Annotated in this window: 51 protein-coding genes, 1 tRNA gene and 1 rRNA gene; 24 read left to right on the top strand and 29 right to left on the bottom strand. The window is 41.6% G+C overall.

Translation table 11 applies throughout. The features are described 5' to 3' along the window. Positions 1-11: 11 nt before the first annotated feature. Positions 12-126: ribosomal RNA gene (gene rrf / locus FTV38_RS12015) — 5S ribosomal RNA — on the top strand. A gap of 120 nt (positions 127-246) precedes the next feature. Here the strand turns inward: rrf and FTV38_RS12010 are convergent. Beyond that, positions 247-1,620, bottom strand: coding sequence for a dihydrolipoyl dehydrogenase (locus FTV38_RS12010; RefSeq protein WP_180022593.1), 1,374 nt, complete (start codon positions 1,618-1,620; stop codon positions 247-249). Positions 1,621-2,036: 416 nt separating this feature from the next. On the opposite strand from FTV38_RS12010, the gene FTV38_RS12005 reads away from it, so the two are divergent. Next, a complete protein-coding gene (locus FTV38_RS12005) occupies positions 2,037-6,503 on the top strand; it encodes an Ig-like domain-containing protein (protein ID WP_180022592.1) in 4,467 nt (1,488 codons plus the stop codon). Between the two features lie 153 nt (positions 6,504-6,656). Here the strand turns inward: FTV38_RS12005 and FTV38_RS12000 are convergent, their stop codons facing one another. Both FTV38_RS12000 and FTV38_RS11995 read right to left on the bottom strand, forming a co-directional pair. Further along, positions 6,657-7,079 (bottom strand): beta-lactamase hydrolase domain-containing protein, encoded by a 423-nt coding sequence (locus FTV38_RS12000; protein WP_180022591.1) that lies wholly within the window; start codon positions 7,077-7,079, stop codon positions 6,657-6,659. Further along, positions 7,072-7,407: a TIGR01244 family sulfur transferase gene (locus tag FTV38_RS11995; protein ID WP_078191321.1), complete on the bottom strand. Its 336-nt coding sequence runs from the start codon at positions 7,405-7,407 to the stop codon at positions 7,072-7,074. The genes FTV38_RS12000 and FTV38_RS11995 overlap by 8 nt, the downstream gene beginning before the upstream one ends. A gap of 124 nt (positions 7,408-7,531) precedes the next feature. On the opposite strand from FTV38_RS11995, the gene FTV38_RS11990 reads away from it, so the two are divergent. The 3 genes from FTV38_RS11990 to FTV38_RS11980 are packed head-to-tail and all read left to right on the top strand — an operon-like array spanning position 7,532 to position 9,301. Next, positions 7,532-8,428 (top strand): alpha/beta hydrolase, encoded by an 897-nt coding sequence (locus FTV38_RS11990; protein WP_180022590.1) that lies wholly within the window; start codon positions 7,532-7,534, stop codon positions 8,426-8,428. Then, entirely contained in the window at positions 8,429-8,860 is a 432-nt protein-coding gene (trxC, locus tag FTV38_RS11985) for a thioredoxin TrxC (protein ID WP_078191319.1), read from the top strand. Positions 8,861-8,881: 21 nt separating this feature from the next. Then, a complete protein-coding gene (locus tag FTV38_RS11980; protein ID WP_078191328.1) occupies positions 8,882-9,301 on the top strand; it encodes an acyl-CoA thioesterase in 420 nt (139 codons plus the stop codon). Positions 9,302-9,367: 66 nt separating this feature from the next. Here the strand turns inward: FTV38_RS11980 and FTV38_RS11975 are convergent, their stop codons facing one another. From FTV38_RS11975 to FTV38_RS11965, 3 genes are all read right to left on the bottom strand, one after another. After that, positions 9,368-9,868, bottom strand: a complete 501-nt coding sequence (locus FTV38_RS11975) for an ester cyclase (RefSeq protein ID WP_180022589.1) — start codon at positions 9,866-9,868, stop codon at positions 9,368-9,370. A gap of 132 nt (positions 9,869-10,000) precedes the next feature. Further along, positions 10,001-10,504: a DUF4442 domain-containing protein gene (locus tag FTV38_RS11970; RefSeq protein WP_180022588.1), complete on the bottom strand. Its 504-nt coding sequence runs from the start codon at positions 10,502-10,504 to the stop codon at positions 10,001-10,003. A gap of 27 nt (positions 10,505-10,531) precedes the next feature. After that, positions 10,532-11,020 carry a YajQ family cyclic di-GMP-binding protein gene (locus FTV38_RS11965; protein ID WP_078194203.1) on the bottom strand — a complete coding sequence of 163 codons (489 nt, stop codon included), beginning with the start codon at positions 11,018-11,020 and terminating at the stop codon, positions 10,532-10,534. A 92-nt stretch (positions 11,021-11,112) separates the two neighbouring features. Here FTV38_RS11965 and FTV38_RS11960 point away from each other — a divergent pair, with 92 nt between their 5' ends. After that, positions 11,113-11,427 carry a rhodanese-like domain-containing protein gene (locus FTV38_RS11960; RefSeq protein ID WP_078194202.1) on the top strand — a complete coding sequence of 105 codons (315 nt, stop codon included), beginning with the start codon at positions 11,113-11,115 and terminating at the stop codon, positions 11,425-11,427. Positions 11,428-11,471: 44 nt separating this feature from the next. Here the strand turns inward: FTV38_RS11960 and mnmC are convergent, their stop codons facing one another. Genes mnmC through FTV38_RS11940 form a run of 4 tightly spaced genes read right to left on the bottom strand, consistent with a single transcriptional unit; the run spans position 11,472 to position 14,919 of the window. Next, positions 11,472-13,418 carry an FAD-dependent 5-carboxymethylaminomethyl-2-thiouridine(34) oxidoreductase MnmC gene (gene mnmC, locus FTV38_RS11955; protein ID WP_180022587.1) on the bottom strand — a complete coding sequence of 649 codons (1,947 nt, stop codon included), beginning with the start codon at positions 13,416-13,418 and terminating at the stop codon, positions 11,472-11,474. A 37-nt stretch (positions 13,419-13,455) separates the two neighbouring features. Then, positions 13,456-13,971, bottom strand: a complete 516-nt coding sequence (locus tag FTV38_RS11950) for a hypothetical protein (RefSeq protein WP_180022586.1) — start codon at positions 13,969-13,971, stop codon at positions 13,456-13,458. Positions 13,972-13,976: 5 nt separating this feature from the next. Continuing rightward, a complete protein-coding gene (locus tag FTV38_RS11945; protein WP_078191312.1) occupies positions 13,977-14,279 on the bottom strand; it encodes a YciI family protein in 303 nt (100 codons plus the stop codon). 28 nt (positions 14,280-14,307) lie between these two features. Continuing rightward, on the bottom strand, positions 14,308-14,919 hold the full coding sequence (locus tag FTV38_RS11940) for an inner membrane-spanning protein YciB (RefSeq protein ID WP_078191311.1): 612 nt from the start codon (positions 14,917-14,919) through the stop codon (positions 14,308-14,310). 44 nt (positions 14,920-14,963) lie between these two features. On the opposite strand from FTV38_RS11940, the gene FTV38_RS11935 reads away from it, so the two are divergent. Beyond that, positions 14,964-15,815 (top strand): PHP domain-containing protein, encoded by an 852-nt coding sequence (locus FTV38_RS11935; RefSeq protein WP_180008985.1) that lies wholly within the window; start codon positions 14,964-14,966, stop codon positions 15,813-15,815. A 456-nt stretch (positions 15,816-16,271) separates the two neighbouring features. On the opposite strand, the gene FTV38_RS11930 is transcribed toward FTV38_RS11935, so the two are convergent. Both FTV38_RS11930 and radC read right to left on the bottom strand, forming a co-directional pair. Next, complete coding sequence (locus FTV38_RS11930; protein WP_078191309.1) at positions 16,272-17,183, bottom strand: bestrophin family protein; 912 nt, start codon at positions 17,181-17,183, stop codon at positions 16,272-16,274. 75 nt (positions 17,184-17,258) lie between these two features. Beyond that, a complete protein-coding gene (gene radC / locus FTV38_RS11925) occupies positions 17,259-17,960 on the bottom strand; it encodes a DNA repair protein RadC (RefSeq protein WP_180022585.1) in 702 nt (233 codons plus the stop codon). Positions 17,961-18,072: 112 nt separating this feature from the next. Here radC and coaBC point away from each other — a divergent pair, with 112 nt between their 5' ends. Further along, positions 18,073-19,344, top strand: a complete 1,272-nt coding sequence (gene coaBC, locus FTV38_RS11920; protein ID WP_180022584.1) for a bifunctional phosphopantothenoylcysteine decarboxylase/phosphopantothenate--cysteine ligase CoaBC — start codon at positions 18,073-18,075, stop codon at positions 19,342-19,344. A 389-nt stretch (positions 19,345-19,733) separates the two neighbouring features. Next, entirely contained in the window at positions 19,734-20,252 is a 519-nt protein-coding gene (locus tag FTV38_RS11915) for an Asp-tRNA(Asn)/Glu-tRNA(Gln) amidotransferase subunit GatC (RefSeq protein WP_180022583.1), read from the top strand. A 119-nt stretch (positions 20,253-20,371) separates the two neighbouring features. Here the strand turns inward: FTV38_RS11915 and dusA are convergent, their stop codons facing one another. Next, positions 20,372-21,403 (bottom strand): tRNA dihydrouridine(20/20a) synthase DusA, encoded by a 1,032-nt coding sequence (gene dusA / locus FTV38_RS11910; RefSeq protein ID WP_180022582.1) that lies wholly within the window; start codon positions 21,401-21,403, stop codon positions 20,372-20,374. 284 nt (positions 21,404-21,687) lie between these two features. On the opposite strand from dusA, the gene FTV38_RS11905 reads away from it, so the two are divergent. The 3 genes from FTV38_RS11905 to FTV38_RS11895 all read left to right on the top strand — a co-directional run bounded on the left by FTV38_RS11905 (position 21,688) and on the right by FTV38_RS11895 (position 24,443). Beyond that, entirely contained in the window at positions 21,688-23,103 is a 1,416-nt protein-coding gene (locus tag FTV38_RS11905) for a methylenetetrahydrofolate reductase C-terminal domain-containing protein (protein WP_180022581.1), read from the top strand. Between the two features lie 187 nt (positions 23,104-23,290). Further along, positions 23,291-23,701, top strand: coding sequence for a hypothetical protein (locus FTV38_RS11900; protein ID WP_180022594.1), 411 nt, complete (start codon positions 23,291-23,293; stop codon positions 23,699-23,701). Positions 23,702-23,798: 97 nt separating this feature from the next. Then, positions 23,799-24,443: a HEPN domain-containing protein gene (locus tag FTV38_RS11895; RefSeq protein WP_180022580.1), complete on the top strand. Its 645-nt coding sequence runs from the start codon at positions 23,799-23,801 to the stop codon at positions 24,441-24,443. A gap of 54 nt (positions 24,444-24,497) precedes the next feature. Here FTV38_RS11895 and FTV38_RS11890 read toward each other — a convergent pair whose 3' ends face one another. Both FTV38_RS11890 and FTV38_RS11885 read right to left on the bottom strand, forming a co-directional pair. Continuing rightward, positions 24,498-25,694, bottom strand: a complete 1,197-nt coding sequence (locus tag FTV38_RS11890; protein WP_180022579.1) for an MFS transporter — start codon at positions 25,692-25,694, stop codon at positions 24,498-24,500. 1 nt (position 25,695) lies between these two features. Next, on the bottom strand, positions 25,696-26,145 hold the full coding sequence (locus FTV38_RS11885; protein ID WP_180022578.1) for a Rid family hydrolase: 450 nt from the start codon (positions 26,143-26,145) through the stop codon (positions 25,696-25,698). Positions 26,146-26,213: 68 nt separating this feature from the next. Here FTV38_RS11885 and soxR point away from each other — a divergent pair, with 68 nt between their 5' ends. Beyond that, entirely contained in the window at positions 26,214-26,729 is a 516-nt protein-coding gene (soxR, locus tag FTV38_RS11880) for a redox-sensitive transcriptional activator SoxR (protein ID WP_168378720.1), read from the top strand. Between the two features lie 131 nt (positions 26,730-26,860). Here the strand turns inward: soxR and FTV38_RS11875 are convergent, their stop codons facing one another. Further along, entirely contained in the window at positions 26,861-27,775 is a 915-nt protein-coding gene (locus FTV38_RS11875; RefSeq protein WP_180022577.1) for a DMT family transporter, read from the bottom strand. A 941-nt stretch (positions 27,776-28,716) separates the two neighbouring features. Between FTV38_RS11875 and FTV38_RS11870 the strand changes: the two genes are divergently transcribed. The 5 genes from FTV38_RS11870 to FTV38_RS11850 all read left to right on the top strand — a co-directional run bounded on the left by FTV38_RS11870 (position 28,717) and on the right by FTV38_RS11850 (position 33,943). After that, positions 28,717-29,844 (top strand): Re/Si-specific NAD(P)(+) transhydrogenase subunit alpha, encoded by a 1,128-nt coding sequence (locus FTV38_RS11870; protein WP_111885447.1) that lies wholly within the window; start codon positions 28,717-28,719, stop codon positions 29,842-29,844. Positions 29,845-29,855: 11 nt separating this feature from the next. Continuing rightward, on the top strand, positions 29,856-30,176 hold the full coding sequence (locus FTV38_RS11865) for a proton-translocating transhydrogenase family protein (protein ID WP_180008997.1): 321 nt from the start codon (positions 29,856-29,858) through the stop codon (positions 30,174-30,176). A 3-nt stretch (positions 30,177-30,179) separates the two neighbouring features. After that, a complete protein-coding gene (locus FTV38_RS11860; RefSeq protein ID WP_078191286.1) occupies positions 30,180-31,634 on the top strand; it encodes an NAD(P)(+) transhydrogenase (Re/Si-specific) subunit beta in 1,455 nt (484 codons plus the stop codon). A gap of 346 nt (positions 31,635-31,980) precedes the next feature. Further along, complete coding sequence (locus tag FTV38_RS11855) at positions 31,981-33,312, top strand: ammonium transporter (protein ID WP_180022576.1); 1,332 nt, start codon at positions 31,981-31,983, stop codon at positions 33,310-33,312. 13 nt (positions 33,313-33,325) lie between these two features. Beyond that, positions 33,326-33,943, top strand: a complete 618-nt coding sequence (locus tag FTV38_RS11850; RefSeq protein WP_111885449.1) for a hypothetical protein — start codon at positions 33,326-33,328, stop codon at positions 33,941-33,943. 92 nt (positions 33,944-34,035) lie between these two features. Here FTV38_RS11850 and rsfS read toward each other — a convergent pair whose 3' ends face one another. The 5 genes from rsfS to FTV38_RS11825 all read right to left on the bottom strand — a co-directional run bounded on the left by rsfS (position 34,036) and on the right by FTV38_RS11825 (position 39,960). Continuing rightward, positions 34,036-34,437, bottom strand: coding sequence for a ribosome silencing factor (rsfS, locus tag FTV38_RS11845; RefSeq protein ID WP_078191283.1), 402 nt, complete (start codon positions 34,435-34,437; stop codon positions 34,036-34,038). Between the two features lie 73 nt (positions 34,438-34,510). Next, entirely contained in the window at positions 34,511-35,308 is a 798-nt protein-coding gene (locus tag FTV38_RS11840; protein WP_078191282.1) for a hydroxypyruvate isomerase family protein, read from the bottom strand. Between the two features lie 42 nt (positions 35,309-35,350). Beyond that, positions 35,351-36,220: an NAD(P)-dependent oxidoreductase gene (locus FTV38_RS11835; protein ID WP_180022575.1), complete on the bottom strand. Its 870-nt coding sequence runs from the start codon at positions 36,218-36,220 to the stop codon at positions 35,351-35,353. A gap of 32 nt (positions 36,221-36,252) precedes the next feature. Next, a complete protein-coding gene (locus FTV38_RS11830; protein ID WP_180004603.1) occupies positions 36,253-37,041 on the bottom strand; it encodes a crotonase/enoyl-CoA hydratase family protein in 789 nt (262 codons plus the stop codon). A 111-nt stretch (positions 37,042-37,152) separates the two neighbouring features. Further along, entirely contained in the window at positions 37,153-39,960 is a 2,808-nt protein-coding gene (locus FTV38_RS11825; protein ID WP_180022574.1) for an ATP-binding protein, read from the bottom strand. 153 nt (positions 39,961-40,113) lie between these two features. Here FTV38_RS11825 and cysM point away from each other — a divergent pair, with 153 nt between their 5' ends. The 5 genes from cysM to FTV38_RS11800 all read left to right on the top strand — a co-directional run bounded on the left by cysM (position 40,114) and on the right by FTV38_RS11800 (position 46,350). Beyond that, complete coding sequence (gene cysM / locus FTV38_RS11820) at positions 40,114-41,034, top strand: cysteine synthase CysM (RefSeq protein WP_078191278.1); 921 nt, start codon at positions 40,114-40,116, stop codon at positions 41,032-41,034. A gap of 32 nt (positions 41,035-41,066) precedes the next feature. Continuing rightward, entirely contained in the window at positions 41,067-41,885 is an 819-nt protein-coding gene (locus FTV38_RS11815) for a 3'-5' exonuclease (RefSeq protein WP_180009011.1), read from the top strand. Between the two features lie 6 nt (positions 41,886-41,891). Beyond that, positions 41,892-43,289: a 23S rRNA (uracil(1939)-C(5))-methyltransferase RlmD gene (gene rlmD / locus FTV38_RS11810; RefSeq protein ID WP_180022573.1), complete on the top strand. Its 1,398-nt coding sequence runs from the start codon at positions 41,892-41,894 to the stop codon at positions 43,287-43,289. Positions 43,290-43,313: 24 nt separating this feature from the next. Next, on the top strand, positions 43,314-45,620 hold the full coding sequence (locus FTV38_RS11805) for a bifunctional (p)ppGpp synthetase/guanosine-3',5'-bis(diphosphate) 3'-pyrophosphohydrolase (protein ID WP_078194183.1): 2,307 nt from the start codon (positions 43,314-43,316) through the stop codon (positions 45,618-45,620). Between the two features lie 79 nt (positions 45,621-45,699). Further along, positions 45,700-46,350 (top strand): hypothetical protein, encoded by a 651-nt coding sequence (locus FTV38_RS11800; RefSeq protein WP_180022572.1) that lies wholly within the window; start codon positions 45,700-45,702, stop codon positions 46,348-46,350. Positions 46,351-46,412: 62 nt separating this feature from the next. On the opposite strand, the gene secF is transcribed toward FTV38_RS11800, so the two are convergent. The 8 genes from secF to queA all read right to left on the bottom strand — a co-directional run bounded on the left by secF (position 46,413) and on the right by queA (position 54,675). Beyond that, on the bottom strand, positions 46,413-47,375 hold the full coding sequence (gene secF / locus FTV38_RS11795; protein ID WP_078194181.1) for a protein translocase subunit SecF: 963 nt from the start codon (positions 47,373-47,375) through the stop codon (positions 46,413-46,415). A gap of 10 nt (positions 47,376-47,385) precedes the next feature. Next, positions 47,386-49,284: a protein translocase subunit SecD gene (gene secD / locus FTV38_RS11790; protein ID WP_180022571.1), complete on the bottom strand. Its 1,899-nt coding sequence runs from the start codon at positions 49,282-49,284 to the stop codon at positions 47,386-47,388. Between the two features lie 54 nt (positions 49,285-49,338). After that, positions 49,339-49,668, bottom strand: a complete 330-nt coding sequence (gene yajC, locus FTV38_RS11785) for a preprotein translocase subunit YajC (protein ID WP_078191271.1) — start codon at positions 49,666-49,668, stop codon at positions 49,339-49,341. Positions 49,669-49,774: 106 nt separating this feature from the next. Further along, positions 49,775-50,905: a tRNA guanosine(34) transglycosylase Tgt gene (gene tgt / locus FTV38_RS11780; RefSeq protein ID WP_078194179.1), complete on the bottom strand. Its 1,131-nt coding sequence runs from the start codon at positions 50,903-50,905 to the stop codon at positions 49,775-49,777. Between the two features lie 80 nt (positions 50,906-50,985). Beyond that, positions 50,986-51,882, bottom strand: a complete 897-nt coding sequence (locus FTV38_RS11775; RefSeq protein WP_180022570.1) for a DUF4303 domain-containing protein — start codon at positions 51,880-51,882, stop codon at positions 50,986-50,988. 81 nt (positions 51,883-51,963) lie between these two features. Further along, on the bottom strand, positions 51,964-52,530 hold the full coding sequence (locus FTV38_RS11770; protein ID WP_078191268.1) for a LemA family protein: 567 nt from the start codon (positions 52,528-52,530) through the stop codon (positions 51,964-51,966). A 54-nt stretch (positions 52,531-52,584) separates the two neighbouring features. After that, positions 52,585-53,613 carry a hypothetical protein gene (locus FTV38_RS11765; RefSeq protein ID WP_180022569.1) on the bottom strand — a complete coding sequence of 343 codons (1,029 nt, stop codon included), beginning with the start codon at positions 53,611-53,613 and terminating at the stop codon, positions 52,585-52,587. A gap of 21 nt (positions 53,614-53,634) precedes the next feature. Continuing rightward, complete coding sequence (gene queA, locus FTV38_RS11760; RefSeq protein ID WP_078191326.1) at positions 53,635-54,675, bottom strand: tRNA preQ1(34) S-adenosylmethionine ribosyltransferase-isomerase QueA; 1,041 nt, start codon at positions 54,673-54,675, stop codon at positions 53,635-53,637. 178 nt (positions 54,676-54,853) lie between these two features. Here queA and FTV38_RS11755 point away from each other — a divergent pair. After that, positions 54,854-54,940, top strand: a tRNA-Leu gene (locus tag FTV38_RS11755). Positions 54,941-55,145 lie beyond the last annotated feature (205 nt).

Raw genomic sequence — 55,145 nt, 5'->3', positions numbered from 1 at the left:
ATAACAGTTGTGCTGGCGACAATAGCAAGAGTGAACCACCTGATCCCTTCCCGAACTCAGAAGTGAAACCTCTTAGCGCTGATGGTAGTGTGGGGTTACCCATGTGAGAGTAAGTCATCGCCAGCTCTTTATTCGAAACACCCCCTTCAAAGCGAAGGGGGTGTTTTTTTATGCGCAGAAAAAGGGTAAGGTACGAAAATAAAGTGCTGGAAATCCAACGCTATAAATTTACATAAAACGATAAAATTATATTAATTGACGTCGTGCATGCTTTAATGCTGTTCTTAATCCTTCTTCTAACGTTGGATGATAGAAGGGTTTATCTAAAATTTCATGAATGCTTAGTTTTTCTGAAATCATCCAAGCTAATAAATGTGCCAAATGTTCAGCTTCCGCGCAGAATAGCTCAGCTCCTAATAGTTTATGGCTAATAGTATCCACATATACTTCGGCAGCCCCTTTATTTTTAGCAGCAACAATTGCACGACCTTGTTTTTCATAAGAAACGAAACCAATGACGAACTCTGTGTTTTTATCTTGTAGTTGTTTATAGCTTTGTCCAATGGTTGCCATTTGTGGTGTAGAAAATAAGATACCTAGAGGTGTTAGCGTCTTTATAGATTGAATTTGTGGAAAGTTTAAACAGTTTTGTACTGCAAATTTACCTTCATGAGCTGCTTCGTGTTGGATAGGGGTATTGGTATGTGCATCACCGACAATAAAAATTGGATAATCAGCTAGTTGCTTTGTATCCGGATTGATCGGTAAATTTTTAATATCTTTAAATTCTGCACTTATACGTTCTAAACCTAAGGTATTTAATAATGTACGTCTGCCGGTTGCAGCTAAGACATAGTCAACTTGTAGCGACTTTTGTACGTTTTCTTCAGTATAGGTTAAATGAACTAGATCGCCTTCAACAGAGTAATGTTCAGGTAAAATTTCAAACTTTAGCTTTAATTCTTTACTTAATTCTTCCTGTGCGAGCTTTTGTAATATGGGGCTAGTCAATGAGCCAATTTTTCGACTACGTGCAAAAACCGTGGTGTTTACATTGAGGCGTGTTAAAGCCTGCGCTAATTCCAAAGCGATGACACCACTTCCAATAACTGCGACAGATTTTGGTAGTTGTTCTAACTCAAATATTTGATCGGACGTAATTAATTTATCGCCTAATATTTGTTTTTGTTCAGCATCTATAGTAGGAGTTGTACCTACTGCAAGGATAAATGATTTGGCTTGAAATGTTTGACTATTTACTTGAATGGTATTGGAATCAATAAATTCAGCTTTTCCTGATATTTTATGTTGGTTTGGCCAACTTTCAATATCTTTTAAAGTGGCTCGTGTAAAACGATCACGTAAAGTTTGAACATGTTGCATGACTCTAGATGTATCAATTTCACTTTTGACATCAAGGCCTAAATTATCTGCATTTCCAATTTCGTGCATACGGTTGGCAGTAGAGATGAGTATTTTACTTGGCATGCAACCGACGCGTGCACAGGTGGTGTCCCAAGGACCATCATTAATGATAAGAATATTTTGTGTTTTTTTAATTGCTTCTTTATAGGCTGAAATGCCTGCTGTTCCTGCACCGATAATGATGATGTCGTACATGCTAATTTATGACCTTTGTGATATGTGCTAACTTTTTTACAAGATGTTTATCTGAAGCTTAATTTTCAAACTTTATAATAATAATGAGGGAAGAGGTAGCTCAAATGTTTAGATTTAAGGTAATTCATAATTATTTAGTGCTTTAATAATGCATCAAACTAGTGGGTAAAATACATACGATAAGTAATTTTGTGTAAAATAATAGAAGTTGTTGAAGTTAACAAATGCGCTAATACATGTGAAATAATTTATACTTATGAATAAAAAATACAACTTTCACTTATTATTTCAAGTTTACCAATATGTAACTTTATTTGTTGTATTGCTTATTTTTGTTAATTTTGATTAAATTTTAGCAAAAGGCGAAAAAGTTAAATCTTGACGTCAATTATTATATAAAACAGTGGGTATTCGGCATGACAATTTTTTCTAATTTAAAAAAATTAGGGGTTAATTCTACAGTATTGGCAACTTCAATTGCTTTAGTTGCATGTGGAGGTGGGGGAAGCGATGGATACTTTAATAATGATGATAACAGTTCCAACAGTGGCGGTGATAATTCTTCAGGTAATGAATCAACAGATAACTCTGCTCAGATTGCAGAAAGTTTAAATGTTTTAGAATTAAAAGATGCTGCTGGTAATACAATAGCGAATGCTAATGATAATTCTGTTGTAAAATTTTCAGTACAAGTTTTAAATAGCGATAAAGGTGGTATTGCTAATAAAGCGGTTCGCTTATCAATTTCTGATTCAGAAAAAATTGGTGTTACTAGTGCTAATTCACTTGTTACAACGAGTGAAGGTGGCGTTGCTAGCTTTGATTTAAATGTCCCTTCGTTAGCGACTAGTTCAGGCAAGGTTCAACTGACAGCAACTGTTGATGGAACAACGATTAAGCAAGTTTATACGCTTAATATTAGTAAAAAAAGTACGGTAACTAGTAATTATAATATCAGTATCGAACAAGGTGTTATTTTAGATCTACCTAAGGGCTCAGCGAGTATTACAGCTCGTGTGACTGACTCTAATGGTGGTGCCAAGGCTAATCAAACTGTTACTTTAGCACTACCTGAAGCAATGATTGGCAAATTCTCTATTTCATCTGGTTCAACAGTCGTTACAAATGCGCAAGGTGAAGCTAAGTTTACTATTACGGCGAATCCAGATTTAACTGATTCGCAAATGGAAGAACAATTCGCTGCAAAATCACAATCATTACAATTTAAATTAATTGATGAATTTCAAGCACAAAAAGTAGTTCCGGGTGTGCTAACGTTTAAAGATATTCGCCAGATTGTAATGGTTCAAAAACTTGAAATTATAAAGGCGGATGCAGCACTAGCGGCACAAGGTGGTCTGACAACGGTTAAGGTACGTGCAAAAAATAGTAATGACGAAGCGCTATCTGGGAAATTAGTTAAGCTTTCATTTACTGATAAGAGTGAAGCATACGGTGTTTCAATAGAACCGAAAGAACAAGTGACGGATGCAAGTGGATATGCAACTTTCACCATTAAATCAAATTCATCTTATCCAATTGCTTTGTCTCAACAAGGAATCAATTTAAAAGCAATATATGCAGATAATGATGAAATCTTCGCTCAAGATACGATTAGTGTAATTACAAATGATACGGATGCAAGCGATCAATTAGCACTACAGCGTTTAGAAGTAGCCTCTTCTTATAAAATTAATGCGAAAGATGATCAAGTTACAATTACCGTTCAAGGTATTAATAACAAAGGTCAAGCTGCAACGAAAGGAAAAGTAACGTTATCTTTAAATAAAGAGGCGAGTGCAAATGGTATTACATTTGATGGTAGTGCTGAGCAAGAGTTCAAAAATGGTTATGTAACCTATACCTTAAAATCTAATGCAAAAACAGAAGCTGCTGTTGCGGCATTAATACAAGCAGGTATCACGGCGACATTTACTTCAGATAATAACTTGACTAACAGCATTAAAATTGCTGTAGAAGATGAAGCAAAATCTGAGGAAAAAGTAAATTATCTAGCAATTGATCCTATAAATTCTTCCTTTGATCATACTATTGATCAAAAAATTCAAGTTAAAGTGAAAGCCATTGGCGTTGAAGGAAGTCCATTAAATGGAGAAAGCGTTAAAATTTCTATGCCAAACTTACCTGTAGCTGATTTACAAGCTTTAGGACTAAGTCTTTCGAGTGCTGCAATTAAAAATACATCTAGTGATGGTTATGCGACATTTGAATATTCATATAAGGTGAATAATGCTAATCGTGATCGTCAGTTAGAATTATTAAAGAATGGTATTATTTTGACTGCAACTGCGGGTTCAGTGAGCAGTGCACAACAATCCATTACATTAAATTTTAAAGCACCGACAGAGCAAAACTCGATTGATCTAGATTATTTAGATGTACAAATGCCTGGATCTATTATTGTTTCTCCTGGAGCTGCGGAACAAACTTTACAAGTTAGCGTTAAAGCAATTGGTACAGATGGTAAGGCTTTTGCGAACCAAAAAGTTGGTTTGGGTCTAAACGATGCAGCTTTGGGTAATGGTGTATCACTTTCATCTGCCTCTGGTGTGACAACGGATGCCAATGGTAATGCTGTATTTAGCTTAAAAGTTAAAGCAAATAATGCAACTGAAGCAGCAAATTTAGTTGCAAATGGCATTACAGTCGCTGTACGTGGCAATCGCCTTGATGGTTCATCTTATACTTTAACGCGTAAAATCGACGTTACTGCCCCCGTTGTTGTACTTCCTAATCTTGCAAATTTGAATTTTGAATACGATATTCAAACTGTTTCGGTATTGGGTGGTGAAGTTAAAGTCAAAGTAAAAGCAATTGATGAGGATGGTAATTTAATACCGAATACCTCATTATCAATTGCACTCTCTACACTAGCTGGCTCTCGTGTATCACTTTCTGACACTAATTTAAAAACAAATAGTAATGGTGAGGCTGAGTTTACTGTTCGTGTATCAGAGGGTGAGTATGATCCAAGTTTGATTAAAAATGGCATTACTTTTGCTGTCGTTGGTACAAGTCCAAGCAATGGTGATCGTATTCAGCAAACAGGAACAATTCAGGTTGCGATCCCTAAGGATTCTGTAAATCTACGTCTTACAGCCGATAATTCTAGTTTAGAGCTAGGAAAATCTTACCAGTTACAAGTCGCAGTAAAAGATGAGTTGGGAGCAAATACAGGCTATCCAGTTAACCTAACATTAAATAATGAAGCGTTAGCTGCTGGTGTTAAGCTCAGTGCTGACTCAGTTTTAACTTCGGCAAATGGCCAAGTACCAGTCACGATTACTTTACCAAAGGAAATGACGGATGCTGCTAAGCAAGCGTTGTTAACAGCAGGTATAAAAGTTAAAGGCTCGATTACGAATCCAAAAGGTGAAAAATTAGAAGCACTACTTAATTTCACAGTTTATGAAGCGATTAATACCAATAATTTAGAGTTTTCAGTTTCTAAAGAAAATTTAAATGTAGAAGGTGATCGTTCAATTGTTTCAGTACAGTTGACAGATGTTAATGGACAGCCTTTAAGAAATCAGCTTGTGAATTTAGCTGCCAACAATGCAGCAAGCATTATTATTGGTACACCAGGGGGCGGTGGTTCTACAAATACTAGCTTGCCTCAATCAGTCATGACGGATTCTAATGGTAATGCATTCTTCTCTGTAGAAATTGATGGTGCAACAGTTGATGGCGACCTATTGATTGCAAGTGGTATTGAATTAACAGCAACACATATCAATGAAGCTGGTGCTGTAGCAACTCAAATTAAACGTTTAGAAGCCATTAGAACTATTGCACCACCACCTCAAATTCAACCTACACAGTACAGCTTGCGCATTGCTACAAATAAGCAGATGCTAAATGTTCGTGAAGATAGTACTGAGGTTACCGTGACACTTGTTGACCTTAATGGTGGCGGTGTTGCAAATAAGTATGTTGAATTAGCTGTAATAGACCAATTAGTTAATGGTGCTATCATTGAAGGCCCTTCAGGATTGACAACAGATGCAAATGGTCAAGCAACATTTACTGTAAAAGTAGATGAAAATGCACGTAGTAGTGGATATTCGGCTGCAACTTTTGATACCGATAATTTACGTTTAACTGCAACTTATAAAGAATCAGGTTTTACAGATGCTGTACAGGTTCGTATGGTTAATATCGTGCAAGCAGCTGTTGAAAATCCTGTTGCATCCATTGTGATTGGGGTTAATCCAACTGAGACAGGTGTATCTAGTGATGGTGTTTATTACACTCGTAACTTGTCAGTAAGCGTTGTTGATTTTGATGGGAAACCATTAGCTAATCAAAAAGTAGTAATGGATATTACGCCTACTACTTATTTCAAAGGTCGATATATTTGGGCATTAGCACCAGAAGTTGGATCACCTAGCCCGAAAGTTAAGTGGGTTGCAGCTGGCGAAAGCTATTATGATGTCGATCCAACCAATACCAATATCTATTACAATGATGATGGTGTTCCAATGGATAATAATGGCACTCCAAATAATGCATTGGATGATGTGGGTATCGCGCCAACTACGAATCCAATTACTGCGTGTTCTGCAGCACCGGAAGGTACGCCAGTAGGTAATACTCCTGTTAAGGTCCCAACTTTCCTAGGTCAAGGAGCTACAGCGACTTACACGACTGATAAGGATGGTAAATTTGACTTTACAATTCGTTATCCGAAAATTTATGCACAATGGTTAAATGTGCAAATTGGTGCATCGTCTGAAGTTGCAACTTTACCTACACGTACAACCTATGGTTTAGGTTTACCATCAGTAACAACTGACTATAGTTCAAATGGTACTTTTGGTCCAAACTTAACAAGTCCATACGGTCTGAGCGGTTGTCCTTAATAATTAAAAAAACAGCGCTTCGGCGCTGTTTTTTATTGTAGAGACTGTTCAATTCAAAGTGCAGTCCCTACACTTACACCAACGGTTGGACGTACATTCATAGAATTACACCCTGTTAGCAACAACGCTGTAAATAAAACGGTAAACACGAATTTAGTCATTGAGCAAACCTTGAGCCTGAGCTTGATTGAAAAGAGATGTCGAACGAGAGCCGCTGCGACAAATCATCAAAATGGGTTTAGGAAGCTCATTATAATATTTGGCAAATTCTTTCACGTCTGTTTGAAAAATTTTACCACTTTGCACAGGTTGATACACAACACTCACATGAGACTTTTCAGCAATCCCTCTTAACTGTAAAACAGTCACTTCATTGCCCGCCTCACTATCTGGTCGATTCACAATCACAGATTTAAATTTAAGTTGCTTGAGTAAACTTGAAAATTTATCTGTGGTCATTTGTCCAGAGACACTTAAATTTGCATTTAAAGGCTGACTGCTATTATCTGCATATGTAGGTGCTGGAAAGATGCATGTTGCGATCAATAAAGCTTTTTGAATGAAAGCCTTAGTCATCCAAAAGATCCATCTGTTTTGCTAGTTGATATAGGTTATTTGAACGGTTACCTGTACGACAGAACATGAGTACTGGCTTTGGCAATTCATTAAAATGATTAGCAAAGTTACGGACATCTAGCTCAGAAATTTGACCCGCAACAACAGGTTGATGAACATAGTCTAAACCAGCGCTACGAGCTGCTTCTTCAATTTGAGCACTGGTTGGTTGCTCAGGACCACCTTCCATGTCAGGGCGGTTATTGATAATCGATTTAAAGCCTTTTTCAACCACTTGCGCTACATGTTCTGGGCCGATTTGACCTGCAAAACCAACATTTTCGCTCATTGAGTCACTCCATAATTTAATTCATAGATTTATGCTTTATGATAGCATTAAGCACAAACTTGAGCAGAATGTTCTTAAATTTTTATAAGCGATTACAACCATAAAATAACGCAATGGAGCGCGTATGCACGCCTATACAGTCGAACCACTGTATGTCAAAAGCGGACAAGATGTTATAGCTGCTGACTTTTATCGTCCAAAATCTATTGAAAAACCTGCAGTCATTCTCATGGCGCATGGTTTGGCGGCATTACGCCAATTTAAATTAGTGCAATATGCCAAGCGCTTTGTACAAGCGGGCTATGCTGTCGTGTTGTTTGATTATCGCTATTGGGGGGGCAGCACAGGGCGTCCGAGAGAGTTGGTGAATCTTAAAGCTCAACTTGAAGATTGGCGGACCATGATCGATCATTTACAGCAGCGTAAATCGATTGATTCGAGACGCATTGTATTATGGGGAACATCGCTAAGTGGTGGCTATGTACTCAGTTTAGCGGCAGAGCTTAAAAATATTAAAGCGGTGATGGTACAAGTTCCATTTGTCGACGGTGCTGAAAGTGCAAAATTGTATCCCTTACAGCAATTACCCAAAGCGTTAAAATTATCGAGTCAGGACTATATGGGTTCTAAAGTTGGGATGAGCCCAACGACTTTACCTGTAGTTCATCCACATCGATTGTGTTTTTTACAGTCTGAAGACAGTTATGCGGGCTACTTATCGATTGTAAATCCTGATTTTTATTGGAGTGGCGAAATTCCGGCTCGGGCCTTTTTTAAGCTAATCCGTTATCGCCCAATATTAGATGTACGTAAAATTAGTATACCAGTACTTTTTATTGCAGCCAAAGAAGATAGTTTGATTCCCATTGAATCAAGCCGTGAAACTGCGACCAATATTGCACCGTATGTGCAGTATTATGAGTGGGAAATGCAACATTTTGATATTTATCACGGGCAATGGTTTGAAAAAGCCATGGCAACCCAATTAGAATTTTTACATCAACATGTTGGAGTCAGCTAAATGATCGTTGTGTGTCCTGAATGTGGTGCAAAAAACCGTGTGCCTGAAGAAAAACTCGAAGTTGGACCTGCATGTGGTCAATGTCATCAAGCATTGATTCCATTGGCGCCCATCGAGTTGAATGAAAAGAACTTTGCAAATTTTATTAGCAATAGTGATTTACCTGTGCTGATTGATTTATGGGCTGAATGGTGTGGACCATGTAAGATGATGGCGCCACACTTTGCACAAGTTGCAAAATCTAATCCGAAGGTGGTTTTTGCCAAAATTGATACCGAAGCAAACCCTCGATTGAGTGGTGCATTTAATGTTCGTAGTATTCCTACACTGGTTTTGATGAATAAAACCAACGAAATTGCTAGAATAAGCGGTGCAATGCGTGCTGGTGAGTTGCAACAATGGCTCAACCAGCAGTTAAATTTACCTCAATAAATGTCAGCGCCAGGAGCTAAAGTGTCAGAAACTCATGTAAAACCTGAAGGAACGCTTTCCCTACAAACCATCGCGATGCCTGCAGACACCAACTGGAGTGGTGATGTTTTCGGTGGTTGGATCGTGTCACAAATGGACTTGGCCGGTGCAATTCACGCAGAGCGTTTCAGTCAAGGACGCTGTGCAACGATTTCAATTAACCAAATGACCTTCCTCGTTCCAGTGAAAGTCGGGGATGTCATCAGTGTATATACCAAAATTTTAAAAGTGGGTAATACCTCTATCCAAATGCAAATTGAAGTTTGGGATAGTCACGACAGTTCACGTGATCCAATTCGCGTAACCGAAGGTGTGTTTACATTTGTCGCTGTGGATGTGAAAGGTGCTAAGCGTCAAATTCCTGCGGATGCAAAAGCTAAATTTGCTGCAGATCAAGCTTAATTAAAGTTAGACGCAAAAAAAAAGCCGCTCAATCGAGTGGCTTTTTTATGAATAGTGACTGAGAAATTAGAACATCGTGTTTGAGTTGGCACTGGTTTCAGGAATGCTTTGTTGCACATCCCAATGTTCGACGATCTTGCCATTTTCAACACGGAAGATATCAATAATGGCTTCTCCACGGTCTTGATTATTCTGCGTAGAGTGCACATGTAAATAGACCAAATCACCTTCGGCAGCGGCACGTTTGATCTGGTTTTTTGCATCAGGATTTTGTTTAAAATACTCGGTAAAATAATCAACAAAAGGCGCTTTGCCATCAGGAACATGCGGATTATGTTGAATATATTGATTGCCAATATATCGGTCAGCATATGTCTTAACCTGATGTTTAAGAAAGACACCTTCATAAAAATCAATAACGATTTTCTTATTTTCCGCTGCTTGGCTGGTTTGAATATTGCTTTCAGCCGTTTGATTTGGAGTTGTTGGCGTTGCAGGAATAGTACTTTGACATGCAGTTAAAAACACCGCCAGGCTGATGAGTGAGAGGGGAATGATTTTTTTCATAAAGTGCTCAATATATTTGTGTCGTGCAAGCATATTGAGCGGAATTAGGGCGTATAAATAGTAAAAAACAGTCTTGATTTTGCTGAAATTTGGTAAAACTTATACTTACCTAAAAGTAAGTTTTATTTACATTTATTTATTTTTCAGAGCGGATTTTGCCACCCACGCCCAAAGCATTTCGCATTGAATGGGTGCTTCACCAGATTCATCGGTGACTAAGACCTGTACGAAGGTTTCACCTTTTTCTGTGCTTTGCATTTGTCGTTGCTGTTCGGGTGTAAGCATTGCAATCGCTTTCATCCCACCTTGGGTTGGACGTTTAAAATCAACTTTGAAGCTTTTAATCAGGACAATGGCACTGTCTGGAACGTTCATTGCTGTGACAAAACCGGTGGCTGTTTCGGCGATCAGCGCCATGGCACAGGCATGTACTTGCCCGATGTGGTTTTGCATCGCCTTATGATTGGCGATGCTCACCTCAACACGCTCAGGGCTGACATGTTGATATTGGATCTTAGCTGTTCCAACCATGGGCACGACACGACCAAAAGCTCGACTGAGCAAACGACTTTGAATACCTTTGGGTAATTTAGAGCTTGCTTTAACCAGTTTATTTAGACGATTTGGACGTGCCATATTGACCTCAATGGCAGTTGTGCTGCCTTAATCTTTAAAGTTGTTAAATTGAAGCGGCACACCAAACTGTTGCTCTTTTAAGAACGCCATCACTTGTTGCAAAGTGTCACGTTTCTTGTCAGTCACACGAATTTTGTCGCCTTGAATAGAAGATTGCACTTTAATGCCGCTTTCTTTAATGGCTTTATTGATTTTTTTTGCAGTATCAGAGTCAAGACCGTCTTTTAGTTTGATCACTTGAATAACGTTTTTACCAGAAGCTGTCATTTTTTGTGGATCGAGTGCTTGAATGTCTACTTTACGTTTGAAGAAATGATTTTCGAGCATGGTATACACTTGCTCACATTGGAAATCGCTTTCTGTTGAGATTTTGATTTCCTTATTTTTCTCATTTAACTCAATTGAAACGTCTTGACCACGGAAGTCAAAACGCGTCGCTATTTCTTTTTGCGTGTTTTGAACTGCATGATTTACTTCAAAAACTTCTAATTCGGAAACAATATCAAAAGAAGGCATAGATTAGACCTTTACAAAGGGAAAGAATATCTGAGATGCTAGGGATGTTTTCTTCATTTGCCAAGTGTTGTTTACATCAAAAGGAGTGTGCAATGATCCGTAAACAAGAAATTACAACATTTGAGTTCCCAGAAGACTCGATTATCTGGGATGTTCGCGATGCAAGTGCTTATGCTGAAGCACATGTGAAAGGTGCGGTTAACCGACCGATCAACGCATTGTCATCAGATGCACTGACTCAGGTGTCAACGGATCAACCCATTTACATTTTATGTGGTGGCGGAAGTAAAGCTCCACGTGCAGCAGAGTTACTAGAGGGTTTTGACAGCTCACGTGAATATGTAATCTTAATGGGCGGCACGCGTGCTGCTCGTGATGCCGGTCTTCCTTTGGAACAAGGGAAATGAGATCGAATCAAAAAAAGCGCCGAAAGGCGCTTTTTTATTGCAGGTTATTTTTTTTGAGGACGACTTAAGGGTATCTGACCTTGAAAATAAGGCTTCTTGGTTTTTTGTTTGGCTTTGGCGCGTCGTATAAAACGTGCTGCATGAATTTTATCGAGTAGCTGTGTTGGAATAGGGCAGGCTTCTTTTAAGACCAGCGCGGCAATGATTTCACTACAGAGCGGGGCATACAGGAAACCTTTAGAACCGAGTCCACTACAGCTATAAATTTGCTGATCTTCATGGACTGCACCAATTACCGGGAAAAAGTCTTTCGTCTGTGCGCGAATTGCGGCACGTCCTTGCCATTGCTCAATCGGTGCTAAGGTTTTTGCAAAGTCAGGGAACACACTGTGGATAAGTTCATAGTTATGCACATGATCTTCAGTGAGAACGTCGGTGTCATCACGGCCGGGATAAAATGACGCGCCCATAATCATCTGTTCGGCATCCAGTTGCATACAATAGCCCCCATAACTATAGGCTGTATGCATGTCCATTTGTTGAGCGGGGTTGTTCAACCAACTGACTTGTCCACGAATGGCACGCAGCTCTGGATAATCTGTTTGTAGCTGCATGCTCTCACGTGCAGCACAGAGAATGACATGTTCGGCAGATGGAAGCTGCTGATCCTGTGTAAATAGCGCAACGCCATTTTGTTGCTGCTCAATGCGTTGAATATCTGCTTGTAACAATTCAATGTGTGGATGTGCCAAGATTTGGTCACGAAGCTGATGTGGACTGACTGCGCCTGCTTGTTTGAGGAGCAAGGTTGGAAATGCTGAGGCTAATTGATTTAGCGTGCCTTCTTCAGCAGCTAACACCTCTGAAGGATAACTTTGAGCTAACTCAAGGTGTTCTACTTTATTTTTTAAAATAGATTGGTGAATCTGTAAGGGACGAAATGCCTTGAAGTTTTGATAATGCTTGAGCGCATATAACCAACTCAGGGTCATCAGATGCTCAGCACTTTGTTCAATTGGACAGAGTTTAGGGTTGAGCAGGGCAAGAGGATTGCCCGACCCACCGCTGAGTGGTGCTGATTTCTCGTAAATACGCACTTGATGCCCACGTTGAGCAAATGCCCAAGCACAGCTCAAACCAGCTATGCCAGCGCCAATAATCGCGATTTGACGGGGCTTATGACCTACAGTGATTTCAGGATTTTTTTTTTCGTCTAAAGTGGGTATGTCAGCAGCATTGGATTGATCATCTAACTTTTCAGGTGCGAGCCAAAAGGCTTTGAGCATTTCACGCTTATGAGCAAAGCCACGTGGTCGTGTAATGGTAATACCATGCTCACGTAAGCCGCGTTTCAGTACACCTGCCACACTAAATGAGGAGAAGGTCGTCCCAATGTCTGATAGACGCACGATATTTTTGAGTACGTTTTCTTCCCACATGTCAGGATTACAGGCGGGTGCAAAACCGTCCAAGAACCATGCATTGACCGTAGCAGTTTTTGCCATGACCGGAAACACGTCGTGTGCATCGCCTAACCAAAGATCAATTGAAAAACGTTCTTCTGGAAAATTGAGTCGATGACATCCCGCAATAGGTTCAGGATATTGCGCAATCAGTTGCTGTGCCAAAGGTTGTAATTCAGGCCATGCATTTAATGCACGAATGAGGTCTACTTTAGATAAAGGGAATTTTTCTACAGAAATAGCATGCAGATGACTGTGATTATCTGGACGAACCTGTTGCCATAATTGCCACAAGGCCAAAATATTTAAGCCTGTACCAAAACCTGTTTCGCCGACATTGAAATATTCAAAATCAGTCAGTGCCGCAAGGCGAGTGTCGAGGTCATTCCCTTTTAAAAACACATGACGTGTTTCGAGTAGGCCGTTGTCCTTCGAAAAATACACATCACCAAACTGTTTAGACACTGGAATATCAATGCCATCGATCATTTGCCAATCGAGATCGGCAGTCTGAATTGCACCTGACAAAACTCAAGCAACCTTTAAATTGAAGTAGAAAAACGAATTACCATTGACGACGACGTTTGGTATAGACGTAACTGGCCAATAAGAAACCTAAAATCACGCCAACACCAAGCGTGGTCCCACCATATAAAAACATCTGCGCGCTACGTTCACTTTGTAGCACTTGTACTTGTACGCCCAAGCTATCATTTTTAAGTTGTAATTCTTGGTTTTGCGCCAAGGCTTCAAGGTTAGCTTTTTCTAACTGTTGCAAGCGTACAGATTGGTCTTTGACCATCGCTTTGACTTTGGCATCTTGCAGCGCTTTATTTTTTGCCAATTGCTCAATGGTCAATGGATTTGCATCTTGAGGTTGACCATTGGGATTGACAGTTGCCGCCACTTTAATGATGCCCGGTTTATTGGCAGGAATGGTATGCGGCACAGGATTGGGAGGAAGCGTTGCAGTCGTTGCTTGAGCAGCAGGGGCTACAGCAGGTGCAGGAGCCGGTTCTTCAGCCCATGCAGTTGAACAAATTAAAGATAAGCCCATTAAACTAGAAACAACGACGCGCATGAACCTTATCCTTTAGGAAATGCTTTGTTAAATGGTTTGACATCAATTTGGCCATAAACCCCTTCTTTGAGGAAAGGTTCATCTGCCAACCATTGGTCTAGGGCTTCACGACTATCAAAATCGACAATGATCGTACTGCCATAAAAACCAGCTTGTGGGTTTGCCGGATCTTTAGGCATCGCACCTGCAACAATCAGACGACCTTCATCATCAAGTTTTTGTAGACGTTCAAGATGTTGAGGGCGAACTGCAAGGCGCTTTTCTACTGTACCTTCATTATCTGTACAGCTTACGACGAATAATGGCATGACTTTTCCTGATTTTTGACCGAATGGATTATTCTGAGGTCTTAAAGTATTTACGTAATACAATAAACTGAATAATGATAAAGGAAAACATCACGATCATGTCACCAAAAGCAGTGAATTCACCCCAATATTTTCCGTCTGCAAACAAATAAGCGAAAAAGGTGTGTAAACATGACATCACCACGAACATTGCAGCCCATGCATAGTTCAATCGTTTCCAACCGACAGCGGTTAAATTTAAGACTGGACCAAATAAACGTTCGATGAGCGGTTTCTTATCTTTACTAAACAGTGGAGAAAGTAAAAACGCCCCTGCGAACACTAAGTTCAGTAAAACGGCTTTTAAGCGAATATAAAAATCATCGCTTAGCATCAGGGTAATACCACCAAAAATCACGGTCATGAACAACACAATCCATTGCTGTTTATCTAGACGGAATTTTTGCATCACAAACAATGCACCATAAACCACAAGCATGGAAATGATGAGACCTGATGTTGCCACAAGAATGTTATTGTTATCGACACCCCCAGCAGAACCAATCAATTGTAATAATGGGTGCTGCGTATCTTTTGGATCTACAGTTTTATATAAATAAAAGAAAATAATGAGTGGCACAAAGTCTAAAAGTGCTTTCATGTTAGAGTATCTAAATCTGATCAAATAAATGACATAGTATAGAGATGCAAGGCGTAGATTTACATACACACAGTAATATTTCTGATGGTACTTTGTCACCAGAGGCTCTGGTGCAGGCCGCAAGTGCTATTGGAATTCATACGCTGGCTTTGACTGATCACGATACGATGGACGGTTTGTTGGCTGCAGAGCAGGTTGCGCATGAATTAAAGCTGCAATTAATCTCTGGTGTGGAGATTTCTAGCCAGTGGTCGAGACCTGCAACCAAAAAAAGTTATGGTGTACATATTGTCGCTTTAAATATGCAAAATCCTGCGCCCTTACAAGCCTTATTGATGGATCAAAAGCGTATTCGAGCGGAACGTGCTCGGCAGATTTGTGACTTATTGATACCGTTAATTGGTCAAGATATTTATAGCGATGTGATTGCCAAGGTTGACCATATACCAGATCGGGTAACACGCACGCATATTGCCAAAACTTTGGTGGAAAAGGGTGTGGTTTCACGTCCACAACAAGCTTTTGATAAATATATTAAAGAAGGCAAAAAAGCCTTTGTAAAATTTGAAGGTCCGAGTCTTGCAGAAACCATTGAGGTGATTCATGCCAGTGGTGGCTTTGCGGTGTTGGCGCATCCAACGCGTTATGATTTATCTGCGACCAATATTCGTTATTTGATTGAAATCTTTGCTGAAGCGGGTGGTGATGCAGTGGAATTACCACCGGCAATTGAGCCATTATCGACTCGTCAAATGGTGGATCGTATGATTGCTGCCTTTAACTTAAAAGTTTCTGTTGGCAGTGATTTTCATGGTGACAATATGCCGTGGATTAAACTCGGCAATATTCCTCGAGTGAAAGAGGGGCAAGTTGGAATCTGGGAGAGCTTTGCTTAAAGTCGTTCTCTAAGGTTTTCCTTACTTAGAGATGTTAGGAACATAAAAGTAATCTTGAATTTCTAAAATGATTTTAAGTCGATTCGACGGAGTCTTACGTCTAGAGATTGAATATAGGGATTAGCCTTCGGCTGGAGGTACTCTTACGAAACGTTGTTTCTCATTCGGCAAAATGAGAAGCGAAGCTTCGCAAGGAAACCATCTTGCGGAGCAATGCTCCTCACCGCAAAACTCGATCATTACCTTCAAATTATTCACAGTATTGCAAAAACATTTTTGATTAGAAGTAGTCCTGACTCAAACACTTGCGGATGACCTTGCCGCGTATCGTTCTTTTATTTAAATCAAATTACGCTTCTGATCTTGCTGCGTACATCAATTGCTTACATATCTTCGAGGTATAAAAAAAAGTGTACGGCAAGGTTATGTAAGCGAGGGTTTAGACGCATGGACCAATTAAAGTAAATTATGATCTTTGGCTTGAATCGGTGGTGGAGTGGGTTTGCCTAAAGTTCCAAGTAGTTCAATTTCAATGGTTCGTACCATCGAGTCCAATGGAAGGTCATTACTCTGTGTGCCGAAGGGCTCCTCAATCTCTGAACTCAGCGCATCTAAGCCTAAAAAGGTATAGGCCAAAATCCCCACCAAAAGTGGGGTCGCAAGACCTAAAGTAGAACCCAAGCTAAAGGGCAAGACAAAACAGAAAAAATAAACAGTTCGATTCAGCAAGACCGAATAAGCAAACGGTAATGGCGTGGTGGCAATACGGTCACAGCCGGTTTGTACGGTACTGAGCTCCATCACATGCTGATTCATCTGGGTATAAATAATATCTGAAATTTCACCATCTTTAAGCGCTTGCATCAGCTCCCATTGAATCAAACTCAACGTGTACTGCGGTGCATTGGCTTGTTGGTATAACTGGGTGATGGCATTCGCGCTCATGCCGCTGGTTTCAACCAGTTCAGTGGGATTGGCAGTTTGATGGCGGAGTCGGTCACGTAAAACGTTGGCAAAGACGATTACATGTTGAATCACACGTTCACGACGGCCTTGACTGAGTAAACGGCAGTCACGGTCAAAATGGCGTGCATTGGCAATCAAAATGCCCCATAAACGCCGAGCTTCCCACCAACGGTCATAGCAGGCTGAGTTTTTAAAGCCCAAGAAAATCGACAGCACAACACCGATCAGGGTAAAGCCGACCAAAGGAAATTCGGTAAAATGGAAGATATCGACATAGGATAAGCCGCCCACAATGGCAGACAGCAACATAACGATCCCGAGCGGCGGTAAAACCTTAGGTAAAATCGTTCCTCGCCAAGAAAATAGCAGTTTAAAAATACTCGGTTGGTCACGGACGATCATGTTCGAATGATAATTTCTAGTTTTAAAAAATTATGATGATCTTCGGGTTTGCTCAAGCACTTGTCAATAACTGTTTCATGCAGATGAGTGTGCTTGGAGCAAGCCATGTTCAGCAAAGGAAAAACTCCCTTCTGTTGAGATAATGCAATGATCGATCAGTCGAATTTCCACCAGCTGACAAGCCTGCTGAATGAGTCGAGTCAATTCAAGATCGGCAGCAGAAGGTTCTGCACGACCGAAAGGATGATTATGTGCAATGACGATACTGCTGGCGTGTTCAGAAATGGCATAACGTAGCAGTTGATTGATGGAAATTTCACAGGTATTGAGGCTACCATAAAAAAGTTTTTTAAAGTTTATTTTTCTTAAATGCGCATCTAGGCAGAGCACGCCAAAGACTTCTTGACGTTCCGCTAAAAATTCAAAGCGAAGAAAATTTTGTAATTGTTCAGAGTGTTGCAAGTGCAAGGCTTCATTTTGAAAATGTTGACTCACATAGCGTTTACCGAGTTCTTTTACCGCCATGAGCTGCGCATATTTACTGTTTCCAATGCCATGAAACTGGCGTAAATCCTCAAGTGACGCATCCATCAGCGCTTGCAACTGACCAAAGTGTTGGATCAAGACTCGTGCGAGTTCGACAGCAGAGTGCTGCTGGGAACCTGAGCGTAGGAAGATAGCCAATAGCTCAGCATCGGATAAACTTTGTGCGCCTTGTTGAATCAGGCGCTCACGTGGGCGCTCTTGTTCAGGCCAATTTTTAATTGAATTATTCATTATTCTTAGACTTTTTTATTATCAGTCAATCGGCTTTTTCACAGCAGATTGTTGGGTCAGTGCATATTTAATGCTATTGTGAGCGCCACTGCAACAGATAGGTAGCCTGTTCGTGAGCTTTGATTTAAGTGTAATGCCCACAAAAAATATTCTTTTAGGTGTCACTGGTGGTATCGCAGCCTATAAAAGTGCCATTCTTGTCCGTCGGTTAAAAGATGCCGGATTTGATGTGCGCGTGGTGATGACTCAAGGTGCGCAAGCCTTTGTGACCCCGCTAACGTTTCAGGCGCTTTCAGGCAACCCTGTGCATACCGAATTACTCAATCCCGAAGCAGAAGCGGGCATGGGGCATATTGAATTGGCACGTTGGGCTGATTTGGTATTGGTTGCTCCTGCAAGTTGTGACACGCTGGCAAAATTTGCGGCGGGTTTAGCAGATGACCTTCTTTCGACACTTTATCTTGCGACTAAAGCACCCGTCTGGGTTGCCCCTGCGATGAATCAGCAAATGTGGGCAGCCAAAGCGACACAGCGTAATTTAAATACACTGGTTGAAGATGGCGTACATGTGATCATGCCTGATGCCGGTTCTCAAGCATGTGGAGATGTGGGCTTAGGACGTATGCCTGAGCCAGAAGATTTGGCGGATCAAGTGACGGCCTATTTTCATCAAGCACAGCGAGCCATTGCTGAAAAATTTGGCATGCTTGCAGGTAAACATGTGGCGATTACAGCCGGTCCAACACGTGAGTCGATAGATCCTGTACGTTATATTTCCAACCACAGCACAGGTAAAATGGGGTTTGCTCTGGCAGCGGCATGTTATGCAGCTGGTGCTAAAGTAACGCTGATCGCAGGACCCGTCAGTTTAGATACACCAAATGGTGTACGACGGATTAATGTGCAGTCTGCAATTAAAATGTTAGACACCAGTCTGCAAATGTTAGATGAAGGCTGTGATATTTTTATTGCAACAGCGGCTGTTGCTGATTATCGCGTGGCAGAAGTTGCAGAGCATAAAATCAAAAAAGCTGGCGATGAACTCAATGTGGCTTTAATTAAAAATCCAGATATCGTTGCAACAATTGCGCAGCAGTCAAAACGTCCATTTATGGTGGGATTTGCCGCTGAGACACGCAATGTCGAAGAGTATGCTGCAGGCAAACTTGTGGCAAAAAAACTCGATATGATTGCGTGCAATGATGTTTCACGTAAAGACATTGGTTTTGCTTCAGATGAAAATGCCATGACCGTGTTCTTCGCCGATCAATATCAAATGGAAAAGCGTGATTTAGAGAAAGCTTCAAAACAAGAAATTGCACAGCAATTGGTGGAAGCCATACATGATGCGCTACATCATGAGCCTGAAATGGACGATGAATAATTTCAGTTGATTCCTTAAAAATCCCCGCAATATTCGGGGATTTTTTATGGCGCCTTTACGATGTTTTATTTCAGGATTTATATTGAAAATTCACAATGGAATCGTTTTCATGTTGAAAATATGAAGGTTAGGAAACTACTACCAAAATGGTCATTTTCAACAAAAATATGTCAGCAACAGACCAAGGCTGTCAGTGTTTTAAAACAGCAAAAATGCAATTTAAGTGATTGATATCAAAATTAAATATAAAATTGAGAAATCTTGATAATTTGGCTTGTACTGTGTGTTTTATTGGCTATTATGAAGCAAACAATGAGGAATGTTTGGATCGCAATCTGTGATCGGTCTGACTTTTTCATCAAGAATAAATGCATCATGGGGGATGCAATATGTTTCGATGGCTCACCATTTTTTTACTGTTGAGTTTGGCTGGTTGTAGCTATTTTGTCTCGACAGATGAATTATCTCGGCAGATTGAGCAGCAGATGCAGCACGAGTTTGATCAGAATCCAGATTATCGGCAGTACCATTTACGGATTCAAAATATAAAAGTATTAGAACGTAAGGGATTAAGTTTTAAGGCTCAGGCGACGCTGCAATACGATGGTCAGCCTTATACTGTTTTGGTCGAGATCTACAAAGACCTGCAAGGCTATGCATGGAAAATAGATGAAGAACAATTTGCCTTCATTGACGAAGCTGAAATTGCAAAGTATCAGGCGCAGTTAGATCAAGAGTTGAATCATTTGGTTGAGGAATTGGAACAACCAACCGAGGAGGTTGAACCTGTTACATCGGCGCCTGAGAGCTATGTGGGTTTACGTGAGGAAGAAGATCCATCCGATTATCAATGGACCGATGATGATGAGCCTTTTCCCAAAGGGAACATTACGATCAATAGTCATTGAGCGATGATTGTGATTGCTTTGATGATTTTGCTGAGTTGTGACGATGTTGCCAAACACGTATTTTGTGAGGCGTGAAAATAAAAAAGCCCGCAAAATAGCGGGCTTTTACTTTTATAGGATTAATCTTCTAAAACGACTTTAGGATGATCACGTAAATAGTCTTCTGTACGTTGCATTGCATCTTTAATATTTTGGATGGCATTTTCCACATCTGCAAAGGTTTTGGCATTGCCACCACTTAAAGCCTGACGCCATTTTCGAGCACCTGGTAGATTTTGGAATAAACCTAAAATATGACGGGTAATGATAGAAAGCGGCGCACCTTCTTCCATGCGTTTAGCAATATACGGTAGCATCTGATCGATAATATCGAAACGGTTGGGTAATTCGAGATCCCAAAGCTGACCGATCTCAGCCAATAAATACGGGTTGTGATAAGCCTCACGGCCAATCATCACGCCATCAACATGTTGTAAATGTTGCTGCGTTTCAGCAAAGGTTTTCACCCCGCCATTAATTTCGATCAATAAATTTGGACGTTCTTGTTTCAGACGATAAACATCTTCATAACGTAAAGGTGGCACATCACGGTTTTCTTTTGGCGACAACCCTTGCAGCAGGGCAATACGCGCATGCACGATAAAATTGTCACAGCCAGTCTTTGCCACGGTATCGACAAAATGTAGCATTTCTTCATAAGACTGCATGTCATCAATCCCGATGCGGTGTTTCACGGTCACTGGAATATCAACAGCATTTCGCATTTCAGTAATACATTCTGCAACCAAATCAGGCTCTGCCATCAAGCATGCGCCAATTTTATTGTTCTGAACGCGGTCACTCGGACAGCCGACATTGAGGTTTACTTCATCATAGCCCCAGTCCTGTGCCATCTTGGTACAGGTCGCTAAATCTTTGGGATTTGAACCACCAAGCTGTAACACAATCGGGTGTTCTTCGTTGTTATAGTCCAAATGACGATTCGCACCGCCAAATAATATCGCACCTGTGGTGACCATCTCGGTGTAGAGAATCACATTAGGGTTAAACAAGCGTGCAAAGAAACGATAGTCACGAGTCGTCCAATCCATCATTGGCGCAACACTAATTCGTGGTTGAAGTTTATTTTCAATGGGTTGGAGATCAGTCATTAAAAAAACACGCCTTAAAAGAACAAGATGGAAGAACGAAATGGAAAATGGTGAAGAAATACCAAAAGCTGTCTGAAATACGATGAAAAAAACCGCATTTCAAGACGCGCGCAATATTAGCATAAATTGTGGTTTGGGGCATGGTCTTGCTAGCGTGACATATTCAAGGTCAGGCTAGAAAAAGTCGGAAGTGTGGCTTAAGTAATTTAAATTTTTATGTGATTAATCTATAATTTTATAAACTTTATTGTATGGTTTCTCAGCAGATTTAACTGCCTGCCTTTATGTCTTTATTTTCCCAATATCTATTGCAACGCCAGTTTTGTATCTCGTTTGAATATCTAACGACGCAAAAAACGCATCTGGTCCCAACGACATTTGCAGGCTTTCCTGTGTGCATGACATTGGCTGACCGAGTACAAAGTGACACGGATATTGCTCCTTTAGAAGCAATGCAAGACTACCCTCAAAGCAAAGAAAAAATTCTGCATTATTCGGGGAAAGGTCGAGATATCTCAGATTTTCAAACTTTTCTGAAAGATGCTCAGCAGCACGGGGTAGAGAATTTACTTTTGCTCAGTGGTGATAAACTCAAGCAGCATCAGGATGGGGCAAATGATCCGACTCTACGGAGCCGTTATTTAGAGTCGGTCAATCAAGTCATGGCAGCCAAAGACTATGGCGGGTTTTATTTAGGGGTAGCATTTAATCCTTTTAAATATGCAGAAGCAGAAAAGGATGCGCAGTTTTTTAAACTGAATAAAAAAATTCAAGCTGGCGCTGACTATGTGATTACACAGTTGGGCTTTGACATGGATGTGCTGATTAGTTACCAACGCTATATGCAGCAATACTATCCACGTGTGCCTGTAATGGCCTGTGTCATGCCGCTGACATTTGCCCGAGCCCGTTTTATGGCCAAGCAAAAAGTTGCAGGCATCGTGCTTTCAGCAGATGTATTAAATTTTTTGCAACAAGAACAGCAAACTGACGCCATACAAGCTGAACAGAATGTCTATGCTCGCTGTGCTTTACAAATTTTAATGTGTCAGCATTTGGGCTATGCAGGGGTTCATTTATCAGCTTGCCATAAAGTGGAAGAGCAAGAGAAGTTGCAAAAAGCAATTTTGCAATTTGCCACATTAACGTTTGAACAGTGTTTAGCAAAATGGAAAATGCTTTGGCGCTCTAGTGTCGATGTGAACTTCCACCCGACGGGCGCAAATAACCATAAAGCTCCAGTTGAACAAGTTTTGAAATATAAAAGTATGCATGTCATGCATGAGTTATTTTTTAGTTCAAAACTGGCCAAAGGGGTGGGATCTTATATTTTTGCGGCCAAATTATGGCAAAAACCGAAAGCTGATGCAGTCTTGCTGAAAACAGAATTTATTAGTAAACATGGCATTGTGGGCTGTGAAAGTTGTGGACAATGTCGTTTAGGCGAAACCTTATATATTTGTCCTGAAACCTGTCCCAAAGGATTAGCCAATGGACCCTGTGGTGGCTCCAACCTTGACCGCTGTGAGTTTGAAGACCGTGAGTGTATACACTCGGTCAAAGCGCGGTTGGCGAAAGCCGTCGGTCAAGAAAAAATGCTGAAGCAAGAGCTCATCCCTACCGTTGCAATTGAAACTCGCCACAGTAGCTCTTGGAAAAACTGGTTTGTTCCACCGAATTCGTCACCAACAGAACAATAATTCACTTAAAGCATTATTCAGTCTAAAACCTTCATAAAGGTGATTCTTTCAAGCGCTAATCATTCTAAAAATCAGACGAATAGTCGTATAAAAAAATGAAAAAGATGAAATAAACAATTAAGATCAACAGCAGATGAAAATCAAAAATTAAAAATAGAAATGTGAAGAATTTGGGGAATACCACATGATGAAAAAGACCTGCTTAGGAATAGCTTTAGTTTTCACATTGTCAGGCACAACAGGCTGTTCAGTTGTCATGGCAAGCAAGCAGCCAAACAAGAAAAATACCGAAATGATTCAACAAGGGCTGTCTCGTAACTTGGTGATTGCTGAATTTGGCGCACCGATCACCTCTGAATATAAAAATGGCAAACGCTATGAAATTTATACCTTTACCCAAGGTTATTCGACTGCCAGTAAAGTGGGGCGTGCGTTTTGGCATGGTGCGGCAGATGTGGCGACTGTGGGTTTATGGGAGCTTTTCGGAACACCTGCCGAATCCGTTTTTAATGGAAAGAAAATGTCTTATGAATTGATTTTTGATGAAAATGGTCTTTTAGAACGTTATACCTATCTCACACAAGATGAGACCAAATAGTTGAATACAGAGATATTTTGATTGCATGCCGGTAAACAATTGCGCTAAGTTAAAATGGTAGAAAAATAAACGAATTATCCATTGGAATTTAGCAGGCATGATGCTACTTGAAGAAATATTTAAAAGTAAAAAGTCGGAACATACCGACCAATTTAATTTACGCATTCATCGAGGTTTAAGTTGGCTGAAAAAGTCAATTGATCTTCAAGATGATCTCGATTTGCAATTTATAAGTTTGTGGGTGTCCTTCAACGCAATATATGCGCAAGACTTACAGATTGCGCAGGACAAGCAAAGCTTAAGGCAGTTTTTATATGTGATCTGCCAAAAGGATGCAGAGCATAAAATCTATAATATTTTATGGGAGCGTTTTAGTCAGCCGATACGGTTGTTTTTAGATAATCCCTATGTTTATCAAGGTTTTTGGGATTATCAAAATCAAAAAATTAGCCATGACGCATGCAAAGAGGGCTTGGCGCATGAAAAACAAAAAGTACTGCACGCACTTAAAGAAAAAGATTCCGTTGATATTTTAATGGTGCTGTTTAATCGCATGTATACGCTACGCAATCAAATGGTTCATGGCGGCGCGACCTATAAAAGTTCGGTCAATCGGAAACAACTTCAAGATGGCTGCACAATACTGTTGGCTCTCTTACCGGTGTTTATGGTGATTCTTTTAGAAAATGCAGAAACCTTGGATTTAGGCAAACCCTTTTATCCTGTGGTGCAGGTCAGTTAATTTCAAAAAAATAAAGCCACAGTAATGTGGCTTTAGAATAATGATCCAGACATTTCATTGTGGATATTTTAGTTGCCGCGCAGTATAGAGTTGATCGATCAATACAAAAAATCCAGCAGCAATGACTAAGGCAATCCCTGTCATACAGGTGGTGGTCCAGCCACCATGATGCCATGCAAACACGCCCAAAGCTGAACCACATGCACCACCGACAAAATAAAACGTCATGTAAATTGAATTGATTCGAGAGCGTGCAATCGGGTTGAGTTGGAAGATAATATTTTGATTACAGCTATGTACCATAGCCAAACCGAGGTTGATTAAACCATAGCCCAAAATATAAAAGGCGAGGGAGCTTCCACCCAAATATAGCAGTCCCCAACTGAGGGCTAAGATACTGCAACCGAGCCAAGTTAATTTTCTGTTGAAACCCAAATCCGCCCAACGCCCGATCCACTGTGTCGATAGGGCACCAAACACACCAACTAAAGTTACAACACCGACCCAAACATCGGCCAACTGAAAAGGTGGCTCAGTCAGTAACATGGCAATGGTGGAAAACAGCATACTCATCGCGGCAAAGACACAGCCCCCAATCAGAGAACGGAAAATTAATCGTGGCTCATGTTTGAGTAATGCGCCCATGGATTGGAAAACTTGGCTGTAGGGCATCCGTGTGATGCTGACCACAGGCAAACGCTTTTTGAGTAAGACGGCTAACACCAACATCAAGAGAGCACTGAGGATATAAATCGATTTCCAATGAAACAGATAGGACAATAAGCCAGAGAGACTGGTTGATAACAGAATGCCGACCAATAACCCACTCATTAAAAAGCCAACAACTGCCCCAATTTTTTCAGGTCGAATCGCAACCGTGACCAAAGGGATAAGAACCTGAGCAGCCACTGAAAATAGCCCGGTGATAATGGTTCCTGCCCAAAGCATGTATAGATTGGTTGAAAAAGCACAGAGGGCTAAACCCACAGTCGCTCCAAGCATGAGCAGAGGAATAAATTTGGCTTTATTCACAATATCGCCAATCGGCACAATAAACAGTAGACCCAAAGCATAAGAAATTTGCGCAAAGGTGACTGTAAGTGCGACCTGAGATTGAGGCACATGAAAAGATTGCTGAATCGAATTGATTAAAGGCTGGCAATAATAGTTTGCCCCTGCACACAGACCGCAGGCTATTGCCATGAGAATGAGTAGTACTTTATTTTGGCTGATATCAATAGGTGACTTCATATTAATTCTTTCCATTGCTTTCATAGCAATATGCTGTTGCTTCAATTTCAATTTGCATATCAGCTAAGGCTAGACAAGGAACTGGAATTAAAGTGCATGCAGGATATACCTGATTTTCCCAATACTGCTGCATACATTGAATTAGCTGTTGATGTTTTTGTGGATTGTAATCAGTGATTAAAATTCTCAGTGCGGCAATTTCATGAAGCTGAGCTTGTGCTGCTTGCAATGCAAGCTGAAGGTTAAAAAAGGCTTGCTGCAGCTGCAATTCAAAAAGCATCGATAATTGGCCGTGTATATTTTCTCCGCCTTGACCAGAAATATGCACTATTTTACATGGCTGCTGAATGACTGCCACGTGACTATACCCATATGGCTGAGGATTATAAAGCGTCTTTGGGTTTAAAAATTGCATGAGCGATGCTGGAGGGTGAGTGTAATTGATTGGCATATTTTTACTTCATGGGATGAGAATTTTGCTAGTATCAAAGTTCAAGTTAACTTGAGGTCAAGAATAAAATGCAGGATGATCAAATACAGGAAGTAGAAAGTGGAAAACCTTGGCTGAATATTGGGGAGTTAGCTGCTAGAAGTGGTGTGAATGTCAGTGCACTACGCTTTTATGAAGATAAAGACTTGATTTGGAGTACACGGAGTTCAGGCAATCAGCGTCGCTATCCGCGCTTGATGCTCCGCCGTGTGGCGATTATTAAAATAGCGCAGCAAGTGGGCATCAGCTTACAGCATGTGCATGCTGCTTTTGAGGTATTGCCAAAGCATAAGGCAGCATCTAAAGCTGATTGGCAAAAGATGTCGCAGTGCTGGCAACAGCAGCTGGATCAGCAGATTATGCATTTATTGCAGCTTCGCCTACAGTTGGATCAATGTATCGGCTGTGGTTGTCTTTCACTTAAGCAATGTCCACTACGCAATCCAAATGACCAGTTGGGACATGATTCTGCTGGGGCGCATTTTCAGCAGATGCTAATGAGCTTAAAAAATATTACGTCAGACTGCATTGAGGATGATATTTAGATTAAAAATAATCAAAGCTAAAAAAAACCTAACAGCAGCTCTCTAAGTATGGATGCTTAAATTGATTTGCAGTCACTAGTATTGTTAAATATATTCAAGGTTGGGTGATTTAAATAAATTAGCTGGCCAATTTATTTTTTAGATAGCGTGATCATCAAGACACCCAGCATATTCAGACCGCAACCGACCCATTGCCATAGGTTTAAATGTTCATTCAGTAACGCAACGGCCAGTAAAATCGTTAAAATGGGCCCGATAGAGGCAATCATAGCCGATTGTGCAGCCCCAAGTCGGACGATACTTTGCATCATCAAAATGGTGGGAAGCACGGTAACCAATAGTCCGAGCTCTAAACCATACAGCCAAACTTGACTCGGGAGTTGTTGGAGCAAGGCAATAGGCTGTGGTGTTGCAAATAGAAAATGAATAATCGTCCCAATGCAGGCAATGCTCAGAGCTAGACCGGTAAAGTGTAAAGAACCAAACTTTTGCATGAGTCCTGGCGTGAGTAATAAGTAAATTGCAAATAACACGGCACTGGCAAAAACCAAACTACATCCGAGCCAAAAATACTGATCATGTGGTGTGGTACTTTGTTCTTGTAGCATCACTAACACTGTCCCGCCATAACTTAAAATCAGGGCAAGGATGGTTTTAAAACTCAGTGGCTTTTTGAATAAAACAGCGGAAGCCAGTACAGTTAATGTGGGATATAGAAAAAGAATAATCCGTTCAAGCGAAGCACTGATATACATCAAGCCACGGAAGTCGAGCCAGCTTGAAAAGTAATAGCCGATTAAACCGGAAATGAGCAAAAGTACCCAATCTTTTCGTTGAATCGTTTGATAGGAACGTCGACTTAGCCATGCAATGACCAAGAAAAACGGCAATGCACTCATCATGCGTAAAGCCATGAGGACAGTGGCATCGACAAGAGGAGAAAGTGCATAGGCTTGCTTAATAAAAATCGCTTTGGTACTAAACAAGAAGGCAGCAATCAGCGCAAAAATTGCACCGATGAAGTGCGGACTAAGGTTTCTTGACATAAGTTAAGGTGTGCCTCATGACGACTGAACGAATTCGACAGCATTGTTCCGATAAATTTGAACTGTCATTTTGATTATAAAAAATGCATCGTGTGAGTAAAAATGCAAAAAAAGAATAGTACTTATTCCTTTATGCATAAGGGATTGCTAGATCAAACATGAAAAAAAGCTGAAGAAATGACCAATTTGGTTTTGAATTTTTTAATCTCAACATGACTCGGCAGGTCAAATATATCAGGCTGAAACATTTAAGGTGAAAATTGCACACAAATGGTGCAATAGTGTTTTTTAGGGATAGAAAGTCAGTAGCGATATCATGATGCTAAATATTCAAAAAATTATTTTTTTAACTAAAAAAGTCAATTCTAAGACTTAAGGCGAAGCATCAGGTGGGGAGGACAAGATCTCAATAAACCCGAAACGTGCGCAAAAATTCATCGAATATTCAAGCTGACCGATTTGACTAGACTGTGGTAGAAAAAAGTCAGTTTTCAATACCAGTCAGCACGTCAAAACTGTCAAATGAGTCAACGAGCTGATGCAGTTTGAATGAACGACTGGCTTTACCTGACTTAAGTCGATTTGTAACGACAAGTTCGAATCATTAGTTGTCGAATGAAAATGTCACAATGATCAACGCGCTGAAACAATACGCGCTAAAACCGACTAAATTATTTATGTTTTGAGTCTTAAGTAATATTAAAAAGTTATAAGTAGAATAAAAATGAGTAATAAATCGACAAATAAAACTGAATAAATGAAATATCGCATCATTCTTTTCATGAATCATGAGTTCAAAATATGGGCATTTATTAAATAAATATTGGGTAGTATTTTAAAAAAGTTCAATTAGAATCCAAAAATTGTACAAAAACACATCCTGAGGGGAGACATCGCGGATTGCGATGTTTACTTAAGAAAAATTAGCTTGAGGAACGCTCATGCAGATCGGAATTCCAGCCGAAACTGTTGTCGGTGAAAATCGCGTCGCTGCGACGCCTGAAACAGTAAAGAAGTTGATCAGCGCTGGTCATAGCGTCGTTATTGAACGTGGAGCAGGGGTAAACGCTGCTTACATCGATAGCGCCTATGAACAAGTTGGTGCCAAAATTACGGATGATGCCTATACCGGTAGTCAAATGATTTTGAAAGTTCGTGCGCCTAAAGGTGACGAAATTCAAAAACTCACAGCGGGCACCACCGTTGTGGGGATGTTTGACCCTTACCGCAACACCGAACTTGACCAATTTGCGTCACAAAACGTGTCTGCATTTGCATTGGAACTTTTGCCACGGACCTTATCTCGTGCGCAAAACATGGACGTACTTTCATCTCAAGCCAACCTTTCAGGTTATAAATCTGTGCTTTTGGCTGCGGCAGAATATCAACGTATGTTCCCAATGCTGATGACAGCAGCAGGTACAGTAAAACCTGCACGTGTTGTGATCATGGGCGTAGGTGTTGCAGGCTTACAAGCTATTGCAACAGCGAAACGTTTAGGTGCCGTAGTTGAAGCAACTGATTTACGTCCTACAGCACGTGACCAAGTTGAATCTTTGGGTGGTAAATGGTTAGACGTACCAATGTCACCAGAAGAGCAACAAAAAGCAGCTGATGCTGCAAAAAATGGTTATGGCTGGATGCCAGGTGAAGACTACATTCGTGACCAAGCGATTATTGTTGATAAAGCCGTATCGAATGCTGACATCGTGATTACGACTGCATTATTGCCGGGCCGTGACGCACCACGTTTAATCAAAGCAGAAACTGTTGCCAAAATGAAACCGGGCTCAATCATTTTAGATATGGCGGTTGAAACTGGCGGTAACGTTGAAGGTTCTGTCTGCGGCGAAAATGTTGTGACTGCAAATGGCGTGAAAATTCTCGGTATTCCAAATATTCCTTCAACAGTTTCGACTGAAGCGTCGGCACTGTATGCACGTAACGTTTTGAATTTCATTGAAACCCTGTTTGATAGCGAAAAGAACTTCGCAATTAACCCTGAAGAAGAAATTCAAAAAGCACTACTTGTCACTCATGGCGGCCAAGTGCTGCTGAAACGTGGTTAAGGAGAATCATCATGGTTGAAACGATTACTATTTTTGTCTTGGCAATCTTTGTTGGTTACTACGTGGTTTGGGGGGTAACACCTGCGCTACATACACCATTAATGGCTGTAACCAATGCTTTGTCATCGATCATTATCGTTGGTGCGATGATTCAAACCGTTGGCATCCCAGGCATTGTGGATGCAAGCGTACAGTTCCAAAGCATTAACGTGGTAAGTATTTTAGGTGCGGTTGCCGTTTTCCTTGCAAGTATCAACATTTTTGGTGGCTTTGCGGTGACTGCACGTATGCTTGAAATGTTTAAACCTAAGCAAAAGAAAAAAGAGGGTTAATCCATGGAATTCATTAAAGAATATGCGGATTGGTTCTACCTGATTGGTGCCGTTCTTTTTATCTTAACGTTGCGTGGTTTGTCTGGTCCAAAAACTGCGATTCAAGGTAACCGTTATGGCATGATCGCAATGGCAATTGCTGTAATCACCACATTCTTTGTCGCAGATCATCCAGTGATTTGGATGATTGTGGGTGCAATGGTGTTGGGTGCGGTCGTTGGTATTGCACGTGCAAAAACAGTTCCGATGACGCAAATGCCTGAAACTGTGGCATTGATGCACTCATTGGTCGGTTTGGCTGCGGTACTGATTGCGATCGCTGCGATTCTACATAACAACCAATTGACTGCGGCATTCGCGGAGAATGAAGCGGTATTAACAGCAGCGGGTGTAGAACATGCCCACATGAGCAAAGTTCATTTATTTGAATTGTTTGTAGGCTGTTTCGTTGGTGCGATTACATTCACAGCGTCGGTATTTGCTTACGGTAAATTGGCTGCGAAGAAATGGGCAAAAACCATTTCAGGTGGATGGGTAAAACCTGTTCAAGCTTTAATTTTCCTTGCGATGTTGGCGTGTGGTATCTACTTCTTCACTACAGGCAACATGAATGCTTTCTGGGCAATGACTGTTCTTGCACTTGCATTTGGTTGGGTATGGATTGCGCCAGTAGGCGGTGGTGATATGCCAGTGGTGGTATCGCTACTGAACTCGTTCTCAGGTTGGGCAGCAGCAGGGATTGGTTTCACGCTTGAAAACAACATGCTGATTGTTGCAGGTTCACTGGTTGGTTCATCGGGTGCGATTCTGTCTTACATCATGTGTAAAGCCATGAACCGTTCAATCATCAACGTTTTGTTTGGTGGTGCAATGGGTGGTACCGCAGTAGCTGCAGCGGATAATGGTGAAAAAGCACAGCGTAATCACCGTTCAGGTTCTGCAGACGATGCTGGCTTCTTGATGTCAAATGCGGACAGCGTGGTGATCGTACCTGGTTATGGTATGGCGCAAGGTCGTGCACAAAATGCCGTGAAAGAATTGTGTGAAATCTTAAAAGAGCAAGGTGTAAAAGTTCGTTTTGCGATTCACCCTGTGGCAGGTCGTATGCCGGGCCACATGAACGTACTTTTAGCTGAAGCTGATGTAGCATACGAAGACATTCTTGAAATGGACGAGATCAACTCAGACTTCCCAGCAACAGATGTAGTACTGGTGATTGGTGCGAACGACGTGGTGAACCCAGCGGCAAAAGACGATCCAAGTTCTCCAATTTACGGCATGCCAATCCTTGAAGCACATAAAGCACGTACCATTATGGTGATCAAACGTTCTATGGCTACAGGCTACGCAGGTCTAGATAATGACTTGTTCTATAATGATAAAACGATGATGATCTTCGGTGATGCGAAGAAAGTTGTGGAAGATATGACAAAAGCCATTAATGGCGGTGGTCATTAATCCATATTGCCAAAGTCCCGCTGTGATAAAGCGGGATTGAGGAAGATTTAAACCACCTTCGGGTGGTTTTTTGTTTTCTTCGCTTTTATTTTCTTGGCTTTTGATTAATGAATGCTTCACACTAAAAGTGCACAAATATTTAGCGCATCAGGTGCTTGAATCAAATTGATGCGTGTTTTGAAACCAAGGTACAGATCGATGAGCTGTTTTGTTCCATTAAATTCGATCTCAGTGATTCAAAATATTGTCGCGAACTGGTTTTGTGACGCAATGCATTGAAAAATAATTAATTGTCTGAAATTTGGTATTCTTTTTGCACAGCATGGTTATTCTTGGGGGAATAATCATGAAAAAAACATACTTGATGGCACTGTTTCTGAGTGTCCTGACATCGACTGCATGGGCAGTTGACCCGCAAATCGCCAGTAATATTCAAGAAATTCGTATCTCGCTCGACAGTATTTGGGTGGTACTGGGCGGTATCTTGGTGTTCTTTATGCAAGCCGGATTTGCCATGATCGAAAGTGGTTCAGTTCGCAGTAAAAATACCGTGAATGTACTCATGAAAAACTACATGGATGCCTGCTTGGGTGGTCTGGTGTTTTGGTTGGTGGGTTTTGGTCTGATGTTTGGGGTCAATACCACGGGCTGGTTTGGCTTCAGTCATTTTGCACCCGATCAACTGGATGATTGGCACTGGAACCTTCTATTTTTCCAAATGATGTTTGCTGCAACGGCAACCACCATTGCCAGTGGTGCAATGGCAGAGCGGATTCATTTTGTCGCTTATGTGGTGAGTGCGGCCGTTGTCTCAGGTCTGATTTATCCTGTCTTTGGTAGTTGGGCATGGGGCAGTTTATTTGGCGGAGACGGTTGGTTAAAAGCACTCGGATTTATCGACTTTGCAGGTTCGACCGTGGTGCATTCAATGGGCGGCTGGGTTGCCTTGGCTGGCATCATTGTATTGGGACCACGTTTGGGTCGATTTGGACGCAATGGGCAAAGCCATTATTTACCAGGGCATAACTTACCTTTGGTAGCATTAGGCGGTTTTATTTTATGGTTAGCATGGTTTGGTTTTAATGCAGGCTCGACCATTAATGCCAATGTCAGCGTAGGACGTATTGCTTTAAATACGCATCTTGCGGCGTGTGCTGCCGTGGTTGCATATATGTTGCTCTGTCTCATCCGATCTAAAGCCATTTTGATCCGCAGTACGATCAATGCCTCACTGGGTGGCTTGGTTGCCATTACGGCAGGCTGTGCAACGATGTCTCCACTGTATGCGGTCATCACCGGTTTATGTGCAGGTGTGATGGTGACCTTCCTACCAATGCTCATGGAAAAAATGAAACTGGATGATGTGGTTGATGCGGTGACCGTGCATGGATTCTGTGGCGCATGGGGAACATTGGCTGCAGGGATCTTCCTTGAAAATAATATGTTTAATGGCGATGTCATCGCGATACAAGGGCTTGGAGTGATTGCAGCCTTTTTATGGGGCTTTGGCGTTGCGTTCATTGTATTTAAGGTCTTAGATAAATTGTTGGGTGGCTTACGGGTGAGTAAGCAACATGAACAACGTGGTTTGGACTATACCGAGCATGCTGAATTGTCTTATCCCGAGTTTCAAAAAGATGTGACTTTTGAAACGGATGATATGACCAAACGTCATTAACAGGAGTAATGCAATGAGCACCGAACTGTTGAATTTGGCACAACGCCGCGAAGCTTTAGAAAAAGGCTTACAACAATTTATTCATGGGACTTTACTCGACAGTGCACTACGGCACTGGGAGCAGCAGTACAGCATGAAACCGTCATTTGTCTTAAATCGCTTCTTAAATGATATCTGTACCACAGAAGAGCTACGCTTTTATCGTAAAGATATGCTGAAGCAAGTCTTGTATGAGTTATCTACCTTAGAAAAGCAGGAACTGTTAAGGGTTGAAAAACCGCAGGAGCAGGAGCAAGAAGACGAGCTCATTGCAGAGACCATTAGCGAGGCCTTTTTAGGCTTTATCGAGTCAGTCATGCTGACGGTGAAATCTACAGATCAGGCTGATTTCACCCAAGATGTGATTGAGCAATTAGAAGAAATCGGGCTGGCAATTGCGGCAAATGCACAAATTAATTCAGCGAGTTTTGTCGAGTTTTTGCCTTTGACCAGTTATGCCAAAGTTTTAACGAGCATTTATGAAGTGTATTGTGACTTTTATGGCCCGATGCGTGCAGACCAAGTTTATGCACAAACCAAGCTGAAAATTAAAGCCAATTATCCTGAGGTGGATTTACACCAACTGCTTTAGTGTCGGGGGTAAAACACCATGAAGCTGATTGTCCGTGTATAAAGTGAAGGGATAAAAAAAGCGACCTAATTAGGTCGCTTTTTTTTGGAAGCTTAAGCTACAGTTTCTGGAGCTGTACGCCATAAGCTTTCTAAATCATAGAATTTACGTGCTGTAGGTAACATCACATGTACCACTACAAAACCGAGATCAATCAGGATCCATTCAGCATCACGTTCGCCTTCAACACCGATAGGGCGGAATCCAGCTTTACGTGCTTCTTCTGCCACGTTGTCTGCAAGAGACTTAATGTGACGAGTTGAAGTACCGCTCGCAATAACAATCGCATCTGCTACGTTGCTGATAGTGCTGATATCAAGTTCAATAATATCTTTGGCTTTTACATCTTCAAGTGCTTCACGTACAACAGCTAAGCAAGCTTGTACGTCTTTGATTTGCGTTGATTTTGCGAGATCGAGAGAATTAGAAGCGCTGGGCGATGGTTCTAAATTCATAGAGGGTATGATTTCCTGACAATTTTACATGTTCTAATATAGCGGTTTTGTTGCTGAATTTCAAATCAACACGTCATTGACCATTGGCTAAATGAGGGAAGTATTTGTCTTTCCACGCAAAAGAATGTGATGAGTTGCTTCGTGGTCGGTATTCAGCCGCGATGTAACCTGTATATTGGCTTTGATCTAACCATTTAAAAATCTCTGCAAATGGAATCTGCGCTGAGTCAGGTTCATGTCGCCCCGGACAGTCAGCAAACTGTATGTGACCGATATCCTGAATATTTTCTGCCAAAGTACTGAGAATATCTTCACCCATCATCGCCATGTGGTAGCAGTCATATTGCATCTTCAAAGTAGAGTGTTGTACAGCTTCAAGCATTTCCTGAGCTTGGGCAATATTTTGCACCAAAAAGCGCGGCATATCAGTGCCATTAATCATCTCAAATACCGGTTGAATATGATGTTCGGACAACATGTGGCATGCCAGTTTAAGGTTGCTCGACAAGGTATTTAAACATGGGAGTAAGTCTGCATCTTGTGGCTGTTTGCCGGCTAAAATATTGACACTCGGTACATTTAACGCAGTGGCATAGCGAATACATTGCTCTAAGGCCTGATGAAATTGATTTTCACGCCCCGGAACTCCCGCAAGACCATCGCCGCCTTGCATCAAATCACCCGCAGGGACATTAATTAAACACAGGCTTAAATCATTGATAGTGAGCTGGGTTTGGATTTGCTCAATACTCAGCTCATACGGAAACTGAATTTCTACATGCTTAAAACCATGTTCACGAGCCAAAGCAAAACGCTCTAACAACGGCACTTCGGTAAAAATCATGGATAAATTAACCGCGAGCTGAGTCATGTATATCGTCCTTGAAGCAATTTACTTCTAAAGTGAAAGTCGTTAGTTTTGTTCGACATGTTGAATGATGGTGGCTAAATCTTTTTCTGCAAAACCATTGTCCTGATGGGCTTTGAGTTGCGATAAAGCAAGGCTGGCAACAGGGATGCTTAACTCAAACTCGGCGGCCAGTTGGACTGCATTATTCAGGTCTTTAGATAAAGTTTGAACTTTCCATTGCACGGGCTCGAACTGATGTGTTGCCATACGTGGAGTTAAAATCTGAAAAGGCTTTGAATCTGCAAAACCACCGGCAAGCGCTGGTGCTAATAACGTGGTGTCTACACCTGATTTCTCGGCCAGTGCGACAGCTTCTGCGATTAACGTGCTATTGGCAGCGACGATCAGCTGATTACAAATTTTGGTGGCTTGACCTGTACCTGAGTCGCCCATGCGAGTAACACGTTGAGATAAAACATTGTAAATCAGACTCAAATCTTGAATCGTTTGAGCATCACCACCGGCAAAGATGACCAAGGTGCCTTGCTCAGCGCCTGCTGTGCCCCCCGAAACAGGAGAGTCAATCCAAGTGACTTGTTTTAACTTTGCAGCTTGAGCCAATTGATGGGTTTGATTCACAGAAAGACTCGAGAAGTCGACAATAATTTGTCCTGCCGCTAAATGGGTTTCGATGCTTGCATACACCGCGGCAACAGCAGCATCGTCTGCGAGACAAGATAAAACCACAGGATAATGGGCAATCTTCTCCAATTGAAGCGCTGTCGCGCCAATCGCAATCAACTCATCACACGCAGCGGCAGTTCTGTTCCATACCGCAACTTCAAATCCTGCCTGAATGAGACGCGTGGCCATACGGCTACCCATCAGCCCCATACCTAGAAATGCAATTTTTGTATTACGATCAAACGCCATGTGCTGTACTCAATCTATCCTGTGTGACTATTTTACTTATATTGGCGTGGTAAAAACTGAACCTCTGGGTTCTTATCTTTTTTACGTGCCAATTGGCTGTTTTTGCCGAGCAGTAATTTAAATTGCCAGATTTTTTCTAAGCGTAAAGAGCGTTTTGGACTATGTTCCATAGCATCTAGCACTTGTTTTGCCGCTGCCAAGGCATCTGGTGAACGTTGTGATAATTCTTCGGCTAACTGCTGTGCCTGAAGCAAAGGCTGTACATTTAAATGCGTCACTAAGCCAATATCCTTGGCATATTCTGCGTCAAAAATACGTGCTGTTAAGGTTAATTCTTTGGCTAAATCCAGTCCAATCACACCTTTGAGCGAGCGAGTTAAGCCCATATCAGGGACTAAACCCCAACGACTTTCCATAATCGACATTTGCGTTTTCGGGTGGGCAATACGGATATCGGCAGCCAAGGCAAGTTGCATGCCTGCACCAAAACAAAAGCCTTCAAGTGCGGCAATCACCGGCACAGGAAGTTGTTGCCAAATCAGAAAGGCTTTTTGAAATAAACTTTGACCGGGCTTTAACAGCTCCCACGCGGCATAGGCACGATTTTTTGGATCATTGAGGTCAGCCAAATCAATGCCAGCACTAAATACATTGGCTTCACCCGTTAAAATGACACAGCGTAAGCTACGATCTTTTTTTAATTTTTCAGCGGTGCTAACCAATTCTTTGAGCAATGCAAAGCTCATTGCATTACGTTTTTCTGGACGGTTTAAGTAAACCGTTGCAATGCCATTATTTTTTTCTACACGTAATAAAGCCATGGTAATTACTCTTGTTGTTTCTGCGCCCGAGCATAGCATGCACCCTGATAGGATACATGACAGTGCAGTCACAACAGAAGCTGGACGGCACTGACTTTAGTCGGACTGTGCTTAATTATTTTGTTTGGCTAAGATTTGTTGAGCCGCGTGTTCAACTTGCGCCATGACATTTTTTAACTCATCAAAACGGTTCAGGGTTTCTTGAACAAAAGCTTCATCTGCTTTACGGCGTTCCTTACGTAAGGTCGATACAAATTGCTCAAATTGACCTGAAACCTCTTGGAGGGTCGGAGCGCCCACATAGCGGGTTGCACCATAAAGCCGATGTAACACATGCTCTAATTGTGGAAAATCTTCATCTTCGATGAGCTGTGCCATTTCATGGATTTCTTGCTCAAAGCTATCGACGAGCATTTTTAGTAAATCGACTGCAAGGTCTTCTTTATTCGCGGCCAACTGCAAGCTTTGTTGCCAATCTAAAATACTCGGCTCTAGGGCTTCAATCACTGAACTGCGCTCTAAAACCGGTACTTTCTTAAAGTTATCGGTAGTCCATTGGGTCAAGATTTGAATAATTTGATCCATTTGAATGGGCTTGGTGACATAGTCATCCATACCGCTTTGTAGGAGTTTTTGTTTTTCATCCGAGAGCGCATGTGCTGTCAAAGCGATAATTGGAAGGCGCTTATGATTTTCAAAAGTCGACTCAAGTGAACGAATGGCACGCGTGGTATCGACACCTGACATCACTGGCATTTGAATATCCATAAAGATGAGGTCAAAAGCCCCCAAACCTTGCTCTTGGCGAGCTTGAATGATTTCAATGGCTTCTTGTCCACTCAAAGCCTTGGTGGTTTTCACATTTAACTCAGAGAGCAGGGCTTCAAGTACAATCAGGTTCGGTAAATGATCGTCGACAGCCAAAATGTGCAGACCTTGACCATTAAATTCTTCATGTTGCTCTTGATCAAACCACGGCTCATTACTCAACAACTGAATCAGCGCTGTACGGCTGAGTGGTTGATGCAATGGACGGGCACGGTACTCGTTCAACATGTTTGGATCGAGCATCATTTGGTAGCCATAAACCGCTAAGTTACCGCTATAACGATGACGAATTTCTTTCAGTAAGGCTTCGGAGTCACCACTGTGATCGACGATCAACCAGGTATTTTCGTTGGTTTGCAACTGATTGAGTCGGCTAAATAAATCTAGGATTGACTGCGTTTCAATATGTTCAACATCATAATTTTCTAAATAATGACGTAGGACATTGGCAGTTGCTGGGTGCGCCAAATAAGACACAACTTGTAGATTGCTAAATTGTGGATGCACAATTTCAATTTCATCATCCACCACAAAGCGCGCAGTAAACCAGAAGGTTGAGCCTTTTTCTGTTGGGGCACGTTCTTGGTTATCTTCAAAACCAATTTGTCCATGCATTAGGCTGACCAATTGTTTGGAAATGGCAAGACCTAAACCTGTACCGCCAAATTGGCGGGTCACAGATGCATCACCTTGTGAGAAGGATTCAAACAGTTTCTTACGGTCGGTACCGCTTAGGCCGATACCACTGTCTTGGACACTAAAATGCAGCAGACATTGACCGATGTCATCATGCTCCATACGGACACGGACAATAATTTCACCATCTGGGGTGAACTTAATCGCATTTGAAATTAAGTTGGTCAAAATTTGCTTGAAGCGTAGGGCATCACCAACCACAAATTTCGGCACATTGTCCGCATAGTAGAAGGTCATATCAATATGCTTTTGCGCTGCCAATGGCGACAACATATCCATCACATCAAAGACGGCTTCTTCTAAGTCGAATTGTGCAGTTTCGAGTTCTAGTTTGCCGGCATCAATTTTGGAGAAATCAAGCACGTCATTAATTAAAGCCAATAAATGCGCTGAAGATTTACGAATCGTTTGTAGATATAAATTTTGCTCATTACTGAGGTTACCTTGGCGCAGTAAAAGATGAATAAAGCCATCAATACTGTTCAGCGGTGTGCGCAGTTCATGGGAAATATTGGCTAAGAACACCGACTTCGACTGATTGGCATGGATTGCTTGGTCACGAGCTTGACGATAGGTGATGTTTTGCACTTCCAAAGTATCGAGGGTGCGTCTTAAGTCATCTTCAGTTTGTTCGGTATGTTCACGTAACTCTAAGAAACTGAAATGCAAGCGTTTAACCACATTGGCAATATCACGCTGTAATAAACGGAGTTCGCCAGTACTGTTAATGATCATGTGCTGATCTAGGGTGTCGGCATTTAAACGTTGTAACTGCATGCGAATTTCGTACATTGGTGCGATCCAACGACGTGAATAAAAATTCAAACACAGCAAAAGTAATAGGAGCGTCAATAAGCCTGTTGCAATCAACACGATTAACACGCGATAGCGGGCAATTTGCAGCGGTTGATTGTCCAGTTCAATGCTTAACCATGCTGGGGTCTGGGTTGAGTCTGAAATTTTCAGGGCATAAATATGGTTACCCTGATGTGCAATCGGTCCAATAAAAGATGCTTTACTGTTTAAAGCAGGCCAAATATCTTGATCTTGAAAGCCAATGCTCAGGCGGTTGTTGCCTTTGAGATCTAAAATCGCGGCACGAATCAAATGTTTTTCGTTCAACATGCTTTGCATGGCATTACGAGCTTGATCAAACTGCCAAGGGTAATGATTCAGCAAATCAATCGCAGATTCTGACGTGGGTTGATAGCGTGTCAGAATCGCGACAGCCATTTGTTTTTGTTGTGCTTTGGCTGCATTGGAGGTTTCTGTTATTACCAACATCGCACCGACACAAGCCAAAATGGTGATCGGCACGAAAATAAGTGCAATCAACTGACCATAGGCATGATTTAAGTGTAGGCGTTTAAAAAGCTTTTTGTTGATATTTGACATGGTTTAAGCAGTTTATTCCTTATGCCCCGAATATTAGCATGGATTATTTAAAACTGATTGTGCTTTAATCACTTTCACGAAAAAGCGAGGCAAATGGGTGCAGGCAAAGGCATTTTTTCATACAATAGGCGCACCTCGATATAGGTGTGAATAATGAGTAATACAACCCCTGATTTTCAAGCAGACGATTTTTTATTAGACCATTACGTCGGCAACACGCCGTTAGTGCGTTTACAGCGTCTGGCAAGTCATACTCAAGCAACAGTATTAGCCAAGTTAGAAGGCAATAACCCAGCGGGTTCGGTCAAAGATCGCCCTGCATATAACATGATTATGCAAGCGGAAAAGCGTGGTCAGATTAAACCGGGTGATACGTTGATTGAAGCGACGAGCGGAAATACAGGGATTGCTTTAGCTATGGTTGCAGCAATGCGTGGTTATAAAATGACCTTGATCATGCCTGCAAGTTCTAGCCAAGAGCGTAAAGATGCCATGCGTGCCTACGGTGCTGAACTGATCGAATCTGAAAACATGGAAGAAGCACGTGATCTTGCCCTTCAAATGGAAAAAGACGGCAAAGGTTTAGTCCTAAACCAGTTTGGTAACCCAGACAATGTGGAAGCACATTACCTTACTACTGGGCCTGAAATTTGGAAACAAACAGGTGGTAAAATTACACATTTCGTCAGCTCAATGGGAACCACCGGGACCATTATGGGGATTTCGAAATATTTAAAAGAACAAAATCCGGATATTCAAATTGTTGGTTTACAACCGTCTGAAGGTTCAAACATTGCCGGTATTCGCCGTTGGCCACAAGAATATCTTCCTACGATTTTTGACCCTTCACGTGTTGATCGCATTATGGATATTCCGCAAATTGAAGCGGAAAAAACAGCTCGTCGTTTAGCACGTACAGAAGGTATCAGTGCAGGTACCTCATCGGGTGGTGCGGTATGGGCTTCAGTTAAATTGGCTGAAGAAAATCCGGATGCCGTGATTGTTTGCATCGTATGTGACCGTGGTGACCGATACTTGTCTACTGGTCTATTCTCTGTTGTTGATCCTGAATAATTACAGTGGCCGATCGGCACTGGTGAGTACTTATGCGTTTACCTGTTTTAATTTTTGATATCGAAACACTGACAGATTTGAAGTCAGGTGCGCATTTGTATGGACTGGATCTGCCTGAGGTGGATTTAGATGCTGCACTGACTAAACTGCGTCGCCAAGAGGCGGGCACGGATTTTCAGCGTTTAGCCTTGCATGAAATTGTCTGTATCTCTGGACTATGGATTGATGAAAAGGGCATGAAGTTGTTTTCATTTAGCCGTGAAGACAATAGCGAAGCTGAAATTTTAAAAAAATTCGTTTCTATTTTTGAAAAGCGACATCCGACTTTGGTCAGTTGGAACGGTTCGCAGTTTGATTTGCCTGTAATTTTGTTCCGTGCCATGTATCACGGACTATCTGCACCAAGTTTGTTCGATCAGGGCGAGATTGATACGCAAAAGCGCTATAATAACTACCAGAATCGTTATCATCATCGTCATGTAGATTTGATGGATGTCATGGCCATGTTCCATGGTCGTCATTTTCAAAAGCTCGACGATGCAGCACATTTACTTGGTTTCCCCGGTAAACGTGGTGATGGTGGCTACCATGTGCCTGAATATGTGCGTGAACAACAGTGGATGGAACTGACCAGCTACTGTGAAGGTGATGTGCTCAATACATGGTTGATTTATTTACGCTGGCTGTTGCTGAAAGGACAGTTATTGTTGAATGATCATCAGCACTTGATTCAAAGTACGATTCAATATTTACAAACTCAGCCGCAACACGCTGACTTTTTATTGGTATGGCAGCAAACCTCGCAACGTACCGAATTCACCCAATCTGATTTCCCATCTTCCACACATTAGGTACGCATGAAACACAAAGCCAAACCCCAAAAAGCCCAACAACCCATTTATACATTTCAGGTTGAATCGCTTTCACATGAGGGGCGAGGCATAGCGCACTTTGGGACGCATCCAGATCATCCTGCGGAAAAACACGGTAAGAAAGTATTTATTCGTTATGCATTGCCAGGTGAAACGGTGCATGCGCGTATTACTAATGTCGTTAAGCGTCTCGAAGAAGCAGACAGTCTGGAATTGCTGAGTGAAGAGTCTGCTCTACGGGTTAAACCGGCCTGCCCACATTATGGGGTCTGTGGTGGGTGTAGCATGCAGCATATTCATCCCGACGAGCAAATTCGTTTAAAACAAGATGTTTTACAATCACATTTGCAACATTTTGCTGGGATACAACCTGATCAATGGTTAGCTCCTTTACGTTCATTGCGTGAAGATTACCGTCGTAAAGCGCGTATCGGTGTGCGTTACTTACCTGCAAAAGATAAGCTCGTGGTCGGCTTTCGTGAAAGCCAGTCAAATAAACTGACTTCGATTGACCGTTGTATGGTGTTGGATCGTGAGTTTGGCTCCATCACCACACTCAAACAATTGTTACAAAGTCTGCAAGGTAAAGCAGATATTGGGCATATGGAACTGGCCATGGGAGATCAAGAAATTGCCCTCCTAATTCGTCATACGGCGGAACTTTGCGCGGAAGATGTCAACCAATTAGTAAAATTTGCGTTACATAAAGAGTGGCAACTGTACTTGCAACCTGAAGGGCCAGACAGCTTACATCGCGTGGATCATCCCGATGCACCGATGCGTCTGCACTATGGTCTAAGTGACTTTGCTGTGGAATTTGGCTTTAATCCTCAAGACTTCACGCAAGTGAATTCCACGATTAATCCGCAAATGGTGAAACTGGCATGTGAATTGCTTCAGTTACAACAAGGTGAGCGAGTTCTAGATCTGTTTTGTGGCTTAGGAAACTTTTCTTTACCACTTGCTCAATGTGTGGGTTCAACGGGTCAAGTCGTTGCAGTTGAAGGGAGTGCAGAAATGGTTCAGCGTGGTGCAGAAAATGCACAAAACAATGGCCTTTCGCAACTGAAATTTTATTCACAAGATTTAACAAAAGATTTTTCGCATCATTCTTGGGCAAAACAAGGATTTGATGCATTATTGATAGACCCACCACGTTCTGGTGCAGAAGAAATAATGCGTTATGTGCCCCAATTTGGTGCAAAAAGAATCGTTTATGTGTCATGTAATCCTGCAACACTAGCACGCGATGCTGGAATGCTGGTACAACAAGGCTACCGTTTGAAAAAAGCGGGTGTCATGGACATGTTTACCCATACAGGGCATGTCGAATCGATTGCTTTGTTCGAAAAAGAAAATCAGATAAACGATCAAAAGTTATGAAGCGTAGAAAACTAGGAGTAGGGTATGGTCACAGTACGTGAACAATTACCTGGACGTCTCAATGAGTTGTCACAGGAAACGACTGTAGAACATGCCGAGCAAGCACAGCATGATTTGGCTGAATGGCTAGAGCGTGTGAGTGGCATGTTTGACGGGGCTCCTCTAAAGCAACTCGAAGAAGTTGCACATCTGACCTTACAGAATGAACTTGAAACAACGGTCAACCATCGCTCGAATACCTTCTATACGGGTATTGAAATGGCGGATATTCTTGCTCATCTGTATGCGGATGAAGATACGTTATCAGCAGCCATGCTGTATCGAAGTGTTCGTGAAGGCGTAACCAGTTTAGAAGAAGTCCAAAGCAAATTTGGCGATCAAGTGCATGCTTTGGTGAAAGGCACGCTTGCCATGGGTAAGTTGTCTGACCTGATTGAGCAAAATAAACGTCTAGAAGATCATTTTAATAATAACCAGCGTGAACATTTGACCGGCATTTATAAAATGCTGATTTCGGTGACCGAAGATGTTCGCGTTGTATTAATCAAACTTTCTGAACGTACCTATGCATTACGTGAGTTAGCGCACTCAACCAAAGAGCGTCAAGAGCGTGTCGCACGAGAAATTTTAACCATTTACTCGCCGCTTGCGCACCGTTTAGGGATTGCACAGCTTAAGTGGGAGCTTGAAGATCTCGCTTTCCGTTATCTTGCACCTGAACGCTATAAAGAAATTGCCTCTTTACTGAATGAAAAACGTTTAGAGCGTGAACAATATATTCAGTTCGTGACAGAAAAGTTGCGTAAAGAACTATTAGATCATGGCATTGAGGCCGAGATTAATGGACGGGTGAAACACATTTATTCGATTTATCGAAAAATGAAGAGTAAGAACCTGAGCTTTGATCAGCTTTATGACATTCGAGCGGTTCGCGTTTTGGTGGATAATGTACCTGAGTGTTATCACACATTGGGGATCGTTCATCAGATTTGGCGTCATATTCCGCATCAGTTCGATGATTATATTACTAACCCGAAAGCCAATGGTTATCGCTCACTGCACACGGCCGTGATTGCAGAGAACAAATCTTTAGAAGTGCAAATTCGTACGCATAATATGCACGAAGAAGCTGAGCTCGGGGTGTGTTCGCACTTTAACTATAAAGAAGGTTCTAAAACCACAGATTATTCATTTAATCATCGCTTACATTCTTTACGTGCAGTGCTTGAACATTATCAAGAACGAAATGATGCTAGCGCCCATAAAGAAGATGAGGCTTCTGAAAACTTCGAACAAATCCAAGAGTTTGAAGATTTTGAGAAAATCTATGTGTTCAGTCGTGATGGTGATATCAAAGAATTACCACGCGGTTCGACCGTGCTTGACTTTGCCTATCATGTGCATACTGAAGTGGGCAACAAGTGCTATGCAGCACGGGTGAACCAACGTTATGTACCTTTAACCTATACCCTAAAAACTGGGGAACAGGTCGAGATTTTAACCAAGAAAGATCGTGAGCCTAACCGAGATTGGTTGGTAAACTCGCTGGGTTATATCAAGACGGCTCGTGCACGTGATAAGTTGCGTCATTGGTTCCGTCAGCAAGACCGTAGTAAAAACTTGGAAGTGGGACGTGAGATTCTGAATAAAGAATTGTCACGTTTGGCGATTCACCCGAAAAGTATCGATTTGAATGATTACTGCAATCATTTTAATGTGAAATTGGGTGAAGATATATTGATTGGCTTGGTGAGTGGTGACATTAGCTTACATGCCTTAATCAATCAGGTTAACCGTCATATGCACCTCGATCAGGATGAGCCTGAACTGGTGTTAAAACCAACCTTGAACCCACGTGCAAGTCATACGCTTTCGGCGCATGGTATTTTGATTGATGGTTTGGACAATGTAGAACTACACATTGCTCAGTGTTGTCAGCCTGTGCATGGTGAATCGATTGCTGGTTATATCACCCTGAATCGTGGCGTAAGTATCCATAAGGTCGCATGTCCGGATTATATCCGTATGATTGGGCAAGAGCCTGAACGTGCGGTTGAAGCGGATTGGGAAATGCAGCCAACTCGTGGTCAAAGTGTGCAAATCGTGGTGGAAGCTTATGACCGTCGTGGTTTGCTTAAAGATCTGACTCAAGTGATTTTCTCAGACCAAATCAATATTCGTCAGGTGAATACGATTTCCGAAAGTGATGGTATTGCCAATATGAAGCTGTTGATTGAAGTGAAAGGCTTGGCGCAGTTATCGAAACTATTGGCACGTCTAGAACAACAACCGGGCATTATCAGCGCACGTCGATTGGTACAAGGTAGCTAAAAATAAAGTTGTATAAAAAACCCGCTGCGTGCGGGTTTTTTATTATATTGGGGGAGAGAAATTATAAAATTGAATGCTTATGCTGCCTTCAGAGCTTTTTGAAAAGCGTCGACAGAATCTAACACAAGCCATTGACCATTGGGTTGCAACAGGCCCCTTTAAAAATGGTAAAGCTGTGTGTGAACATTTTGGCTTAGCGGTTCCTTTAATTTCCCAATTATTAAATAGTCATCGGCAGATTGGAGAGAAATTTGCACGTGAGTTAGAGTCACAATTGGGACTCATAAAGGGAAGTTTAGATGATGAAGTTCAGTTTATAGAACAAGATAATTGCACTGAGGAGCAAGCAAGCTTGGTCCTTTTTGAAATGCAGGTGGTTGAGACACAGGCATTTTCGTTAAAACCGATTTCAAATGATTCATCTCAATATTCAGCATTATTTAAAAACACTCAAGACCTGTATTTGATTCGCATCACAGCATCGTATTATGCCCCTGTATTACAAGAGGGTTGGCTTGTGGTCTGTGATGAACGGCGAGGGGTAGAGAGATCGGATCTAGCCTGTGTATATTTGCGAAATGGCTTAAATTTAATTTTAAACGTGATACAGCAAACAGATGACACGTGGCAATTTGCAAGTCTAGACCAAAAACGACAGGTGGAATTCCTACAATCCGATATTGAAAAATTACATCCTATTATTGCGATCTTACCTAGCTCATTTATTTAACGTAGTCGCATAAAAAAACCCATCCGAAGATGGGTTTTGATTTGAACTATAAGTCGAAAAGCTTAAGGAATCTCTTCTTCTTCAAATTCAGGCTTCACTTGTACAATGAAGTCTTGACGGTTTAGACCACGCCATAGCGCGAAAGCAGTACCAATGTAGATTGATGAATATGTACCCACAAATACACCAACAAACATTGCAACAGAGAACCATTTCAGACCATCACCGCCCAGTACCATCATTGCTACAACAACCAGTAATAGTGTCATTGAGGTATGAATGGTACGGCGAAGTGTTTCAGTTAATGCACTGTTGACAACTTCGAGAGGCTCAGCACCACGAATCTTACGGAAGTTTTCACGAATACGGTCAGATACAACGATGTTATCGTTGAGCGAGAAACCAATAATCGCGAGTAGCGCAGCCAAAACTGTTAAGTCAAACGGCCATTGCATCATGGCAAAGATACCAATGGTCACCACGATATCGTGGAATAAAGACAGTACAGCACCCATCGCAAGTTTGAACTCAAAGCGAATAGTGACATAAACCAGCATGAGCAGTAGGGCAAGACCTACAGCACCCGCAGAACGCACGTAAAGTTCATTACCGACTTGACCACCCACCACATCGACTTTATGCACTTCTGCTTTATTGCTCGGCAATTGAGCGGCAGTCGTAATGGCTTTGGTTAAGTCTTCAGCTTCAATGTCTTTTTGAACTGGCATACGAACCATCAGGTCGCGGTCAGATCCTAAGGTTTGTACTACAGGATCTTTAAAACCAGCTTTTGTCAGCGCTGAGCTCACATCGGTAGATTTTACTGGTTGACTATAGTTCAACTCTGCTGCCACACCGCCAGTAAAGTCCAAACCGAGGTTTAGACCTTTGGTGCAAATAAAAAAGATACTTGCGAGCGTTAAAATAATCGATATAAAGGCTGCCGGTTTGGCAATCTTCATAAATGGAATAATGCGCTCGTTGTCCGGACGGCCGTATTGTTTCGGTTGAGTATTTTCAGTCATCTTCGATCTCCTAAATGCTCAACTTCTTCAGGTTACGTTTTTTACCATAAATGATTTGTACGATTGCACGTGTCACAGTAATTGCTGTGAACATTGAGCAGACAATACCAATCATTAGGGTAACCGCGAAGCCTTTAATTGGGCCTGTACCAATTGCGAACAGAATGAAAGCAACCAAGAATGTGGTTAAGTTGGAGTCAAAGATGGTGTTATACGCACGATCATAACCCGCAACAATCGCCTGTTTCGGCGAGGCACCCCATTTAATTTCCTCTCGTATCCGCTCACAGATCAGTACGTTGGCATCGACCGCCATACCAATGGTAATTACGATACCTGCAATACCCGGAAGGGTGAGGGACGCGCCAATCCAAGACATGATGGTTAAAATCATGGCAAGGTTAACCACGAGTGCAAAGTTGGCAATCAAGCCGAACACACGGAAGAAGACCACCATCCAAATCGCAACCAATAAGAAACCGATTTGAGTTGATAATACGCCTTTGTCAATGTTTTCTTGACCGAGACTCGGACCAATCACACGTTCTTCAACGAAGTACATTGGCGCTGCCAAAGCACCTGCACGTAACATCAATGCAAGTTCAGATGCTTCTTGAGGTGAATCTAGACCGGTAATACGGAACTGAGAACCCAATACAGCTTGAATCGTTGCCGCATTGATGACTACAGATTCGGTATAAGGTGTACGAACTTCAGTTTGTGTACCTGTTGCAGGATCTGCAACATAACTAATTTTTTGTTTGTTCTCGATGAACAAAACAGCCATTCGTTTGCCTACAGCATTACGAGTAGCTTCAGACATCAACTTACCGCCCGCAGTGTCCAAAGTAATATTTACTTCAGCACCACCTGTATCTTGGCTAAAGCCTGATGACGCGTTTTGTACACGTTCACCCGTTAAGATACGGTTACGGTTAAGCAATAATTGACGGCCGCTGTCCAAAGACTCATAAGCAAAAGCTTCTGTACCCGGCGGTAATGAGCCTTTTGCTTGTCCTGTGTAAGGATCGATATATTGATCATTTAAGTCAGAAACTAAGCGGAACTCAAGGTTTGCAGTACGACCAAGTACACGTTTTGCTTCAGCAGTATCTTGTACACCCGGTAATTCAACCACAATACGGTTGCTACCTTGAGTTTGCACCAATGCTTCCGCTACACCTAACTCGTTAATACGGTTACGTAAAGTCGTTAAGTTTTGGTTGACAGCATAAGACTGAATTTCTTGTTTACGTGTATCTGTGTAGCTTAGACGAAGAGTCGAACCATCAGTTGTTGCAACCGCTTGTTGAGTATATTCATTGCCGTTACGACGAAGGAAATCCATAGCTGCAGAACGGTCATCATTATTTGCAAATTGCATCGTAATGGTGTTGTTGTTCAAAGATAAGCTATTGAATTTTAATTTATTGTCACGAAGTTGGCGACGTAAGTCAGCCGCAGACGTTTCCATACGTTGTGAAATGGCTTTATCCATATCCACTTCAAGTAGGAAATGTACACCACCACGTAAATCCAGACCTAGCTTCATTGGTTTAGCACCAATTTTTTGTAGCCATTCTGGGGTAGTAGGCGCAAGGTTCAGTGCGACGACATAATTTTCACCGAGCCCACGACGTAGTGCTTCTTTCGCTTTTAATTGTTGTTCGCTCGAATCAACACGTAATAAAGCGGCATTATTGGTGAAGCTATTGTCATGGCTGGCAATATTTTCAGATTTTAAAATCTGCTCTGCTTTTTGTACGATGCTTTGGTCAATCTGGGTACCGGCTTTGGCACCTGAAATTTGAACAGCAGGTTCATCAGGATACAAACTTGGCAGGGCATATAATGTACTGATGACTAGTACCACTAGAATCAGTAGATATTTCCATGCTGGGTAACGCATTCGTTTTCTTCTTAAAATGAAAAAAGCCGTGCGGGTGCACGACTTATTTTTTGATTAAAGGTTATTTAGAGTGCCTTCAGGCAGAACTGAAATCACACTTGCGCGTTGTACTTTTACTTCTACGCCACGGTTCAGTTCAACAACTGCAAAATCACCTTCGATTTTTGTGATTTTACCCATTAAACCGCCCGCAAAAACAACTTCACTACCAACACCTAGGCTTTCAATTAGTGCACGATGTTCTTTTGCACGTTTTGATTGAGGGCGCCAGATCAAGAAGTAGAAGATTGCGACAAATACCGCAATCATCAACAGGTTTGCCATCATGCTTGGTTGCTGTGCAGCTTCACCTGCCGCGTGAGCAGTAGAAATAAAAAGGCTCATTTCATTTTCCTAAACTAAAAAAACTGGTTATCAATACTTTGATAAATAAATTGGACTTGTTCAGCAATTTACCTTGTCTTTTTCTTCAGCGCAAATGCTGAAAGAATTAATCTTGAGGACAAGGTGGCACTTCCATGCCGCGACGACGATAAAAGTCTTCAACAAACTCATCAAAAGTGCCATGATCGAGAGCATCACGCATCGCTTCAGTCAGACGCAGGTAATAACGTAAGTTATGAATAGTACCGAGCATTGAACCGAGCATTTCGCCGCATTTCTCAAGATGGAAGAGATAAGATTTGGTGAAATTTGTACAGGTATAACAGTCGCAATGTGGGTCAAGCGGACTTTGATCATGACGATATTTGGCATTGCGAATACGCACTAAACCGTCGGTCACAAAATAATGACCATTACGTGCATTTCGAGTTGGCATCACACAGTCAAACATATCGACACCGCGACGAACCGCTTCTACGATATCTTCTGGTTTACCGACACCCATCAAGTAACGTGGTTTATCTGCAGGCATTTTCTCTGGAAGATAATCCAATACTTTGATCATTTCTTCTTTAGGTTCGCCAACAGACAAGCCGCCAATGGCATAACCATCAAAATCAATTTCTTTCAGACCATTTAAAGATTCATCACGTAAATCTTCATACATGCCGCCTTGGATAATACCAAATAGTGCATTACGGTTTTTCAGCACGTCATGATGTTGAGTCTTACAACGTTTCGCCCAACGTAATGAAAGCTGCAATGATTTTTGCGCTTCTTCATGTGTCGCAGGATAAGGCGTACATTCATCAAAAATCATCACGATGTCTGAATTCAGCGTGTGCTGAATATCCATCGAAATTTCAGGAGATAAAAAGACTTTAGAGCCATCAATCGGAGAGCGGAAAGTCACGCCCTCTTCTTTAATTTTGCGCATAGCGCCAAGGCTGAAGACTTGGAAACCGCCTGAATCTGTCAAAATCGGGTTATTCCATTTCATGAATTGGTGTAAACCACCATGTTCACGAATGACATCTAGGCCTGGGCGAAGATATAAATGGAAGGTATTGCCCAAAATAACTTGGGATTTAATTTCTTTAATGTCACGTGGGAGCATGCCTTTTACAGTACCGTAAGTACCGACAGGCATGAACATAGGTGTTTCAACAACACCATGTTCAAGGGTTAAACGGCCGCGACGAGCACGGCCCGATTGCGCCAATTTTTCAAACTTCATACAAGGTCCAGATCAAGGCGAAAAAACAGTTCGCTGATGGTAAGAGTGCTAAAAGTGCTCTATTTTCCTTGATTCTGCGGTTAAACGCTAGCTTTGTCGGGTGTTAAGTCTGTAAATTTATAGATCGCATCTTGTGACAGGGCTTCATCTGAACTCTTGGCATTAAAATAAAACTGGTTAATTCGCTGCAAAATTTCTTCTTTTTCCATCGCAAATGTGCCTTTCGGGTCAGATGTCATGGCCACGATGCTGTCAATGAGTTTTTGAATATAGGGATTCGTGGTTGCATAGCTTTTTTCTAAGCTTAAAAGATAGACTTCATTGGCTACATGTAAATAGTTATAAGGTTGTATTTCAAGGATTTGAGCCAAATCAATCAGCAGGTCTTTATCATACTGAGACAGCTTCATACGCTTGGGTAAACTGTCGAGCTTGAGGGGTTGTTTGGATTTGAGAAAATCGTCAAGTTGTGTACTTGGAGTATTTAAAACCTGAGCTGAATAAATTTCTATTTCGGGCTGTGTCTGGACCGTGATAAAAAACAGAATATTGTCCAGTTCTATGCCGTAGGACTGAACCAAGTCGATTTTTGTTTGTTGTATGGCATTGAGCAAGATTGAAAGATGGTTAGCCGATTCAGACTTTATCGTACTTTTTATAGAAGATGGATCAAGGTTTAAATGGCCCACTTCATTTACAGATGTCAGTTTAAACTGCGCCAAGTCTTGGTCGAGGGAAAGGGCACTATGATAGCGCCATTTCGGCACATTCCATCGATCATGCGCTGCAAGATATTGAGCAGAATCTTCATCTTCGGCAAAAACACTACGCTGCGTAGAGACAGTGATATAGTCCATGGATAAATAGGAATTGAACACCAACGTACATGCGTAAATATGGTCGTCTTGGTGCTGCTCATAGAGTTTGAAAAACGCCTGAATCAGCACATTTTTCAGTGCATTAATTTGATTTTGCATATTTTATTTTTCTTTCTAGTTTTGGAGGTGCTTGATCACCTCATCATTATTTTTTTTACTTTTGTGCATTAAAGCCCGAACTTAAAAGTTCGGACGATAATCAAAATTTTGGCTGGCAGCTTGATCGCGGAAAGGGCGAACCGCTTTTTTACTCAGCAATAGCGTATTAATAATATTGTTAGGAAATACTTGAATGTGGTTGTTGAACAACTCGACGTTGCGGTTAAAAATAGTAATCGCCGCACCGACATTTTCGTTTTGTTCTTCAATTTCATTCATCATTTTAAGATAAATATCATTGGCTTTGAGCTCAGGATAGTTTTCAACTACAACATTCAGGCTGCGCATCAGATCTTGATTTAAGGCTTCGATACGCTGTAATTGGCTGACATCGGTACTATTTACGTTCAAATTCATAATGTTTTGACGGAGTTCAGTGACTTTCGCCAAAGTCCCTTGTTCAAAATTGGAATATTGCTCAACCAAAGGCTGTAATCCATCTAAAATTTTGATTTTTTGACGTTCATAGCTGGCTACATCTGACCATGCACGAATGGTTGCATTGTGATGTCGGACAATGTTGTTGCGAATCATGATTGCACCAATCACCAATGCAATGATGATTAAAACAAAGATCAAAAGCCCCATAAAATTTTATCCTCAAGATAAAAGGTCGTAATTTAAAACATTATTGAATGAAATCTATTTTAAAAACTGCGTTAAGTCGTTTTTCAAATTTTCTAAAGCATTTAATTTAAAGGTTCTGAGATGTCCACGCAATGCAGAAACATCCTGAATTCGTTTTGCTTTACTACTGACTTTAAATAAATCTGTAGAGCCAAGATAGCACATTATTCGGTGGCTCGGATGAAATAGCAGATCACCTTCACGGTTTTGAAAAAAATCCGCCAGTCGGAGTACAAAGCCCGGGCTGAGCAATTTAGCGATTTCCATTTGGTTCTCGCCATAAAACTTTAATTTTTGATTGGTTTGAATGTCGCTGCTGTGCCAAGGAAAACTATAGGGATAGCCAAAGTTTTTGCCTGTTGCAGATACGGCTAGTCCATGGATGCCAATATCAAAAACAAATACGCCCCACAGGTCTTTATGAATTTCTTTAACCGTGACTTCATCACCGTCTTTGTCACGTACTTTCAGTTCATTCACATAGTGATAATGAAAGACCATGACTTGATGCTGTTGCTGATTTTCATCTTCCCAAACGGTGCTCGCGAAGGTCTGAATGTCATTCGAAAGGCTGCCTTGCTTAAACACGGGGAACATGCGTTTAAGATTGCCAATAAATTGCAGATTATTCAGTGGCATCGAAATGTATTGAGGCTGTCGGTTAAAAGCCAGTTGGTATTTTCTGGCAATGCATTCGGTTTCTAAAAACGCAATAACTTCTTCGAGCGGATCATCTTTTTCATAGCTGATATAGGCCCAAAACACCATGGCCAACCCCGCAGCAAAGCAGAGCTGTGCCCAGCCATGATCGGGCTGAATCACAATAAACAGCATGAAGCTGATACCCAGCGCGGCTAAAGCCAGCGGCAGTAAATTTTCAAATTTGAGCGTAATGGGTGCATTCCATGGATGCAGCCCATCGAGGAGTTCTTGGTGAGTTTTTGCGTTTCGGCCTATATCCCAGAGCCGAGCGATATTCTGAAAAACCGCAGCATTCTTCTTACGACGAATATGGATGGAGTGCTTTACAGAATCTATCGGCATAGGGATGATTTCAGCGTAATTTTATTTGTGGTTAATATTATCAATTAACATCGCATCACCATAACTAAAGAAGCGATATTGGCTGTCGACGGCATGGTGATAAGCATTCAAAATATTGTCTCGATTAGACAACGCTGACACTAACATGAGCAGGGTAGACTCAGGTAAATGGAAGTTGGTAATTAAACGATCGACTACTTTGAACTCATAACCTGGGTAGATAAAGATTTGTGTATCACCTGTCCAACCCTTGAGTTCGCCGCCATTGGCTTGAGCTGCACTTTCAGTCGCGCGAGTCGCTGTAGTACCGACAGCAATGACTTTATTGCCACGTGCTTTTGTCTCACGGATTAAAGCCATAGATTCTTCTGATACGTCACACCATTCGCTGTGCATGATGTGGTTTTCAATGTCATTGGTGCGCACGGGTAAGAATGTACCAGCACCCACATGCAAGGTAACAAAAGTTTTATTTACGCCTTTGTCTGCCAATTTTTTGAGTAGCGCTTCATCAAAATGTAAGCTTGCTGTTGGTGCTGCAACTGAAGCCAATTTGGTCGGATCGTTAAAAACAGTTTGGTAACGTTCGGTATCAATCGCTTCTGCTTCACGGTTAAAGTAAGGCGGAATCGGTAAAGCACCGTATAAATCTAAAACTTGTAAAATAGGCTGTGAAAATTCCACAACAAATAAGTTTTCATGACGGCCTTGAACGGTCACTTTAACTTCGTCTGGACCAATAAATAATTCCGCACCTTCTTTAGGTGTATTGCTGGCTTTAATGTGGCAATGTGCGGTTTTTGGATCAAGAATACGTTCAACCAAAACCTCAACTGCACCACCTGTAGCGCGTTTGCCTTTTAAGCGAGCTTTCATCACTTTGGTATCGTTGAGTACCAATAAGTCACCTTCATTGAGCAAGTCTAAAATGTCAGTGAAATGATGGTCGTGGTATTCGCCATTCAGGTCGAGATGGAGCAGGCGTGATGCACTACGTGTTTCAAGCGGATAGCGGGCAATGAGTTCGTCAGGGAGATTGAAGTTAAAGTCAGAAAGTTGCATGTTAAGAAATCTGAAAAGGGGATAATGAAATTTGGCTTAGTATAAGCTTTTTTGGGTTTTAACGCTGAAATTGATGGATTATCCATCTAAAAATTCTTATACGGTTTATTTTTAATCAAATGAGAACATCATGCGTTGACAAGTTTTTGAAACAGTTTATTATACGTTTCAACACCTTCCCGAGGTGGTGAAATTGGTAGACGCGGTGGATTCAAAATCCACTATCAGAGATGATGTGTCGGTTCGAGTCCGACCCTCGGGACCAAAATTCTAAAAAACCCCAAGCTTATTAAGACTTGGGGTTTTTTTTATGTTTAGAATTAGGGTCTGTTGACATTTGTTGATTAAAAAAATAGCGAGATAGTAAAATTAAATCGCCAAACCCAATTTTACACTCGCTATGCCTCGAACAATGCTAAATGATCAACACTGGTCCAAGTTACTTGCTATTTTCCGTCACTTTAATATTT

Origin of the sequence: Acinetobacter sp. YH16044, assembly GCF_013417145.1 — a bacterium.
Classification (GTDB): Bacteria; Pseudomonadota; Gammaproteobacteria; order Pseudomonadales; family Moraxellaceae; genus Acinetobacter; species Acinetobacter amyesii.
Note: the sequence above shows the minus strand (reverse complement) of the source record. Positions and strands in the feature narration are given on the sequence as shown.

What these genes read in the sequence shown, in the direction of transcription:
- FTV38_RS12010 (WP_180022593.1), bottom strand. Translation starts at nt 1,620, where the DNA reads ATGTACGACATCATCATTATCGGTGCAGGAACAGCAGGCATTTCAGCC.
- FTV38_RS12005 (WP_180022592.1), top strand. Translation starts at nt 2,037, where the DNA reads ATGACAATTTTTTCTAATTTAAAAAAATTAGGGGTTAATTCTACAGTA.
- FTV38_RS12000 (WP_180022591.1), bottom strand. Translation starts at nt 7,079, where the DNA reads ATGACTAAGGCTTTCATTCAAAAAGCTTTATTGATCGCAACATGCATC.
- FTV38_RS11995 (WP_078191321.1), bottom strand. Translation starts at nt 7,407, where the DNA reads ATGAGCGAAAATGTTGGTTTTGCAGGTCAAATCGGCCCAGAACATGTA.
- FTV38_RS11990 (WP_180022590.1), top strand. Translation starts at nt 7,532, where the DNA reads ATGCACGCCTATACAGTCGAACCACTGTATGTCAAAAGCGGACAAGAT.
- trxC (WP_078191319.1), top strand. Translation starts at nt 8,429, where the DNA reads ATGATCGTTGTGTGTCCTGAATGTGGTGCAAAAAACCGTGTGCCTGAA.
- FTV38_RS11975 (WP_180022589.1), bottom strand. Translation starts at nt 9,868, where the DNA reads ATGAAAAAAATCATTCCCCTCTCACTCATCAGCCTGGCGGTGTTTTTA.
- FTV38_RS11970 (WP_180022588.1), bottom strand. Translation starts at nt 10,504, where the DNA reads ATGGCACGTCCAAATCGTCTAAATAAACTGGTTAAAGCAAGCTCTAAA.
- FTV38_RS11965 (WP_078194203.1), bottom strand. Translation starts at nt 11,020, where the DNA reads ATGCCTTCTTTTGATATTGTTTCCGAATTAGAAGTTTTTGAAGTAAAT.
- FTV38_RS11960 (WP_078194202.1), top strand. Translation starts at nt 11,113, where the DNA reads ATGATCCGTAAACAAGAAATTACAACATTTGAGTTCCCAGAAGACTCG.
- FTV38_RS11950 (WP_180022586.1), bottom strand. Translation starts at nt 13,971, where the DNA reads ATGCGCGTCGTTGTTTCTAGTTTAATGGGCTTATCTTTAATTTGTTCA.
- FTV38_RS11945 (WP_078191312.1), bottom strand. Translation starts at nt 14,279, where the DNA reads ATGCCATTATTCGTCGTAAGCTGTACAGATAATGAAGGTACAGTAGAA.
- FTV38_RS11940 (WP_078191311.1), bottom strand. Translation starts at nt 14,919, where the DNA reads ATGAAAGCACTTTTAGACTTTGTGCCACTCATTATTTTCTTTTATTTA.
- FTV38_RS11935 (WP_180008985.1), top strand. Translation starts at nt 14,964, where the DNA reads ATGCAAGGCGTAGATTTACATACACACAGTAATATTTCTGATGGTACT.
- FTV38_RS11930 (WP_078191309.1), bottom strand. Translation starts at nt 17,183, where the DNA reads ATGATCGTCCGTGACCAACCGAGTATTTTTAAACTGCTATTTTCTTGG.
- radC (WP_180022585.1), bottom strand. Translation starts at nt 17,960, where the DNA reads ATGAATAATTCAATTAAAAATTGGCCTGAACAAGAGCGCCCACGTGAG.
- FTV38_RS11915 (WP_180022583.1), top strand. Translation starts at nt 19,734, where the DNA reads ATGTTTCGATGGCTCACCATTTTTTTACTGTTGAGTTTGGCTGGTTGT.
- dusA (WP_180022582.1), bottom strand. Translation starts at nt 21,403, where the DNA reads ATGACTGATCTCCAACCCATTGAAAATAAACTTCAACCACGAATTAGT.
- FTV38_RS11905 (WP_180022581.1), top strand. Translation starts at nt 21,688, where the DNA reads ATGTCTTTATTTTCCCAATATCTATTGCAACGCCAGTTTTGTATCTCG.
- FTV38_RS11900 (WP_180022594.1), top strand. Translation starts at nt 23,291, where the DNA reads ATGAAAAAGACCTGCTTAGGAATAGCTTTAGTTTTCACATTGTCAGGC.
- FTV38_RS11895 (WP_180022580.1), top strand. Translation starts at nt 23,799, where the DNA reads ATGATGCTACTTGAAGAAATATTTAAAAGTAAAAAGTCGGAACATACC.
- FTV38_RS11890 (WP_180022579.1), bottom strand. Translation starts at nt 25,694, where the DNA reads ATGAAGTCACCTATTGATATCAGCCAAAATAAAGTACTACTCATTCTC.
- FTV38_RS11885 (WP_180022578.1), bottom strand. Translation starts at nt 26,145, where the DNA reads ATGCCAATCAATTACACTCACCCTCCAGCATCGCTCATGCAATTTTTA.
- soxR (WP_168378720.1), top strand. Translation starts at nt 26,214, where the DNA reads ATGCAGGATGATCAAATACAGGAAGTAGAAAGTGGAAAACCTTGGCTG.
- FTV38_RS11875 (WP_180022577.1), bottom strand. Translation starts at nt 27,775, where the DNA reads ATGTCAAGAAACCTTAGTCCGCACTTCATCGGTGCAATTTTTGCGCTG.
- FTV38_RS11870 (WP_111885447.1), top strand. Translation starts at nt 28,717, where the DNA reads ATGCAGATCGGAATTCCAGCCGAAACTGTTGTCGGTGAAAATCGCGTC.
- FTV38_RS11865 (WP_180008997.1), top strand. Translation starts at nt 29,856, where the DNA reads ATGGTTGAAACGATTACTATTTTTGTCTTGGCAATCTTTGTTGGTTAC.
- FTV38_RS11860 (WP_078191286.1), top strand. Translation starts at nt 30,180, where the DNA reads ATGGAATTCATTAAAGAATATGCGGATTGGTTCTACCTGATTGGTGCC.
- FTV38_RS11855 (WP_180022576.1), top strand. Translation starts at nt 31,981, where the DNA reads ATGAAAAAAACATACTTGATGGCACTGTTTCTGAGTGTCCTGACATCG.
- FTV38_RS11850 (WP_111885449.1), top strand. Translation starts at nt 33,326, where the DNA reads ATGAGCACCGAACTGTTGAATTTGGCACAACGCCGCGAAGCTTTAGAA.
- rsfS (WP_078191283.1), bottom strand. Translation starts at nt 34,437, where the DNA reads ATGAATTTAGAACCATCGCCCAGCGCTTCTAATTCTCTCGATCTCGCA.
- FTV38_RS11840 (WP_078191282.1), bottom strand. Translation starts at nt 35,308, where the DNA reads ATGACTCAGCTCGCGGTTAATTTATCCATGATTTTTACCGAAGTGCCG.
- FTV38_RS11835 (WP_180022575.1), bottom strand. Translation starts at nt 36,220, where the DNA reads ATGGCGTTTGATCGTAATACAAAAATTGCATTTCTAGGTATGGGGCTG.
- FTV38_RS11830 (WP_180004603.1), bottom strand. Translation starts at nt 37,041, where the DNA reads ATGGCTTTATTACGTGTAGAAAAAAATAATGGCATTGCAACGGTTTAC.
- FTV38_RS11825 (WP_180022574.1), bottom strand. Translation starts at nt 39,960, where the DNA reads ATGTCAAATATCAACAAAAAGCTTTTTAAACGCCTACACTTAAATCAT.
- cysM (WP_078191278.1), top strand. Translation starts at nt 40,114, where the DNA reads ATGAGTAATACAACCCCTGATTTTCAAGCAGACGATTTTTTATTAGAC.
- FTV38_RS11815 (WP_180009011.1), top strand. Translation starts at nt 41,067, where the DNA reads ATGCGTTTACCTGTTTTAATTTTTGATATCGAAACACTGACAGATTTG.
- rlmD (WP_180022573.1), top strand. Translation starts at nt 41,892, where the DNA reads ATGAAACACAAAGCCAAACCCCAAAAAGCCCAACAACCCATTTATACA.
- FTV38_RS11805 (WP_078194183.1), top strand. Translation starts at nt 43,314, where the DNA reads ATGGTCACAGTACGTGAACAATTACCTGGACGTCTCAATGAGTTGTCA.
- FTV38_RS11800 (WP_180022572.1), top strand. Translation starts at nt 45,700, where the DNA reads ATGCTGCCTTCAGAGCTTTTTGAAAAGCGTCGACAGAATCTAACACAA.
- secF (WP_078194181.1), bottom strand. Translation starts at nt 47,375, where the DNA reads ATGACTGAAAATACTCAACCGAAACAATACGGCCGTCCGGACAACGAG.
- secD (WP_180022571.1), bottom strand. Translation starts at nt 49,284, where the DNA reads ATGCGTTACCCAGCATGGAAATATCTACTGATTCTAGTGGTACTAGTC.
- yajC (WP_078191271.1), bottom strand. Translation starts at nt 49,668, where the DNA reads ATGAGCCTTTTTATTTCTACTGCTCACGCGGCAGGTGAAGCTGCACAG.
- tgt (WP_078194179.1), bottom strand. Translation starts at nt 50,905, where the DNA reads ATGAAGTTTGAAAAATTGGCGCAATCGGGCCGTGCTCGTCGCGGCCGT.
- FTV38_RS11775 (WP_180022570.1), bottom strand. Translation starts at nt 51,882, where the DNA reads ATGCAAAATCAAATTAATGCACTGAAAAATGTGCTGATTCAGGCGTTT.
- FTV38_RS11770 (WP_078191268.1), bottom strand. Translation starts at nt 52,530, where the DNA reads ATGGGGCTTTTGATCTTTGTTTTAATCATCATTGCATTGGTGATTGGT.
- FTV38_RS11765 (WP_180022569.1), bottom strand. Translation starts at nt 53,613, where the DNA reads ATGCCGATAGATTCTGTAAAGCACTCCATCCATATTCGTCGTAAGAAG.
- queA (WP_078191326.1), bottom strand. Translation starts at nt 54,675, where the DNA reads ATGCAACTTTCTGACTTTAACTTCAATCTCCCTGACGAACTCATTGCC.